The organism is Polynucleobacter sp. MG-6-Vaara-E2 (assembly GCF_018687695.1).
In the GTDB taxonomy this organism is placed as follows: domain Bacteria; phylum Pseudomonadota; class Gammaproteobacteria; order Burkholderiales; family Burkholderiaceae; genus Polynucleobacter.
The window spans coordinates 1,944,590-1,985,407 of sequence record NZ_CP061303.1 but is presented as its reverse complement, the minus strand read 5'-3'; the positions used below and the strand labels follow the sequence as shown (position 1 = coordinate 1,985,407).

The 40,818-nt window shown below is 44.8% G+C and carries 45 protein-coding genes, 1 tRNA gene and 1 pseudogene (1 of these 47 running past the window's edge); 33 read left to right on the top strand and 14 right to left on the bottom strand.

Annotation, left to right across the window (positions count from 1 at the left end; genetic code table 11):
- Positions 1–223: 223 nt before the first annotated feature.
- The 7 genes and pseudogenes from rpmH to mnmC all read left to right on the top strand — a co-directional run.
- Positions 224–358, top strand: coding sequence for a 50S ribosomal protein L34 (rpmH, locus tag ICV38_RS10265; protein ID WP_011903922.1), 135 nt, complete (start codon positions 224–226; stop codon positions 356–358).
- A gap of 8 nt (positions 359–366) precedes the next feature.
- The gene (gene rnpA / locus ICV38_RS10260; protein WP_215381566.1) at positions 367–684 is read left to right on the top strand and encodes a ribonuclease P protein component; all 318 of its coding nucleotides are present in this window, start codon (positions 367–369) and stop codon (positions 682–684) included.
- Position 685: 1 nt separating this feature from the next.
- Positions 686–919 (top strand): membrane protein insertion efficiency factor YidD, encoded by a 234-nt coding sequence (gene yidD, locus ICV38_RS10255; protein WP_215381563.1) that lies wholly within the window; start codon positions 686–688, stop codon positions 917–919.
- A 15-nt stretch (positions 920–934) separates the two neighbouring features.
- Positions 935–2,608 (top strand): membrane protein insertase YidC, encoded by a 1,674-nt coding sequence (gene yidC, locus ICV38_RS10250; RefSeq protein ID WP_215381560.1) that lies wholly within the window; start codon positions 935–937, stop codon positions 2,606–2,608.
- Positions 2,609–2,650: 42 nt separating this feature from the next.
- On the top strand, positions 2,651–4,012 hold the full coding sequence (gene mnmE / locus ICV38_RS10245) for a tRNA uridine-5-carboxymethylaminomethyl(34) synthesis GTPase MnmE (protein WP_215382891.1): 1,362 nt from the start codon (positions 2,651–2,653) through the stop codon (positions 4,010–4,012).
- A gap of 91 nt (positions 4,013–4,103) precedes the next feature.
- Positions 4,104–5,969, top strand: coding sequence for a phosphoenolpyruvate carboxykinase (GTP) (locus ICV38_RS10240; RefSeq protein WP_215381557.1), 1,866 nt, complete (start codon positions 4,104–4,106; stop codon positions 5,967–5,969).
- 45 nt (positions 5,970–6,014) lie between these two features.
- A pseudogene (gene mnmC / locus ICV38_RS10325) lies at positions 6,015–7,016 on the top strand (FAD-dependent 5-carboxymethylaminomethyl-2-thiouridine(34) oxidoreductase MnmC); the annotation flags it as partial.
- Between the two features lie 59 nt (positions 7,017–7,075).
- Here the strand turns inward: mnmC and ICV38_RS10235 are convergent.
- Both ICV38_RS10235 and dprA read right to left on the bottom strand, forming a co-directional pair.
- Positions 7,076–9,739: a DNA topoisomerase III gene (locus ICV38_RS10235; protein WP_251368155.1), complete on the bottom strand. Its 2,664-nt coding sequence runs from the start codon at positions 9,737–9,739 to the stop codon at positions 7,076–7,078.
- A gap of 196 nt (positions 9,740–9,935) precedes the next feature.
- Positions 9,936–10,592, bottom strand: coding sequence for a DNA-processing protein DprA (gene dprA / locus ICV38_RS10230; RefSeq protein ID WP_251368288.1), 657 nt, complete (start codon positions 10,590–10,592; stop codon positions 9,936–9,938).
- A gap of 109 nt (positions 10,593–10,701) precedes the next feature.
- Here dprA and def point away from each other — a divergent pair, with 109 nt between their 5' ends.
- The 10 genes from def to ICV38_RS10180 all read left to right on the top strand — a co-directional run bounded on the left by def (position 10,702) and on the right by ICV38_RS10180 (position 20,578).
- Positions 10,702–11,217, top strand: coding sequence for a peptide deformylase (gene def, locus ICV38_RS10225; RefSeq protein ID WP_215382887.1), 516 nt, complete (start codon positions 10,702–10,704; stop codon positions 11,215–11,217).
- 8 nt (positions 11,218–11,225) lie between these two features.
- Entirely contained in the window at positions 11,226–12,224 is a 999-nt protein-coding gene (fmt, locus tag ICV38_RS10220; protein ID WP_215381550.1) for a methionyl-tRNA formyltransferase, read from the top strand.
- 37 nt (positions 12,225–12,261) lie between these two features.
- Positions 12,262–13,563, top strand: a complete 1,302-nt coding sequence (gene rsmB, locus ICV38_RS10215) for a 16S rRNA (cytosine(967)-C(5))-methyltransferase RsmB (protein WP_251368154.1) — start codon at positions 12,262–12,264, stop codon at positions 13,561–13,563.
- Positions 13,560–14,141, top strand: a complete 582-nt coding sequence (locus tag ICV38_RS10210) for a DUF4390 domain-containing protein (RefSeq protein WP_215381546.1) — start codon at positions 13,560–13,562, stop codon at positions 14,139–14,141. Before rsmB ends, ICV38_RS10210 begins: the two co-directional genes overlap by 4 nt.
- Complete coding sequence (locus ICV38_RS10205) at positions 14,138–16,450, top strand: ATP-binding protein (RefSeq protein WP_215381544.1); 2,313 nt, start codon at positions 14,138–14,140, stop codon at positions 16,448–16,450. Before ICV38_RS10210 ends, ICV38_RS10205 begins: the two co-directional genes overlap by 4 nt.
- A gap of 2 nt (positions 16,451–16,452) precedes the next feature.
- The gene (locus ICV38_RS10200; RefSeq protein WP_215381542.1) at positions 16,453–17,133 is read left to right on the top strand and encodes a response regulator; all 681 of its coding nucleotides are present in this window, start codon (positions 16,453–16,455) and stop codon (positions 17,131–17,133) included.
- A gap of 96 nt (positions 17,134–17,229) precedes the next feature.
- Entirely contained in the window at positions 17,230–19,434 is a 2,205-nt protein-coding gene (locus tag ICV38_RS10195; protein ID WP_215381530.1) for an OsmC domain/YcaO domain-containing protein, read from the top strand.
- Positions 19,435–19,491: 57 nt separating this feature from the next.
- Positions 19,492–19,567 (top strand) — tRNA-Phe (locus tag ICV38_RS10190).
- A gap of 74 nt (positions 19,568–19,641) precedes the next feature.
- A complete protein-coding gene (locus tag ICV38_RS10185; RefSeq protein WP_215381527.1) occupies positions 19,642–20,007 on the top strand; it encodes a hypothetical protein in 366 nt (121 codons plus the stop codon).
- 61 nt (positions 20,008–20,068) lie between these two features.
- Entirely contained in the window at positions 20,069–20,578 is a 510-nt protein-coding gene (locus tag ICV38_RS10180; protein WP_215381524.1) for a hypothetical protein, read from the top strand.
- Positions 20,579–20,644: 66 nt separating this feature from the next.
- On the opposite strand, the gene ICV38_RS10175 is transcribed toward ICV38_RS10180, so the two are convergent.
- Complete coding sequence (locus ICV38_RS10175) at positions 20,645–21,034, bottom strand: hypothetical protein (protein WP_215381521.1); 390 nt, start codon at positions 21,032–21,034, stop codon at positions 20,645–20,647.
- Positions 21,035–21,372: 338 nt separating this feature from the next.
- Here ICV38_RS10175 and ICV38_RS10170 point away from each other — a divergent pair, with 338 nt between their 5' ends.
- From ICV38_RS10170 to ICV38_RS10135, 8 genes are all read left to right on the top strand, one after another.
- Entirely contained in the window at positions 21,373–21,720 is a 348-nt protein-coding gene (locus ICV38_RS10170) for a hypothetical protein (RefSeq protein ID WP_215381518.1), read from the top strand.
- 121 nt (positions 21,721–21,841) lie between these two features.
- The gene (locus tag ICV38_RS10165; protein ID WP_215381515.1) at positions 21,842–22,525 is read left to right on the top strand and encodes a DUF2461 domain-containing protein; all 684 of its coding nucleotides are present in this window, start codon (positions 21,842–21,844) and stop codon (positions 22,523–22,525) included.
- 28 nt (positions 22,526–22,553) lie between these two features.
- The gene (locus ICV38_RS10160; protein ID WP_215381501.1) at positions 22,554–22,952 is read left to right on the top strand and encodes an MAPEG family protein; all 399 of its coding nucleotides are present in this window, start codon (positions 22,554–22,556) and stop codon (positions 22,950–22,952) included.
- 15 nt (positions 22,953–22,967) lie between these two features.
- Positions 22,968–23,357, top strand: a complete 390-nt coding sequence (locus ICV38_RS10155) for a tautomerase family protein (protein WP_215381499.1) — start codon at positions 22,968–22,970, stop codon at positions 23,355–23,357.
- Between the two features lie 110 nt (positions 23,358–23,467).
- Positions 23,468–24,424, top strand: coding sequence for a sodium-dependent bicarbonate transport family permease (locus tag ICV38_RS10150; protein WP_215381497.1), 957 nt, complete (start codon positions 23,468–23,470; stop codon positions 24,422–24,424).
- 38 nt (positions 24,425–24,462) lie between these two features.
- The gene (locus ICV38_RS10145; RefSeq protein WP_215381494.1) at positions 24,463–24,675 is read left to right on the top strand and encodes a hypothetical protein; all 213 of its coding nucleotides are present in this window, start codon (positions 24,463–24,465) and stop codon (positions 24,673–24,675) included.
- 180 nt (positions 24,676–24,855) lie between these two features.
- Positions 24,856–25,539: a haloacid dehalogenase type II gene (locus ICV38_RS10140; protein WP_215381491.1), complete on the top strand. Its 684-nt coding sequence runs from the start codon at positions 24,856–24,858 to the stop codon at positions 25,537–25,539.
- Positions 25,540–25,571: 32 nt separating this feature from the next.
- Positions 25,572–26,363, top strand: a complete 792-nt coding sequence (locus ICV38_RS10135) for a substrate-binding domain-containing protein (protein ID WP_371819256.1) — start codon at positions 25,572–25,574, stop codon at positions 26,361–26,363.
- A 79-nt stretch (positions 26,364–26,442) separates the two neighbouring features.
- On the opposite strand, the gene ICV38_RS10130 is transcribed toward ICV38_RS10135, so the two are convergent.
- The 4 genes from ICV38_RS10130 to ICV38_RS10115 are packed head-to-tail and all read right to left on the bottom strand — an operon-like array spanning position 26,443 to position 28,748.
- Positions 26,443–27,213 (bottom strand): MipA/OmpV family protein, encoded by a 771-nt coding sequence (locus ICV38_RS10130; RefSeq protein ID WP_215381466.1) that lies wholly within the window; start codon positions 27,211–27,213, stop codon positions 26,443–26,445.
- 44 nt (positions 27,214–27,257) lie between these two features.
- Positions 27,258–27,902, bottom strand: a complete 645-nt coding sequence (locus ICV38_RS10125; RefSeq protein WP_215381463.1) for a histidine phosphatase family protein — start codon at positions 27,900–27,902, stop codon at positions 27,258–27,260.
- A 4-nt stretch (positions 27,903–27,906) separates the two neighbouring features.
- A complete protein-coding gene (locus ICV38_RS10120) occupies positions 27,907–28,305 on the bottom strand; it encodes a GNAT family N-acetyltransferase (RefSeq protein ID WP_215381460.1) in 399 nt (132 codons plus the stop codon).
- Positions 28,302–28,748: an MOSC domain-containing protein gene (locus ICV38_RS10115; RefSeq protein ID WP_215381447.1), complete on the bottom strand. Its 447-nt coding sequence runs from the start codon at positions 28,746–28,748 to the stop codon at positions 28,302–28,304. Before ICV38_RS10115 ends, ICV38_RS10120 begins: the two co-directional genes overlap by 4 nt.
- Positions 28,749–28,878: 130 nt before the next feature.
- Here ICV38_RS10115 and ICV38_RS10110 point away from each other — a divergent pair, with 130 nt between their 5' ends.
- The 3 genes from ICV38_RS10110 (at position 28,879) to ICV38_RS10100 (ending at position 30,573) form a co-directional block, all read left to right on the top strand.
- Positions 28,879–29,751, top strand: coding sequence for a DMT family transporter (locus ICV38_RS10110; RefSeq protein WP_215381444.1), 873 nt, complete (start codon positions 28,879–28,881; stop codon positions 29,749–29,751).
- 355 nt (positions 29,752–30,106) lie between these two features.
- Positions 30,107–30,340 carry a DUF2798 domain-containing protein gene (locus tag ICV38_RS10105; RefSeq protein ID WP_215381441.1) on the top strand — a complete coding sequence of 78 codons (234 nt, stop codon included), beginning with the start codon at positions 30,107–30,109 and terminating at the stop codon, positions 30,338–30,340.
- Entirely contained in the window at positions 30,337–30,573 is a 237-nt protein-coding gene (locus ICV38_RS10100; RefSeq protein WP_215381439.1) for a hypothetical protein, read from the top strand. The genes ICV38_RS10105 and ICV38_RS10100 overlap by 4 nt, the downstream gene beginning before the upstream one ends.
- Positions 30,574–30,583: 10 nt before the next feature.
- Here ICV38_RS10100 and ICV38_RS10095 read toward each other — a convergent pair whose 3' ends face one another.
- Together ICV38_RS10095 and ICV38_RS10090 are read right to left on the bottom strand one after the other, a co-directional pair.
- The gene (locus tag ICV38_RS10095) at positions 30,584–32,212 is read right to left on the bottom strand and encodes a peptide chain release factor 3 (RefSeq protein ID WP_215382885.1); all 1,629 of its coding nucleotides are present in this window, start codon (positions 32,210–32,212) and stop codon (positions 30,584–30,586) included.
- 56 nt (positions 32,213–32,268) lie between these two features.
- Positions 32,269–33,006: a pseudouridine synthase gene (locus tag ICV38_RS10090; protein ID WP_215382883.1), complete on the bottom strand. Its 738-nt coding sequence runs from the start codon at positions 33,004–33,006 to the stop codon at positions 32,269–32,271.
- 100 nt (positions 33,007–33,106) lie between these two features.
- On the opposite strand from ICV38_RS10090, the gene ICV38_RS10085 reads away from it, so the two are divergent.
- Positions 33,107–34,435 carry a dicarboxylate/amino acid:cation symporter gene (locus ICV38_RS10085; protein WP_215381436.1) on the top strand — a complete coding sequence of 443 codons (1,329 nt, stop codon included), beginning with the start codon at positions 33,107–33,109 and terminating at the stop codon, positions 34,433–34,435.
- Positions 34,435–35,079, top strand: a complete 645-nt coding sequence (locus ICV38_RS10080) for a carboxymuconolactone decarboxylase family protein (protein WP_251368152.1) — start codon at positions 34,435–34,437, stop codon at positions 35,077–35,079. The genes ICV38_RS10085 and ICV38_RS10080 overlap by 1 nt, the downstream gene beginning before the upstream one ends.
- Positions 35,080–35,082: 3 nt before the next feature.
- Here the strand turns inward: ICV38_RS10080 and ICV38_RS10075 are convergent, their stop codons facing one another.
- The 4 genes from ICV38_RS10075 to can are packed head-to-tail and all read right to left on the bottom strand — an operon-like array spanning position 35,083 to position 38,855.
- Positions 35,083–36,501, bottom strand: a complete 1,419-nt coding sequence (locus ICV38_RS10075; protein ID WP_215381433.1) for a serine/threonine-protein kinase — start codon at positions 36,499–36,501, stop codon at positions 35,083–35,085.
- A 3-nt stretch (positions 36,502–36,504) separates the two neighbouring features.
- Positions 36,505–37,257 (bottom strand): metallophosphoesterase, encoded by a 753-nt coding sequence (locus tag ICV38_RS10070; RefSeq protein ID WP_215381416.1) that lies wholly within the window; start codon positions 37,255–37,257, stop codon positions 36,505–36,507.
- Positions 37,258–37,282: 25 nt separating this feature from the next.
- Positions 37,283–38,182 carry a lipid A biosynthesis acyltransferase gene (locus tag ICV38_RS10065; protein WP_215381413.1) on the bottom strand — a complete coding sequence of 300 codons (900 nt, stop codon included), beginning with the start codon at positions 38,180–38,182 and terminating at the stop codon, positions 37,283–37,285.
- Positions 38,183–38,189: 7 nt separating this feature from the next.
- Entirely contained in the window at positions 38,190–38,855 is a 666-nt protein-coding gene (gene can / locus ICV38_RS10060) for a carbonate dehydratase (protein WP_215381411.1), read from the bottom strand.
- A gap of 22 nt (positions 38,856–38,877) precedes the next feature.
- On the opposite strand from can, the gene ICV38_RS10055 reads away from it, so the two are divergent.
- Complete coding sequence (locus tag ICV38_RS10055) at positions 38,878–39,174, top strand: DUF167 domain-containing protein (protein WP_215381408.1); 297 nt, start codon at positions 38,878–38,880, stop codon at positions 39,172–39,174.
- A 12-nt stretch (positions 39,175–39,186) separates the two neighbouring features.
- Here ICV38_RS10055 and ICV38_RS10050 read toward each other — a convergent pair whose 3' ends face one another.
- A complete protein-coding gene (locus tag ICV38_RS10050; protein WP_215381396.1) occupies positions 39,187–40,089 on the bottom strand; it encodes an aspartyl/asparaginyl beta-hydroxylase domain-containing protein in 903 nt (300 codons plus the stop codon).
- Positions 40,090–40,240: 151 nt separating this feature from the next.
- Between ICV38_RS10050 and ICV38_RS10045 the strand changes: the two genes are divergently transcribed.
- Entirely contained in the window at positions 40,241–40,606 is a 366-nt protein-coding gene (locus tag ICV38_RS10045; protein WP_215381393.1) for a hypothetical protein, read from the top strand.
- Positions 40,607–40,718: 112 nt separating this feature from the next.
- A protein-coding gene (locus ICV38_RS10040) for an HU family DNA-binding protein (RefSeq protein ID WP_087908896.1) crosses the window boundary here: on the top strand, positions 40,719–40,818 show its start. 185 nt of this gene lie beyond the right edge of the window; the window shows 100 of its 285 coding nt (coding positions 1–100); the start codon lies at positions 40,719–40,721; its stop codon lies beyond the right edge, outside the window.

Sequence of the window (40,818 nt, the reverse complement as noted above, 5' to 3'; positions counted from 1 at the left end):
ATTTTTGGAGGATCCATTGTAGCCACCTGACAAAGTTATCCACAAGGTAAAAAATCATGGAAAAGCTGTGGATAACTTGTGAATAAGAACAAAAAACTCATTTTAATTAAGGTGTTAATAAAAAAAGACCAAAAATTAATGAAAAACACCTACATATTTAGTCAGATAGATTGACCTTTTGCTTCGCAACAAGGAAAATATTCGGTTTCCTCGGGGATTTATCATGAAAAGAACATATCAACCATCAGTAACACGCCGTAAACGCACCCACGGTTTTCGTATCCGTATGAAAACAAAAAGTGGACGCGCAGTTTTAAATGCTCGTCGCGCAAAAGGTCGCAAGCGTTTGGCCGTTTAATCTAGCCATTGAATAGCGCAAGGATTTCTGAATTACTTAAAACGCGCCCCAAAACAAACGTGTCTTGGGGTTTGTATTCTGTTGTCGCTCCAAAAGGTGTAAAGCCTGACCTAGGTATTGCGGTGGCTAAAAAATTGGTCAAACGCGCGGTTGATCGGAATCGCCTTAAGCGAATGATTCGTGAATTGGTTTGGACCGCACAAGCAGGATCACTCAATAACGACGTTGTTATCAAACTGAAAAAGCCAATTGGTCGCCAAACTCGGGGTAGGCTCAGAAAAAAAGAGAAAGACCTCCTTCGCTCCCAAGTAACGGAGCTCATTTAAGGTGCAAGTTTTAAACAAGGTGGCAGTGAAGTTGGTGAGGTCATACCAACTAGTCTTGAGCCCTTATGTTGGAATGCACTGTAAGTACATTCCTAGCTGCTCGCAATATGCCTGTGATTGCTTTAATCATTATGGATTTCTCAAGAGTCTTGGCTTAACGGTGTGGCGCATTTTGCGTTGCAACCCTTGGTCACACGGCGGTTATGATCCTGCGGTAAAACAAACATCTCATTAATTTAAGTGAATGAAAATGGACTTTAAAAAAACGATTCTTTGGGCTGTGTTTTCACTATCAGGTCTCATGCTGTACAACAATTGGCAGGTGCACGAGGGCAAACCATCTATGTTTGGTGGCGCTCCAGTGGTTACGCCAGCTACTTCAGATAAGACGGCCACCGGAGCCAGGGTAGATGTGCCAACACAAATTACTGGTGTTGCTACAGGCACCACAACACCAACCACAAATATCGGCTCCATCGAGAGCGCAGAAAAGTTTGTATTACAAAACGATGTGCTCGTTTTAGAAATTAGCTCTAACGGGGCTAACGTTATTGATGCAAAACTCCTAAAAGCGCTAACAGCAGAACAAAAACCGGTTGAGCTTTTCCAACACACCCCAGCACACAAATATTTTGCAAGATCCGGCCTAATCACACTAAACAACAGTGATTTGCCTAACCATACGAGCATTTTTAAGTTAGTTCAGTCTGGTAAAGATGGGTCTGGTAGACCATTCATAGTTCTTGCAAGTGAGCGCAGCGGCGTGAGGTTAGAAAAAACATTCATTCTGAACCCCGGTAGCTATGTGGTTGAGGTTGGTCATCGCGTTACACAAAGCACTACAAATACGAATCCGATTGTGCTTTATACCGAGATCGTTCGTGATGGTATGCAAGAGCAAAAAATTGGGCCCTTCGGCGGCGCCTTTTCTGCTAGCACCTTTACTGGCCCAGCTGCATACACAGATAAAGAAAAATTCAATAAGCTGGAATTCACGGCGATTGATAAAAACAAAATTACTATTCCAACCCAAGTGGCTGCTGGCGAACCAGCATGGATTGCAATGGTTCAGCATTACTTTGCAAGCGCTTGGATTCCTGGCGATAAATTTGCGCGCGACATTTACGCAGGAAGAATTGATAACGGCTTGTATCGAATCGGTATGCAAATCCCATTGGGCGTGGTTGCCCCAGGTTCCGTTGTGGTTGAAAAGGCGAGACTTTTCGTTGGACCACAAGAAGAAAAGGTTTTAGAAACCATTGCTCCAGGCTTTGAGCTTTTAAAAGACTATGGCTACCTAACGATCATTGCCAAACCAATTTTTTGGTTGCTAGAAAAGATTCATGGCTATGTTGGGAATTGGGGTTGGTCCATTATTTTGCTAACCATTTTGATCAAACTGGTCTTCTTCCCTTTGTCCGCCGCTAGCTATAAATCAATGGCGCGCATGAAAGAAGTGCAGCCCCGTTTAATGGTCATGAAAGAACAATTTAAAGGCGACCCACAAAAACTCAATCAAGCAATGATGGAGATGTATCGTAAAGAAAAGATCAATCCACTAGGAGGATGCTTGCCGGTTGTGATTCAGATCCCGGTGTTTATTTCTTTATATTGGGTTCTGCTGTCTTCGGTTGAAATGCGTGGTGCACCATGGGTTTTGTGGATCCATGATTTGTCAGTGCCCGACCCTTATTACATTTTGCCCGTAATTATGGCGGTTTCAATGTTTGTGCAAACCAAGTTGAATCCGACGCCACCCGACCCAATTCAGGCAAAAGTAATGATGTATATGCCAATTGTGTTTTCAGTCATGTTCTTTTTCTTCCCCGCCGGTTTAGTGTTGTATTGGGTGGTAAACAACTTGTTGTCTATTGCACAACAGTGGCAGATCAATAAAATTTTTGGCAAGAAGGCTGCCAAATAAGAGCTTGTATTAATAAGCTTTAATGGAAATCACACAGCAATGATGACTCGCAAGTTACCCATCATTGCTGTGGCAACCGCCCCAGGCAGGGCTGGTGTTGGCGTAGTTCGCATTAGCGGACAAAATTTAAACCCCATTATTAAAGCCCTTTTTCAAAGGGACCTTGTTCCGCGTCAAGCCACCCTATTGAGTTTGCGTGATGTGGGTGGACAACTAATTGATCAATTGGTCGCAATCTCATTTGTTGCCCCGGCCTCTTTTACTGGCGAAGATGTTTTAGAGTTGCAGTGTCATGGCGGCCCTCATTTGCTTGAGTTGGTCATGAGGCGATGTCTAGAGTTGGGGAAAGAAGATGGCTTGGTCATTGCCGAGCCTGGCGAATTTACCTTACGAGCCTATCTCAATAACAAAGTGGACTTAGCGCAGGCCGAAGCAATTGCAGACTTAATAGATGCACAAAGCGAGGCGGCGGTTCGTGGGGCTGCAAGATCACTACAGGGCGCTTTCTCAGACGACATTAATGACCTTGTTGAAGAAATTACTCAACTCAGAATTTTGGTTGAATCCACTTTAGATTTTCCTGAAGAAGAAATTGAGTTTTTAGAAAATGCTCAAGCACGTGAGCGACTTTTAGCAGTAAAGGCAAAGCTTCAGGCTCTGCGTGACGGCGCCAAGCAGGGCAAAATTTTGCGCGATGGAATACACCTAGTTTTGGCTGGTGCACCCAATGTTGGTAAAAGCTCTCTGTTAAACAGATTGGCTGGCGAAGAAGTGGCCATTGTTACCCCGATAGCAGGCACCACTCGTGATCGAGTACAGGAAAGCATTCAAATTGAAGGCGTCCCAATGCACATCATTGATACGGCTGGTCTTAGGGATACCTCTGATGAAGTAGAGGTCAAGGGGATTGAGCGAACCTGGGAGGCTATTCGCTTAGCTGATTTGGTTGTTTTCTTAACTGCGCCCAATGCCGATAAAGAGTCTGATGAGTTAAGGGGGCAGATTTTGGAGGCCATACCTCCAAAGTGCCCCTTTTTAGAGCTAGTTAATAAAGCCGATTTATTCGACAAAGAGTTTGTTGCCAATAAGCCCGACTCACTGCTGATTTCGGCCAAAACGGGGCAGGGAATAGAGGCGCTTAAACAGAAAATTCTTGAAACAGTCGGCTGGAATGGCCCCCAAGAGGGCGCTATTGTGGCCCGTAGGCGCCACTTAGATTGCCTAGAGAGAGCAGCAGAGCATATTGAAAGATCGGAACAGTTCGCAGCAAATGGCAACAATTCACTTGAATTATTCGCAGAAGAGCTATTTTTAGCACAAAATCACCTTGGTCAAATCACTGGCAGGCTCATCCCGGACGATCTTTTGGGCAAGATTTTTAGCCAGTTTTGCATAGGCAAATAAGGGGGCTTTCCCGGCACCAGGTCAATACGCCAAATATGACCAAAATGTTAAAATCATTGGATTAAAAAATTCAATTTTCATAGGGAAACATATGACTTCAACTGCTAGCGGCCAGATCAATGTAAATGCGCCAGCTTATGTAAAAAACAAGCGTTTGATTGAGTGGGTTGCAGAAGTTGCCACCCTCACCAAGCCAGATGCCATTCGTTGGTGCGATGGATCTCAAGCCGAGTACGACGAACTTTGCGAGCTGCTTGTAAGCGCAGGCGTTTTCAAGCGCCTTAACCCGGCAAAACGCAAAAACTCATTCTTGGCGCTTTCTGATCCAGAGGATGTGGCCCGTGTTGAAGACCGTACATTTATTTGCTCAGCCAAAAAAGAAGATGCCGGCCCAACCAATAACTGGGTTGAGCCAAGCGAAATGCGTGCAACTTTAAATCCGCTGTTTGATGGATGCATGCGCGGCAGAACAATGTATGTGGTGCCATTCTCAATGGGCCCGATCGGCTCACCTATTGCACACATTGGCGTGGAGCTATCTGATAGCCCTTATGTTGCTATCAATATGCGCCTAATGACCCGCATGGGTAAGGCAGTAATTGATCAGCTTGGCGCTGAGGGCGAATTTGTTCCTTGTATTCACACTGTTGGCAAGCCATTGGCTGCTGGTGAAAAAGACGTTGCATGGCCAAACAATAAAACCAAGTACATCGTGCATTACCCAGAGACACGCGAGATTTGGTCTTTTGGCTCTGGTTATGGCGGCAATGCATTGCTAGGTAAAAAATGCTTTGCTTTGCGTATTGCATCGAATATGGGTCGCGATCAAGGTTGGCTGGCAGAGCATATGTTGATCCTTGGCGTGACATCTCCAGAAGGCAAGAAATATCACATTGCTGCAGCATTCCCATCCGCATGCGGCAAAACCAATTTTTCTATGATGATTCCACCAAAAGGTTTCGAGGGCTGGAAAGTCACAACAATCGGCGATGACATTGCATGGATCAAGCCACGCAAAGATCCTGTTACCGGCAAGACTCGTTTGTTTGCGATCAACCCAGAATCTGGTTACTTCGGCGTGGCCCCAGGCACAAACCGTCAAACCAATCAAAACTGTATTGACTCACTAAATCAAGATGTCATCTTTACAAACGTTGGCTTAACCGATGACGGTGATGTTTGGTGGGAAGGTTTGACTGAAACCCCGCCAGCACATTTGATCGACTGGCAAGGTAAAGATTGGACTCCGGCAGATGGTGCCGCAGGTCGCAAGGCTGCTCATCCAAACTCACGCTTCACGGTTGCTGCAACCAACAACCCAGCGGTTGATCCTAAGTGGGATGATCCAGAGGGTGTTCCAATTGACGCGTTCTTGTTTGGTGGCCGCCGCTCGAACACTGTTCCATTGGTTAGCGAAGCACGTGATTGGGTAGAGGGCGTTTACATGGCCGCTACTTTGGGCTCTGAAACTACCGCGGCAATTACCGGTCAAATCGGCGTGGTGCGTCGTGATCCGTTTGCAATGATTGCGTTTGCTGGTTACAACATGAGCGATTACTTCCAGCACTGGCTCAACATTGGCAAGAAGCTCGAAGCTGAGGGCGCTGTATTGCCAAAGATTTATTGTGTGAACTGGTTCCGCAAAGATGAGAATGGCAAGTTTGTATGGCCTGGTTTTGGCGAAAACATGCGCGTTCTTTCTTGGATCTTGGATCGCGCTGAAGGCAAGGCAAGCGGAAAAGAAACTCCGTTTGGTATTTGCCCAGAGCACACCGATATGCATTGGGGTGGTTTGGACTATTCCGCTGAGAAGTTTGCTAAGGCAATTCATGTTGCCGTTGATGACTGGAAAAACGAGTTGAAATTGCACACTGAATTGTTTGAGCACTTAGGCGAGCGTTTGCCGAAAGAGTTGAAAGAGACTCGTACCAAGATTGAGCAGCGCTTAAACGCTTAAGCTAAAAGCCGTTAGCAGTATTCAACGCTTTAACCAGATTAATTAATGACTAAACCCCAACACCATGACATCGTGGTGATTGGGGCAGGCATTTGTGGCGCAACCATTGCCAATGAGCTGCTTGAACGCGGCAAATCCGTCTGCGTTATTGATGCAGCAAGTTCACCAGCTAGCGCTTGTTCAAGTCATGCATATGCTATTGCGCATCCGCATATTGGCAAAGGTTCTCCACGTTTATTGCGCCTTACTCGCTTAGCATTTCTATTGGCCGAAGCCAGGTGGAGTAAGGCTTGGCAAGCGCATGGTATTTTTCAGCCCACTAAAAAAGATCGCGAATTTAATCGAGCAGAAGTTTCTGCACATCTGCGCGCCCTTGATTTAACGGAAGATATTGCGCTGCCGCTCGATGCCATTGAAGCTGAAAAAATCTGTGGCATTCAACAAAGCGGTGTATGGATTTCTCGAGGCGCTTGTTTAAATTTGTCAGAAGCAAGCAAGCAATTGCTCAAAGAGCATGAGCGTCTGACGTGTATTTGGAATACACGAGTTGCTAGGCTTGAAGAGCTGAATGGGGTTTGGTGTTTGTTTGATCAGCAGGCTCGGGCATTTGTTACTGCCAAGAAAGTAGTCATTGCTGCCGCAATGGATAGCAAGCTCTTAATCAACAGCATTGGAGTGCATTTGCCATTAAAGCCAGTACGCGGGCAGTTGAGTATTTTTTCTATCAAGCCTGGTGATGTCTGGATTGAAAAATTACCTAAGGTCGGTATTTCGGGTGATGGCTATTGTTTGCCAGCGGAGCAGCTTGAGGACGGAAGTTTTCGGTGGATTGTGGGCTCTACTTTTGATGAGGGTGAGGATGATTTGTCCCCGAGACTTGCTAGTGATGACTTTAATCGTGAGCAAGCTAAAAACTTGGTGCACTACCCAAGCGGTGATGTAAATAGTCTCATCAAAAGCGGAGAGTTTATTGGCGTACGCTGTGTTGCTGGCGACCGTCTTCCTATTATTGGCGCGTTGACTCAGCACCCAGGGATTTTCTTGGCTACCGCCTTAGGATCAAGGGGAATATTGTGGTCGGCTCTAGCAGCCAAGCTCATTACAGCTCAACTGCTAGAGGATGATTTTGCTTTGCTTGCGCGCTTGGGTTTTGCAACAGACTTGGTTGCGGCACTTGCGCCAGCACGCTTTTTAGCAGGCGCCTTAGCTGCGCCGGGCGCTTTAGCTTCAAATTCAAAACCAATTTTTCCATCAGCGCCCAGAGCCAGGTAGGCCTTAAAGCCACGCCCAGTGCGGTTTGATTTGAAGTTGCTCATGAGGTCGGTTTTACCCTCTTTTAACAACTTCTGAATTTGCTCGCTTGAAACTTCTTGTTGTAAAACGACCTTACCAGTTTTGAAGTCACACGATTTACTTGGACCAGTATTGTTTTCGCATACATAGCGCATGCCATCTTCGTAAACAGCACCAGAGCATTTTGGACAAACACCAAGAGCTTGACGACCCGTGAAATCAACCGCTTCAGTTTCATCATCTTGAGTGTTACCAAAATCAAACTCCAACTTGAAGCCTGCATTTGGATAGTCTTTGTCGTCTTCTGGAATTTCAGATAGCTTGATGATCGCTGCAAATGGGCGACCCATTTTGCTGCGGAATCCTTGCAGAGGCCCAATTGTTTTTTCGCGCAACAGTTCTTCTACTTCGGGATATTCAAAAGCGCGACCACCCGGCGTTTTGCTGATCGTAAAACCACATTTTTCACATGCAAAACGACGATAGTTTTCTTTTACAGGGCCCTTACAGTGCGGGCACGGCGTGGTCATCGTGGCATAGTCACCTGGGATGGTATCGCTGTCATATTCTTTGGCGCGTTTCACAATACGCTGCGTCATTTGAGCAATTTCTTGCATGAAGGTATCGCGATTCATCTTGCCTTGCTCAATGAGCGATAACTTGTTTTCCCAGCTACCAGTTAAGTCGGGGCGCGTTAATTCTTCAACATCTAGGCCGCGCAATAAAGTCATTAATTGGAATGCTTTTGCGGTTGGAATCAGTTCACGTGCTTCACGCACAATATATTTTTCAGCCAATAAGCCTTCTATGATGGCTGCTCGGGTTGCTGGTGTTCCAAGCCCCTTCTCCGCCATCGCCTCACGCATTTCGTCGTCGTCAACCCATTTACCAGCGCTCTCCATGGCAGAGAGCAAGGTTGCTTCTGTGTAGCGTGCAGGTGGTTTGGTTTTAAGTGGAACAGCAACAACTGACTCTGTTTGAACGGTTTCACCTTCTTGCACTGGTACTAATTCATCATCAGCTTGATTGGATTTGCCGTATACGGTTAGCCAGCCGGGGTTTACAAGAACACGGCCTTCAGTTTTGAAGTGATGACCGGAGGCTTCGGTAATGCGTGTGGTGACCCGGAATTCGGCTGCGGGATAAAAAACCGCCAAAAAGCGACGCACAACGAGGTCATATAACTTTGCCTCTGGCTCACTCAAAGTCTTAGGCGTTTCTAAGGTTGGAATAATCGCAAAGTGGTCTGAAATCTTAGAGTTATCGAAAATGCGTTTATTTGGTTTAATCCAACCATAACCTGCTTTTGCTTTCGGATCCTTTGGGTCGCCTTGCAAAATTTGCTTTGCAAACGGACGATATTCCTGCGAGTGCTCTGCAAGATTCTCCATCGTCTGTTTAACGGTATCTAAATAATCTTCAGGTAATGCTTTTGCATCTGTACGAGGATATGTCAATACTTTATGGCGCTCGTAAAGTGCTTGCGCAAGCCCCAAAGTATTCTTTGCAGAAAAGCCAAAGCGTGCATTTGCTTCACGCTGCAAGCTAGTCAAATCAAAAAGTTGTGGAGCAAGTTGAGTGGCTGGTTTTGCTTCCTCACTAACGGTTGCCTTTTTTCCGCGACAGGCCGCAACAATGCTTTGTGCCGCAGCCTCACTCCAGAGACGATTTTCACGAGCATCTGGCTCGGTAACATCCTTCTTAAATTTCGGCTCAAACCAACGCCCCTCATACACTCCAGCAGCAGCGATAAATTCTGCCTTTACTTCCCAGTAGTCTTTTGAAACAAATTTACGGATAAGCTCTTCACGTTCAACAACAATCGAGAGAGTTGGCGTTTGAACGCGCCCCACGGTTGTTAAAAAGAAGCCGCCACTCTTGCTGTTAAATGCTGTCATGGCGCGCGTGCCATTAATGCCCACTAGCCAATCGGCTTCGGAACGACAACGAGCAGCATCTGCGAGAGGTTGCATTTCATCATCGGTTCGTAGGCTTGCAAAACCATCGCGAATGGCGGCAGGCGTCATTGATTGCAACCAAAGTCGTTTAACGGTTTGTGAAGCTTTGGCGTGTTGTGCAATCAACCTGAAAATAAGCTCGCCCTCACGTCCCGCGTCACACGCATTAATGAGAGATGTCACGTCTTTGCGCTTAATGAGTTTTTGGAGCACCTTTAGGCGGGACTCTGTTTTTGCAATTGGACGTAAATCAAAATAAGGTGGAACAACCGGCAGGTTTGCAAACGACCATTTGCCGCGTTTAACGTCATATTCCTCTGGGGCGGCTATTTCTAATAAATGACCTACCGCCGAGGAAACTAAGAAGTCATCGCTTTCAAAGTAGTCCTCATATTTGGTAAACCCGCCCAAGGCTTTTGCTATGTCATTTGCTACCGATGGTTTTTCGGCAATGATCAACGCCTTTGGGTGATCCACGGAGGAGGTCTTGGAGCTGCTTTTGGTAGATGCTTTAGCCACGCGTTTGCCTAAAATTTGAGCCTGAATGAATGTTTTTAATAGCGAAAATGGATGGTCAATTTAAACCAAATCGAAGCTTGATCTATTACAACCCCCTTTTTTATTATTAACCGATAAATCCTGAAAAGTCCAAAAAAGCCCCCTTTAGGGTATTTCAGGACCAACATTTAAGGTCGTTAAACACCCAAAACCCCCCTTAAAACCAATTTAAATGGTGTTTTTGGTGAAAAGTGAGCTCTTCCAGAACGTCTTTTGGGCTTCGGGTTAATTTGGCACCCTGCTGGATGAGTTCGTTGCAACCAGTAAAAAGCGGGTCATTAATGGGGCCAGGTAGTGCAAAAACCTCTCTGCCAAGCTCGGCTGCTAAGCGAGCGGTGATTAGTGACCCCGACTTTTCGGCTGCCTCTATGACTAAAACCCCTAGCGCTAGGGCTGCAATGAGGCGGTTGCGCCGCGGAAAATGAAATGCCTTTGGGCCTGTTCCGGGCGCAAACTCCGATACCAGAAGCCCATGATTGCTGATGGCATGGGCTAGCGCCAGATGCTCTTTGGGATAAGTGATATCTAGCCCGGTTCCGCAGACAGCTAGCGTCTTTGATCCGATGCCAAGGCTAGCGCGGTGTGCCGCCCCATCAATGCCCTTTGCCAGCCCAGATATCACTGTGGCGCCCGCCTTAGAAAGCGATTGAGCAAAGTAATGAGAATGGGTGAGACCTTGAGCGCTAGATTTGCGTGAGCCCACGATTGCAACCATTGGCTCTTTTAGAAGCGTTATATCCCCATTTATATATAGGCAGGCTGGAGGGTCATAAAGATCATTAAGTCGTTCGGGATAGTTGCTGTCCCCTCGCATAATTTTATGGATGAAGTTTGGTTTGGAGTTCATGGGCATCAAGCATTTTGAAGCGCAGGGAATTGTCAACAATCGGGACAGATGGATTGCTCTGTTGGATAATTCCTACATGGCTATATTGACGGTTCTTTGTTACCCCGATCCACGTCTCCACAAAATTGCAAAACCTGTGGAGCAGGTAGATGCGCGTATAAAAAAAATTGTGGCTGATATGGCCGACACAATGTATGACGCACCAGGAGTTGGTCTGGCCGCAACACAGGTGGACATTCATGAGCGCATAGTCGTGATTGATGTTTCTGATGAGCAAAACGAGTTGAGAGTCTTTATTAATCCTGAAATTACTTGGGCAAGCTCAGAGAAAAAATCTTGGCGCGAAGGCTGTCTTTCTGTGCCTGAGTTTTATGATGAGGTTGAGCGACCCGCACAAATAAAAGTGAAGGCTTTAGACCTTGAAGGTAAGACTTTTGAAATCGAGGCTGATGGATTGTTGGCTGTGTGCTTGCAGCATGAGCTCGATCATTTGCAAGGAAAAGTATTTGTTGAATATCTTTCCTTGCTAAAGCGCAATCGCATCTCACAGAAACTGAAAAAACGCGCCAAAGAATTAGAAGGTCAGCGCTAAGCGACCTCATGAAAATTGTCTTTGCCGGTACCCCTGAGTTTGCAGCGCAGGCAATGCGAGCCATTCACGATGCTGGTCATGAAATTGTTATGGCACTTACTCAGCCAGATCGCCGTGCGGGCAGGGGCATGCACCTACAAGCTAGCCCGGTTAAAGAGTTTGCTTTGGAAAAAGGTATTCCGGTATTGCAGCCAGAGACGCTAAAACGTAACAGCGTTGATCCACAGAAAAAGATACAAGCACAAGAGGCATACGATCGACTGGCTCAAACAGATTTTGATGCCATGGTAGTGGTTGCTTATGGATTGATATTGCCGCAAGAAATTTTAGATATCGCCGAGCGCCCAGGAAGGCATGGCAGCTTTAATATTCACGCCTCACTCTTGCCTCGTTGGAGAGGGGCTGCACCGATTCAGCGCGCTATAGAATCTGGTGATCAGAAAACAGGCGTGTGCATTATGCAAATGGATTCAGGCCTTGATACTGGCGACACAGTTTTGGTAGAAGAGCTTCAGATTGCTGCTGCTGAAACCAGCGCAAGCTTACATGACAGATTAGCCGAGTTGGGTGCGAAGTTAATCGTAAATGTACTCACTGAACTAGGTGGCGGCAAAAAGTTGATTCGCACTCCACAATCAAATGTGGGAGTTTGCTATGCAGAGAAAATTCTAAAAGTTGAGGCGGAGATTGATTGGAGTCAAGACGCTACTCAAATTGATGCTCAGATTAGAGCATTCAACCCCTTTCCTGGTGCCACATCTAGCTTGAGCGGCATGGCCGTAAAGCTTTGGAATTCACGTGCTGTTAAAGATGTCTCTGGCAGATCGGCGGAGCCAGGCAAGGTACTTGGGTTTAGCGAGCACGGCGTTTATATTCAATGTGGTTCTGGCGTAGTTGAGGTGCTCGAGATGCAAAAGCCCGGAGGCAAAAGAATGAATGCAAAAACCTGTTTGCAAACATTTGATGTCGATGAACAATTATTCTGTTTTCAGAAAAAGGCAGAGTGATTTTGACTTTGAGTAAAGCCCCTTGCTAGAGCAAAAAATGTCTCACAGTCTTCCGCTCTCAGAGGCAATCACTATTGCCGCACAAGCGATAACCGAGGTCATGAGTGGTAGATCCCTGACTGAGGTTTTGGATCAGCTAGATGCACATGAACGACCAATTGTGCAAAGCTTGAGTTTTGATGCCTTGCGTAAATGGGTTCGGTCTCATGAGTTGATAAAACAATTCGTTCCTAAAACTCCACCACCAGAAGTTGATCATTTATTGACTGTTGCTATTGCATTATTTATGCGCGATGGCTCTGATGGCAAAGGCTATGCAACTCACACCATCGTTGATCAGGCTGTTAGGGCGTGCTCAGAGTACGACAAGACAATGTATGCAAAGGGCTTAGTAAATGCGGTTCTGCGTAAAGTAAGTCTGGTTTTGCAACCCCCTGAGGGGCAACCGCACTATCCACCAGACCCAATTCCCATGTACGTTCCCGCATGGTGGCGCGCAAATCTGAAGCGTCATTATTCAAAGGTTTGGCAATCGATCTTATTTGCCCAAGCAAAGCGAGCACCACTAATATTGCGCGTCAATCAAAAGCAACATTCGCGCGAGCAGTACCAATCCCTATTGCATGAAGTTGGTATTGCCTCCTCACCAATTGAATCTGTCGCCGGAATCTCATTATCAAGCGCACTACTGATTTCTAATCCCGTCCCGGTGTCCGAGTTGCCGGGTTTTTATAGTGGCGCGGCTTCTGTTCAGGACGCTGGCGCTCAAATTGCTGCAACACTTTTAAATCCGCAACCGAATGATTTGATATTAGATGCCTGTGCAGCGCCAGGCGGCAAGACTGCCCATCTATTGGAGTTGGCAGATTGTCGAATGGTTGCGCTTGAGCTAGACGGTGATCGCCTTGGAAAAATCGGCGGTAACTTAGACCGCTTGCGCTTACATTCAGAAAAAGTAAAGGTGCTTTGTGGCGACGCCTCGAAAGGCGTATGGTGGGATGGCGTACCTTTTGACAAAATTTTGTTAGATGCCCCTTGCTCTGCTTCTGGCATTGTTTCAAGGCATCCAGATATTCCATTTTTGAGACGCGAGGCAGATATTCCGTCTTTGCAGTACAAGCAGCGGGAGATATTAACCCAAGCATGGAAGATGCTAAAGCCGGAGGGTTTGCTTCTATACGTTACTTGCTCGGTGTTTCCAGAGGAGGGCGAAGATCAGGCGGCATGGTTTGCGCAGCAGCATAGCAATGCGGTACGATTAGGCGCTCCAGGACAGCTTTTGCCTACAGAAGCCAATGATGGTTTTTACTACGCTTTGTTTAAGAAAAATGGGCCATGAGCCAAAGAATTAAGCAATTCATCCTTTTGTGTTTGATGGCGTTGAGTGTTTTTTCAACGACCGCTCATGCTGAGGGAATCAAAATCAAGTCCTTTGAGTTGGAAAGGGTTGATAGCGACTGGCTCTTAAATGCTAGCTTTCAGATTGAGTTATCGCCTGGTTTAGAAAATGCGGTACAAAAAGGCGTCGTTTTATATTTTCAGACAGATTTTGAATTGACGCGAGCACGCTGGTATTGGTTTGATGAAAAGCCTGTTGTTGCCCAAAGACAAACTCGCTTGTCTTATCAACCCCTAACTCAGCAATACCGCATTGCTTCTGACGGGTTTACCTTTTCTGCAAAAACGATCTCAGAGGCATTGCAAGCTGTGGGCAGTATTGGTGGCTGGCGTGTGATTGATAACGAGCAGCTCGACCCCAATAAAGCCTATACAGCCAGTCTACATATGGCTTTAGACCTTAGTAAATTACCAAAACCTTTTCAAGTAAACGCACTCAACAATCGGGATTGGAATATTTCTAGCGATTGGTTGCGCATCCCCTTTTCTCCCAATGGGGCAACTCTGGTTAAACGATGAGAGAAGCCAATGCATCGTTTAAGACCAGCTTTTTTGAATCAAAAGCTTGGCGCAAAAAAATACTCCCAGCCTTTGTTGGTCTAATAGGCGCGTTTGCTTTATTGCTGCTGATTATGTTGTCGGTCGCCTCCTCTAATACAGATTTTTTTGACCGTTACTTTATTTGGCTTTATGCAGCAAACGTGGTTATTGGAGTTTGCTTAACCCTAGTTATTTTGACTTTAGTAATTGTTATTGCCGTACGTTGGCATCGAGGCCACTTTGGTACGCGTTTAATAGCAAAGCTCGCAATGATTTTTGCTCTGGTAGGGGTTGTACCGGGCTTGATTTTGTATGGCGTCTCTCTTCAATTCGTTTCCAAAAGTATCGAGACTTGGTTTGATGTTCAAGTCGAGTCAGCCTTAAATTCGGGTCTTGAGTTAGGTCGCGTAACCTTACGCGTTGCTCAAGAGGAAATTTTGGCAGAAGGAAATTATGTTGCTGAGCAAGTGGTAGCCGCTCCTCCTGGTTCAAGCACTGAACAGGTTGCGACAGCGGTGATGAAGATACGCAATCAGTTTGGGATTCAAGAGCTCACTTTGTTTAGTATTCAACGCAATTTGATCTTTACTAGCGAAGTAAAGCCTAAGAAGTATCTTCCCCCGCCTAGTGCAGACGTTATTGCAGAAGCATTTAAAAAGAAGGGCGTTACCTCTATAGATCAGGTCGAGTTGGATGGGGGGCAAAAGACTTATCGAGTGAGGGCGATTGTCCCTGTTGTACGCAAGAAGTCCATTCAAAGTAAGGCGGACACCAGCAAGGATTTGGACGATAGATATTTTTTGCAGTTGGTTCGTTACATCCCAATCCCGCTAGCTAAAAACATTCAGGCGGTTGAGTCTGCCTATAGCGATTATCAAGAGAAGTCACTGGGGCGTAGTGGTCTTCGCAAAATGTTTGTGGGCACATTAACGCTGACCCTTTTCTTCGCATTATTTGTGGCGGTGATATTAGCTCTATTGTTAGGTCGTCAATTGGCCAGGCCATTACTAATGTTGCTCAAAGGTACCCAGGCTGTGGCTAAGGGAGACTTATCTCCCAAGCCAGAATTAGATACTGGGGATGAGCTTGGCATGCTTACACGACAATTTAATGTGATGACAAGGCAGCTAGCCGATACCCGCACTTCTCTACAAGAATCCAAGGCCTTCTTAGAAAAAGTGCTTGGAAGCTTAACTGCTGGCGTTTGTATCTTTGATAAACACTACAACGTAGTTTCTAGTAACGCTGGCGCAGACCGCATTTTTGCTCAAGATTTAACCTTGTTAGACGGCAAGCCATTGAGCGAGAATCCAGCTCTTGCAGAGTTTGAGGAGGCTATCAAGGAAGGCTTTGCAACGATGAAGTTGACTGTTGCAGACAATGGGCTTGGCTCTGCCAATTCAGGCGCACAGAAGTCCGCGCCTATATGGCATAAACAAATACAGCTACATACCACCAGTGACTACGAAAACGAATTGGGCGTAACTTTATTCGTGCGTGGCACACAATTAACCGAAGATTTGCGCATGGTGGTATTTGACGACATTACCGATGTCGTTAGTGCCCAAAGATCGATTGCTTGGAGTGAAGTGGCAAGGCGCTTAGCCCATGAAATTAAAAATCCGCTTACTCCTATTCAGCTGTCTGCAGAGCGTTTGCAGCACAAGCTTGCCGGTAAGCTCAGTCCCGAACAAGAGGAAATGATTAATCGGAGTACGGAGACCATCATTGGCCAAGTGCAGGCAATGAAAGAAATGGTTAATGACTTCAGAGACTTTGCCAAAACCCCAACGCCGCAATTAAAGCCAGTTTCAATTAATACGCTGACATCTGAGATATTGGGTCTATATGAGGGTAGCCCTTTAGAAACCAGATTAGATCCAAGTTGCCCCAACATCATGGGCGACTCTACTCAGCTCAGACAGGTGATTCATAACCTGCTCCAAAATGCACAAGATTCAACGCTTGAAGGCAATCATCGGGCTGAGCCAGTTGAAGTGAAAACGGAGCTGGTGTCATATGGTGAGCAAAATGGCATGACACAAAAAGCGGTACGCTTAACAATAAGTGATCATGGGGTTGGATTTCCAGCTAAGATATTGGCAAGAGCATTTGAGCCTTATGTAACCACAAAGAGTAAAGGTACCGGATTGGGTCTAGCGGTTGTCAAAAAAATTATTGATGATCATGGCGCCAAAATAGAAATACGTAACCGTATGCAGGGAGAAGAAGTGATCGGCGCACAAATATCAATTTTGTTTATGAACTTAGCAAATGAGGCAGCCTAAGCATGGCTAGTATTTTGGTCGTTGATGATGAGATGGGAATTCGTGAGCTTCTCAATGAGATTCTGACGGATGAGGGTCATACCGTATATGCAGCCGAGAGTGCTGTTCAGGCTCGTACCATTCGCGAACAAATGCGCCCAGACTTAGTGTTACTTGATATCTGGATGCCTGATACCGATGGCATTACTTTATTAAAAGAGTGGTCAAAGACTGGCCAGCTAACAATGCCCGTGGTGATGATGTCTGGTCACGCTACTATTGACACGGCAGTTGAGGCTACCCGCATTGGCGCCCTCAACTTTTTAGAAAAGCCTATTGCCTTACAGAAGCTGCTAAAGACGGTGAGCAAAGCATTAGAAAGTTCGCCAAAATATATAGAGCCTCAAGAAGATAAGGCTATACAGTCAGGGGTGACTGCGCCAACCCCAAAATCTATAAGCACTGAGCTGGCCCTCACAGCACCGGAGGGTCAATACATCAGCGGGATTGCAAAAACCTATTTTGATTTGCCGCTAAGAGAGGCAAGAGATCTTTTTGAGAAGGCTTATTTTGAGCACCAGATGCAAATTATGGGTGGGAGCATGACCAAGATCTCAGAGTACACGGGTCTTGAGAGAACGCACTTGTATCGCAAGCTTAAAGCTTTAGGAATTGATACCTCTCGCAACAAAGGCGAGCAATAATTTTTCGCACAAGTGTTTTCATTGCGTTGCAAGTATCGTGCAATGCAGTCAATAGATATCTCGCATTAGAGATTCATCTTCTTTGGAAAAGTTCCCATGGAAATTAAAGTTAACTTTCTTGACAAGTTACGTCTTGAGGCCAAGTTTGATGACTTCACGGTAATCGCCGACCAGCCTATTCGATATAAGGGTGATGGATCTGCTCCAGGTCCGTTTGATTACTTCTTGGCTTCTTCGGCTTTATGCGCCGCTTATTTTGTGAAGCTCTACTGTGATACTCGTAATATCTCCACTGAAAATATTCGCCTTTCACAGAATAATATCGTTGACCCAGAAAATCGGTATCAACAGATATTTAAGATTCAAGTTGAATTGCCAGAGGATATCTCGGCCACAGATCGCCAAGGCATCCTGCGCTCGATTGAGCGCTGCACAGTCAAAAAAGTAGTGCAAGCTGGACCAGAATTTGTCATTGAAGAGGTGAAGAGTCTGGACGCCGACGCACAGTCTTTATTGACCATTAAGCCAGCCTCTGACGCCAGTACTTTTATTTTGGGCAAAGATCTGCCGCTCGAGCAAACAATTGCCAATATGACAAGCGTGTTAGCTAATCTGGGCATCAAGATTGAAATTGCTTCTTGGCGCAACATCATTCCAAATGTTTGGTCTCTGCACATTCGCGATGCAAACTCTCCAATGTGTTTTACCAATGGCAAAGGCTCAACCAAAGAGAGTGCGCTGGCATCAGCCCTTGGCGAATATATTGAGCGACTGAGTAATAACCATTTTTACGCTGGCGCATTCTGGGGTGAAGATATTGCTCATCAAGCTTTCGTTCATTACCCCAGTGAACGTTGGTTTATGCCAGGCCCAAATGACGCTTTACCAGCAGAAATCTTGGATGAATATTGCCTAAAGATTTTTAATCCCGATGGCGAGTTGTATGCCTCTCATTTAATCGACACTAATTCTGGAAATGCTGAGCGTGGTATTTGCTCGCTCCCTTATGTGAGGCAGTCAGACGGCAAGACGGTTTATTTTCCGTCTAACCTTATTGAAAATTTATTTGTGAGCAATGGTATGAGTGCAGGTAATACGCTTGCAGAAGCTCAAGTGCAATGTCTCTCAGAAATTTTTGAGCGTGCAGTAAAGCGTGAAATTCTAGAAGGTGAGATTGCTTTGCCCGATGTGCCGCAAGAAGTGCTTGAGAAATACCCAAGTATTTTGGCGGGCATTCGTGGTTTGGAAGAGCAGGGCTTTCCAGTCTTGGTAAAGGATGCATCGCTCGGCGGTATTTACCCCGTGATGTGTGTCACCCTCATGAATCCGAGAACGGGCGGGGTATTTGCATCATTTGGTGCCCATCCAAGTCTGGAGGTTGCTCTAGAGCGCAGCCTAACGGAATTGCTGCAGGGTCGAAGTTTAGAGGGCTTGAACGACCTACCCCCGCCGACATTTGCAAGTGAAGCGGTGACAGAGCCAAACAATTTTGTTGAGCACTTCATTGATTCGAGCGGCATAGTGTCGTGGCGTTTTTTCAGCACTAAATCCAATTACAAATTTGTTGAGTGGGATTTTTCCAGTCATGGCGAAAATCCCAATGAGGTTGAGGCTGCAACTTTATTTGGCATTCTCAAAAATATGGGCAAAGAGGCATATCTTGCTGTGTATGACGAGCTGGGAGCAACTGCCTGTCGAATTTTGGTGCCAGGCTATTCTGAAATTTATCCGATAGAGGATTTGATTTGGGATAACACAAATAAGGCGCTTTTATTCCGCGAAGATATTTTAAATTTACATACCTTAAGTGATGACAGTTTGGGCGCGCTACTAGAGCGCCTCGAAAATAATGAGCTCGATGAGTACGGTGATATTGCTACATTAATTGGTATCGAGTTTGATGAAAATACAACCTGGGGCCAGCTTACGGTTTTGGAGTTGAAGTTATTGATTCATCTTGCCCTGAAGCAATTTGATGAGGCATATGAGCTGGTCGGTGCCTTTCTTCAATATAACGACAACACGGTTGAGCGCAAATTGTTTTACCAGGCGTTGTCGGCAGTTCTAGAAATTACGCTTGAAGAAGATTTGAAGCTTGAGGACTATGTTGATAATTTCCGAAAAATGTTTGGCAACGAAAGAATGGACGCCGTAATCCGATCGGTGCATGGCAGCCTGCGCTTTTATGGTTTGACCCCAACCAGCATTAAGCTTGAGGGCCTTGATAGGCACCAACGCTTAATAGATAGCTATCGAAAATTGCATAAGGCACGGGCAAAGGCTGTAACTAAGGCTGATTAATGCTGTTCAACCCATTTTTAAGACAAAAACAGAGTTTCATTTATAATTCCCAGTCTTGGCCTGGTAGCTCAGTCGGTAGAGCAGAGGATTGAAAATCCTTGTGTCGGTGGTTCGATTCCGCCCCGGGCCACCAAGAAACACCAAAACCACCTTCGGGTGGTTTTTTAATTTGCGATACAACCGATGGAATTCACTTAGAATCAGACAATGCGCTTGATGTCTATTGCCACCCTCATTTTCATATTCAATACAGCTTTCATGCCTGTATTAGGGGCGGCTCATGAGCAATCACATCAGACTCAGGAAGGCGTAGCCCAAATTACTTGGAATGATGATCAATCTAGTAATGGCTTATTTCAAATAGTTCACGATGATCATCATGATCAAGTAAGCTCCAGCAATCTAGACCGTCATGATGGCGATCACCAGTGTCATCACATTTCAGTAATTGGTATGGTGGGATCCGGCAATACTTCAGTGGCTCGAGACCTCAAAAGCTATAACGCTATTGAGCCACTTTTAACCCTGGAATTTTTCCCAACCAGAATCGAGTATCCGCCCAGAAACGCTTAAACAAATAGCTCTGAACTCAATCTTTTGCGATTGAGCATTCCACATTTGTTTAGGGTTTTATATGAAAGCGATAAGAGTTGCTTTGTTTGCTTTAGCTTTTGCTTCAAGCATTCATAGCTCAGCAGTAGGTGCCGAAGAGTCTATTGATGACCATACACTGATTTTGTTGGTAGGTCCCGCAATGGAGAAAAATACAGTAGACGGTTCAAAAGCCTATGGCACTTCATTGGCTGTTGAATTTACGGCGATTGAACATCAATTAGACATTGAGGTGGGAACGCAGTATCTGAGTACACCCAATCCAAAAGAGCTCGGAGCCCAAATCATCTTTAAAAAACCATTTGAGTTGGCATCCGATATTGAGCTTGGTGTAGGCTTAGGGCCTGCTATCTGGAGGAAGACAAGCTCCCCCAATAATAGCCTTCAATCAGGCATAGTCTTTGTCGCCGATTTTATGCTTTGGACAACAAAGAAAGTTGGATGGTATCTCAGTCCTAGTTATACCTATGGCACAAGTAGTGGTGCCGAAAGGGTAATCGGGCTTTCAGTAGGATTGTTGTTCTCAATGTAGGTATCGGATGAGACATCCTCGGCCCTGGTTGATTTGGCCCTAAGCACCAAAACTATAATGGCTTAATTATTTTATGATGGGCTTTTCGCATCTACCAATAAACTCATTTCTAGCTATAGTGCGTTCATTAACATTTATATGTTCACCAACGGCCCAAATGGCATCAATTTCTGCAAATGATAGTGTGCTGGTGTCGTAAATAATGCGCTTGCGCTCTCTAGTGCCGTTTTCTTCTTTAATGAAATTACAGCTGATAATGTTAGATCGTTTAGCGCAATCATAATCATCAATTTTGTTATTTTGGATCTTATAGGTTCGCGTAACCTGAGATGTAACAATCTCTTCTTTTGCTTTTGTGTTAACGACCGCTCCGTAACAACTTAATGTTAAGTTGTCAGGATTTTGAGTACAACCAACCAGCCCACTAAAAAGTATTAGCCCAAATAGTCTTTTCATAGAAGTCCCATTAGTTATGATAACCATAACTGATATTTTCGCCACCCACTTTGTGATTGGTCGCCTAGGGAAAATCTAGAATCTGCCATCTTAGACTTTTGTTAGATTCCGCTCTGGGCCACCAAGAAATAGCAAAACTACCTGCGGGCGCCCTTTTTTGTCTAAATTTATTTTTAGTGCGCTCAATTCCAACTGCTTTCTCTGGCCTCTTTACCGAAAGCAAACACTAACATGACATAAAAGTGCCATCAGATCGTCATTATTGGCTCTTAAAGTTGAGCTTGTGTCGTCCAGCAGACAAGGCGATTTCAAACTCATTTAGCCAAAAGGAGGCCAGCATGCCCGTTAAAAGATTTATTAAAACCAGACCCCGTGTTAGCTTTTCAATTCTCGCTACGGTATGTATGGGGGCAAGCTTAGCAGTAATACAAGTGCAGGCAAACATTCACAGTCAAACAGAAATTACCCAAATAAACCCACATCAAATTCCTGCCGACTTAAATCCTAAGTCGAGTTTTATGGAGAGCATTCTTGACCCCATTCGATTAGAGGCAAAGGACTTATTGGAGGAGGCCAAAGAAGAGACATTGATAAAAGAGGGCGAAATCATTCACGAAGTTGCTTTTAAAGATAATCTTGCGCATTCCAAGCCTATTTACGACTACACGACTGGTACTTCAAATTGAGATAATAGGCTCCGGCACCAAAGTTACTAAGAAACACCAAAACCACCTTCGGGTGGTTTTTTCATTTATCGGTATGATGGTTTTGTTGCTTGTAACCGATTGAGACGAGATCCTAAGATCAATGGCTGACTTTCCTGGTTTTAGCCCCAAAGCCTTCAAATTTCTTGAAGAGCTTACGAATAATCAAAATAGAGTTTGGTTTGCTGAGCATCGCTCAGAGTATGAAGAGTTTGTGCGAGAACCTATGAAGCATTTTACTGAGGCTCTATCTGAGAATTTTGCCAAGAGAGATATTCCAGTATGGGGCGATCCTAAAAGATCTCTTTTTAGAATTAATCGGGATGGACGTTTTTCAAAAGCAAAACACCCCTACAACATGCATGCTAGTGGCCTATTTACTAGAACTGGTGACAAACACTCACCTGGTGTTTTGTATTTCCGCTTAGACCCTTTAGGAAGCCGGTGTGCTGCAGGTTATTTACAACCCGAGACCCACATTCTGAAAAAACTCAGACAGGGAATATTAGATAACCCTAAGGCCTGGTTATTAATAGAAAAATCCCTGAAAAGAAAAGGCTATGAGCTTGATTATTCACATACATTAGCTCGCATACCCAGAGGCTTTGAAGATGTGCCTCCAGAGGTCGAGCGGGCTATCAAGTTAAAAGGGTGGATCATCAGAAAGCAGTTGCCTCGATCAACTATCTGCTCTAAAAATGCCATTAACGAAGTGACAGATTTTGCTAAAGATATGCTGCCACTGTTAAGTTTTGGCTGGCATGCGCTGGAAAAGTTTACCGATTAAATAACTTTGTTTTTATTTGGAGATTTAAATGCTATTAGTTACTTCAATCATCGCTTCTCTATTGACTATCATTTTTATCAAGCTCTCGTTTGCCGTAATAGGGCTTAGAAGAAAGAACAAGGTTGGGCTTGGAAGTGATGGTCATGAGGATTTGGAGAGAGCCATTCGCGCACAGGGTAACTTTGCTGAATATGTTCCTTTCGGAATCATTCTGATTGCTTGTCTAGAGCTAAATGGGGCGCCTTGGTGGCTGGTTGCTCTTGCTGGAATTGCTTTGATTATTGGGCGCTTATTCCATGCCAAAGGAATCAATACACCCCCACCTGATTTTAGTAATCGTATTTTAGGAATGAAGCTTACCTTTAACACACTCATTGCCTTGATTGCATTAAATTTGGGCTGGTGCGTCTATAGGCTGGTTGTTTAAAAACAAGGGATTCTTATGCCATTAGTCAGAATTGATTTAAGTAAAAAATACTCTGAAAGTTTTGCACAGCAGGTCGGAGATATCATTTATCAGATAATGCGGGAGCAAATCAATGTCCCAGATGATGACAAGTTTCAGATCATTGCGAGGCATGACCTAGCGGAGTTCAATATACCCAAAAGCTATTTGGGGATTGAATATTCCGAGGGGATCATTTTTATTCAAGCGACCATCAGCTTTGGAAGATCTACAGAACTCAAAAAAGGGCTCTACAAAGCCATTTGTGAAACCCTAGTGCAAAAACTTAAAGTCAGGCCTCAAGATATCTTTATCAATTTAATCGAAGTGAATAAAGAAAATTGGTCATTTGGAAATGGTGAAATGCAATACGCTGACAAGGATTAAGCACTCTACGCCCAACCCATTTAAATCAACCGTCTTCGGGCTGTTGTTGTTTGGACCTTAGGCCATATGGGGTCAATACAAGAATCTCCAAAATTGCCTAATATATGGGTATGAGTAATTTCTTAGATCCAGCAATTCTCTTTTTTGTTTTTGGCGCTTTTGCTGGCGCCGTTAAGTCCAATTTAGAAATTCCTCAGCCAATAGCCAGATTTTTATCTTTATATCTATTGATGGCTTTGGGTTTAAAGGGCGGCTTTGCCCTTCATAAATCAGGGTTTACTGTCGAGATTGGTTTGGCGCTAGGGTTGGCTGTATTTCTTGCCATCATTATTCCGCTGCTGGGTTATCTAGTCTTAAGAACCAAGCTTAACAATTACGATGCAGCTGCTATTGCTGCTACCTATGGCTCAGTAAGTGCCGTGACTTTTATTACCGCAACACAAGCGCTTGATCAATACGGTATTGCGTTTGGTGGTCATATGGCAGCTGCAATGGCTTTGATGGAATCGCCCGCAATTATCCTCGCAATTTTATTGGCGAATAAAGCTAGGGCAAGCACGACAAATTCAAAACAATCTGTAGGTATGTCAAAGATTTTGCACGAATCATTTACTGATGGCGCACAACTTCTTTTACTCGGATCAATGGTGGTTGGATTGGTGAGCGGTGATGGTGGGCAAAAAATCATGGCACCCTTTTCTATTGATCTCTTTAAGGGGATGCTTGCATTCTTCCTGCTAGATATGGGATTGATGGCGGCTAAGAACTTCGAGGGATTGAAAGGTAAGCCACCGATCACTTTGTTTTATGCCATAGGTGCGCCATTGGTTCATGCTTCGATTGCATTGGGCTTGTGTAAATTGCTTGGCTTACCACTAGGCGACACCGTTCTTTTAATGGTTCTCGCTGCCAGCGCCTCTTATATTGCCGTACCAGCCGTATTGAGGCATGCTCTTCCAGAAGTCAATCCGGCCTTATATATGGGAATGTCGCTGGGGATCACTTTCCCTTTTAATATCATTTTTGGAATCCCGCTCTACGCCTTTATTGCAGGGCTTACTTATTAAAAACTCGCCTACGTTTTGTAGATGCTTAGAATGTGGATATGCCTAATAAGTCCTCACTAGAGTCTGAAAAGGAATTAAAGCCAATAGAGCCAAGCTCCCAGAGGGAGTCTGCAAATCCTGAGCAGGAAGATACTTTTGGGGTAGTTTCTAATATTCCTAAGACTGCTAGTAGCGAGAAACGCAAGAAGGCTCTAAGCAAGCGCGAAATGATGGAAGAGTTAAGCAAGCAACGATTTCCTTGGGATGAATAAAACATGAAACGATTTCTCTGTATTTGCGTGGCTGTATTTTCACTATGTACTTTAGCTGGCTGCTTGGCAAGTAGTACTTCACCAGACGGCGTTAACTGTAATTTCAGTCAAGAAAAGCCTTTATGGGAAATGCCCGTTGCTTGTCAAGGGCGATAAATAAAGTAGTCATTTGGAGACAGCATGTATAAGTTGATCGCATTTGATGCGTATGGAACCTTGTTTGATGTCTACTCCATGGGTGAGTTAGCAGAAAAATTATTTCCTGGTCATGGCCAAGCGCTATCTTTAATGTGGCGAGACCGACAAATTGAATATACCCGCCTTGTCACAATGAGTGATCCAAATCCAGAAGGTAGCAAGTACTACCTACCATTTTGGGAACTCACTATTCGTTCATTACGTTATGTTTGCAAGCGCATGGGCTTGAATCTCTCTGGCGAAAATGAAAAGCAATTGATGGATCAATACGCAAAGCTCTCAAGCTTTGAAGACAGCTTAAATGTTCTGCGTGAAATTAAAAACCGTGGAATCTCGACTGCAATTTTGTCAAACGGCAGTCGAGAAATGTTGGCTACAGTTGTAGAAAGCAATGGTCTTAAGTCTTATCTAGATCAAGTGGTCACCATCGAAGATGTACGTTTATTTAAGACCGCCCCCCAAGCCTATGAGCTTTTGCTTAAAGCATTTCCTGTTAAAAAGGATGAGGTGTTATTTGTATCCAGCAACGCTTGGGATGCATTGGCGGCTAAGTGGTATGGATATGATGTCTTTTGGGTAAACCGCTTAGGTCATCCGTTTGAGGAAATCGGCGAACAACCAAATTATGAAGGCAACTCATTAAGCAAAGTATTGGATGTTATTTAATTATTTTTAATACAGATACCTTAAATATGAAAATGATTTCTTCTATTAGAAGCACAGCTCTATTATTTGTTACCGCTCTCTTTTTCGCGGGCTCAACATTTGCCGCAGAGATTCAGGTAATTACTTCAGGTGCTTTTGCTGAGGCCCTTAAGGCTTTAGCGCCCGAGTATGAAAAACAATCTCCCAATAAAGTCCTGATTTCTTATGGATCTTCCATGGGCGGAGCGCCTGACTCGATTCCTTCTAGGCTGGCCAGGGATGAAAAGTTTGATGTCTTGATACTAGCGGGGCCAGCATTAGAGGGGTTTATCAAGAGCGGGGCAGTACAGCCCGGGAGCAGAGTGGATTTAGTTGCCTCTGTCATTGGCGTGGCAGTAAAGGCCGGTGCACCTAAGCCCGATATCAGTACTGTACCTGCGCTTAAGGAGACCCTATTAAATGCAAAGTCTGTTGCCTATTCAGCCAGTGCCAGCGGAACATATCTATCAACAGAGTTGTTTCCAAAATTAGGCATTGCTGAGCAGATGAGTAAGACTGCTAAAAAAATCTATAGTGAGCGCGTTGGGACCGTTGTTGCCAGAGGGGATGCGGAGCTTGGCTTTCAGCAGGTAAGCGAATTAATCCCAATCCCTGGAATTGACTTTGTTGGTGAAATTCCTGTAGAGGTGCAGCAGACCGTTTTGTTTTCAGCGGGCGTTACCAGTAACGTAAATAGTCTTGAGGCCTCAAGAGATCTGATTGCTTTCTTGGCTTCGTCCAAAGCAGCCCCAACCATTCAGAAAGCTGGTCTTAAACCACTTCTTCCCGCATTGCCATGGAAATAAAAACACTCTAGACGCAATCGATTGCACCCTGCAAATAAGTGGCTGCTTTGTAAGCCATCTTCAGGCAGCTTTTGTTTGCTTACTTAAAACGATAAGCTAAGGCGGCAAAAATATTGTCTTGGAAAGAACGGTTCATCACAGGGCTGTTATTAATTCCGTTGCCAAGCCATTTGCGACGCCCATACAGATTGACATACCAATTATCAACAACTGGGATTTCAACCATAAAGCCCGCAATTAAATTGCTGGTTGCTGGGGCGGTATAAGCGCTATAGCCAGTTTGATTCGATTCACCAGGGCTAATGCCGTAATAGTAATTGGCATATTGGCTAGACTGTCTCTCAATACCAACCTCAGGATAAACAACAACATTTTTGTAGGTTTCTAATTCGGCGAAATATAAGAATTCATAGAGCGCACCTTTTGACTTTCCAAAGTCGTGATACGCGTTAGCAAAAAATCCACCAATAGGCGTTTCTTGATAGGTGCCGAACCCTAATGGAATGGGATCGCTGCGATTCAGAGATGATCCATTAATCGGAGACTTCACTTTATAGGTATTGAGATCTATTTTGCCAATCACTTCAAAATAGCCATAACCCATTTTGAATGTTTTGATACCCACTTCATCGATACGAGCAAAAAAACGTTTGTAGTCAAAAAAAGCATAAGGCAACACGAGTGATTGTGTTCCTTCGGTTCCAATATGCATATTTGATGAGTAAACGGCAGCGCCAATGTCACCAACAATATGATCTGGTAATCCGTCTGGTATATCTACTGGCTCAAGATTGAGGGCATATAGCGGCATGGAAAGCATCGCTAAAAATAGATACAGCGGTAATTTCATGAATAGCTTCATGTCGTAATAATAGGTTATTTGGTTGGGGTAGGCTATAGATCTAAGTTATCTAGCGCCAAGCCTTCGAGATGACTGGTATCTGCCCAGCAGTCGACTTTCCATGAGGAGCCATCATGACTAATCCAGTTCAAAGAAGCATTGGGGACATTAACAGCCTTGTCGGCCTCCAATGCTTGATTGCTGGCTAGCCGATACATCATATCGAGCGCTCCACCATGGCTTACTAGCAAGATGGTTTTACCGGAATGCTTAAGTCGAATTTTTTCAAGCGCCCCATGAATGCGCGCGGCAAATTGCTTGATACTTTCTCCGCCTCTAAGCTCATGATCAAGGTCTCTGCTTAAATGAATTTCCCAGAGCTCAGGCTCAAGCTTTGGCGCATCACTTGTCGTAATTCCTTGCAGAGCTCCCAGATGGCGTTCTCTGAGCGATTCATCAGATATCGCGCTTACTCCAAAAGCGGTTTCAATGGCCTTGGCAGTTTTTGCGGCACGCAAAAGATCGCTCGTGTAAAGCACATCAAACTTCAAATCAATGGCTTGAAGAGCCTTAGCCATTTGTATGGCTTGTTTTTCTCCATGAGAATTGAGATCAATATCAGTATGACCCTGAAGGCGGCGCTCAACATTCCAGTTGGTTTCACCATGGCGTATTAAGCAAAAGTGTGTTGTTGTCATGCAGTTATGATTTCTTAAGCGTCCAGGCACGAGGATTATGCTCAAAGCCAATATGTTCATAGTACTCATTCGCTTTGGGTGCCGCCAAAAGCACAATCATGCATTCTGGTCCCAAATGAGATTGGGTAAGTGCAATGAGTTGCTTGCCAATGCCCGCACGTTGATAGTCTTGATCAACAGCTAAATCTGCCAGATAAGCTACATAAGAAAAATCCGTTAGTGTTCGAGAAATCCCTACAAGCTTTTCACCATCCCATGCCGTGATAGTGAGATCAGCATTCTTAAGCATTGCCTCAAAGGTTTGTTTGTTGTGAATGGGGCGTCGCTCCCCGAGGGTAGAACGAATATAAAGATCAATCGCCTGATCGGCGGTAATGGTGGTATCTGCGCTATAGCGAATCATGCGGCTTCCTGATGAACATGCAATAGATCTCCAACTGAGATGCTGCCGATTTCTAATATCTCAGCGCGCAGACCTCCGCGATGATCAAAGGCATCTAAAAAGTCAAATTGATTGAGAAGTTGGGCAGGTCTTTGACAGGGAGTGCAAAGTTCCACCCCCTTCAACAGAAGCCTCCCCAGATGAAATGTTTGACCTGCCAGACGATTGAGATCATCTGCACTCATATTGGCAATCACAATATTTCTGCGCGTTTGGGCGCTATTGAAAGTAGCTTCACCACTAGCGATGAGCCATTCATTCGCCGTGGCTATGCCAGCCTCAGTGATTAGAGTAATGTGGCGGACTTTATTTGGAAGCGTTTGCGAATAAGCCCCCACACCACTTGCATAACGATCACCTTTAATGCCTGTTGATAGCAGCTCTGCTTGATGTATTGACTCCATAGGGGCCCCGGCTACGGGAGCAATATAGATGGCTTGGATATGAGGCATTTTTATCATCAGAGTTTATATATTACAGCCCACTAAGCCGGTTTATTAATACAATGCATTGAATAATCTCTAAAGGGTGACAGTGAACAAAGAAAGCAAGGGAATGCTGATCGGATTTGTCGGCATTCTGATTTTTAGCCTCACCCTGCCGGTGAGTAAGATTGCTGTCCTGAGCTTTGATCCTTACTTTATTGCGTTTGGTAGAGCATGCTTAGCCGGCTTAGTTGCACTGGCTTACCTTGCTTATACAAAAGCACTCCTACCTCGCAAAACAGATGTCCTGAAATTTATTGTGATTGCATTAGGCGTTGTATTTGGCTTTCCAATCTTTACTACTGTGGCCATGAAGGAAGGGTCTTCTTCACATGGCGCTGTGATTTTGGGGATGATGCCATTGGCCACCACAGTCATTGGTGTATTACGCTTTAAAGAGCGCCCTTCCATCGGTTTTTGGCTGGTGTCCTTATTAGGCGCTGGCCTCGTAGTTGTTTATGCACTCTTAAAAAGTGATGGCAGCTTTACTTATATTGATGGGCTCTTAGTCTTGGGCGGTATATGTGCTTGTATTGGGTATGTTGAGGGAGGAGAGTTGTCTCGTAAGATGAATCCTCGCGCAGTCATTTCTTGGGCCCTAGTGATTTCATTGCCGATCAATATCGTGATGGCCTATTTCACCTTTCATGCAGAGTATTGGAGCGCAGATCTAGTTGCGTGGACCAGCTTCGTTTATCTCAGCTTGTTTCCCATGTTCTTGGGATTTTTCTTTTGGTACGAAGGTCTCGCAATTGGCGGTATTGCTCGGGTGAGTCAAGTGCAACTGATTCAGCCATTCTGCACTTTACTGGCTGCAAGTATTTTCTTGGGAGATCACCTTACTATCATGAATATGGTGTTTGCATTCTTAGTAGTGTCGACGGTTATCTTGAGTAAAAAAATGTTAGTCAAACGAAATTAAGTTTCGAATGACAATAAAAAAGCCCCGTTTATCGGGGCTTGTTATTTATGCTGCAACAACTTGGATCTTATTGAGTGCTCGCAAAATTTTGCTTTTCTCTTTTGGCTTGGTGCTCGCTTCCATTAGTTTAGTAAGCTGAGCTGGGTTAAGAGGCCCCAGGCGTGTTTTGCCTGTTTTGGTGAGCATGGGGTCGTTTTTTCTGTTTTTCTGGTTTTGGCCTACAGCCATTCTGATTCCTTAATTGGAAAGGTGATGAATCTGAGGGCATTACTCAAAAGATTCCCCTGTATAGGGCGCGAGATAGTGATCACGATTCAGAATAACAGTTAAAAAGATCAGGCGCTATGATTGTGGGATGATTAATCTTAATAGTATTATTTTTTCTTTGGTAATGGGCTTTTTGATGTCGGCAAGCATTACGCTTGCAACGACTTTTATTCGCATTGGTCCTGTAGAGAATTTTTTCTGGATCTGGCTAGAGGTCTGGTCAGTTGCTTACCCTGTAGCCATCATTTGTATTTTGATTTACAGACCCTTCGCCACTAAAGTGACGGCAGTCATTCTTGAAAAATTAAGAGGGGCAAAATGAAGAGCTATTTGTTACTGGTAATTGCCAGCTTTATCCTAATGAGTTGCGCAGCAGTTTACACAGACGCCTCTGATGCAAATCATATCACTTTCTTAAATAGCAGTGACGAGTCAATTGAGCAGCTTACTCAAAAAGCCAATGCTTACTGTGCCCAGTATGGAAAAACAGCTTCTTTTAAAAAGGATGATTCGTCTTTGCTTGCGGTATTTAACTGCAATGCTGTACGTCAATAAATAATCTAATTTATCCAGCTAGTTCAGATTGATAGATGAGGCCTGCGTGCTCTCTAAGAGCGTGGAACTGAATGGATTCCCAGCGCTGTTGAGCAACATCTAGCTCGGATTTGTGTGAAGCCAAAAATACAGAGGCCCCAACAACGTCTTCAGCCATGCGATGAATATTTTCCTGGGTAAACTTTTTAAGGGCAATGGGATCTTCTGAGCTAACCCAGCGGGCTAGGCTGTAGCGAGCAGGAAGCAGGCGGACTTCAGCGCCATATTCAGTCTGGAGACGATGACTAACAACTTCAAATTGCAATTGGCCAAAAGCACCTAACAACATTGTTCCGCCTGCCATTGGACGAAACACCTGAATAGCGCCTTCTTCGCCAAGCTGCATTAAGCCGGTCCGCAATTGCTTGGAGCGCAGTGGATCTGCAGACTCAACCATGCGGAAGATTTCAGGGGCAAAAAACGGCAACCCTGTAAATTGTAATTGTTCACCTTCGGTTAGTGTGTCACCTAAGCGAAGCAGGCCATGGTTTGGAAGTCCGATGATGTCACCCGGAAAGGCTTCATCAAGAATATCGCGTCGCTGCGATAAAAATGAGAGCGCATTATTAGTCCGCACTTCCTTACCATTGCGGCAAATCTTGAGCTTCATGCCGCGTTGGAAGTGACCGGAGCAAATGCGTAAAAATGCGACGCGGTCACGATGCGCTGGATCCATATTGGCTTGAATTTTGAACACGACGGCGGAAAATTTATTTTCTGCGGGGCTTACTTCACGTTGCAGCGCTTTGCGTGATCCGGGCGATGGGGCCAATTCAACTAAGGTGTTGAGAATTTCACGAACACCAAAGTTATTAATTGCAGAGCCAAAGAATACGGGTGATTGGCGGCCAGCTAAAAATGCCTCGCGATCAAAGGCGGGCATCGCTTCTTTGATGAGTTCAACTTCCGCCAAGGCGTTTTCCAGGTCGGACCCAAGGCGCTCTTTAAGAGCGGGATCATTCACGTCAACTACTGCATGGGAATCTTCGGTTACGCGATCTTCACCAGCTTTAAACATGCGCATGCGCATATTAGCAATATCAATGACGCCGGCAAAAGATTTGCCCATGCCCACCGGCCAGGTAAATGGAACAACTTCAATACCGAGCGCAGATTCAATTTCATCCATCAACTCCATGGGCGGTTTTACTTCGCGATCCATCTTATTAATGAAGGTAACAATCGGTGTGTTGCGGGCGCGACAAACTTCTAAGAGCCTCAAAGTTTGGGACTCTACGCCGTTTGCAGCATCAATCACCATTAATGCAGAATCTACTGCGGTCAAGACGCGATAAGTATCTTCCGAGAAATCTTGGTGTCCTGGTGTATCGAGAAGATTAATAATGCAGTCACGATATTCCATCTGCATTACAGAGCTTGCAACAGAAATTCCGCGTTGCTTTTCTATTTCCATCCAGTCAGAAGTAGCGTGTCTGCTGGCCTTGCGCGCTTTGACGCTTCCCGCAATCTGAATCGCACCTGCATATAGCAATAGTTTTTCAGTCAGCGTTGTTTTGCCTGCATCTGGGTGAGAGATAATGGCAAAGCTGCGACGTCTAAGTACTTCTGCGGCTGGGGTGCTGGAGGTAGAGGTATCGATGGTAATTCTGCGCTGGTTAATCTGGTTTCGGTCGAAATTATAAGCGGGTGAGCTCTTTAGAATTGCTCTTCCGGCCTGAGAAATCGCCAATGACCGGGCGGTAGAGGGCCTAATGAAATGCGACCCATCCTGACACGTTTTAATCCGAGCACTTTTAATCCGACCATCTCACACATACGACGAATTTGGCGTTTACGACCCTCGCGTAAAACAAATCGCAGTTGATCTTCATTCTGCCAGCTCACTTGTGCTGGTTTGAGTGCAACCCCATCTAACGAAAGACCATGTTTGAGACGGTCTAAATCTTCGAAAGAGAGCACACCTTCAACGCGGACTAAATATTCTTTTTCAATGGGACTGTTCTCGCCAATTAAGAGCTTTGCAATTCGTCCATCTTGAGTCAAAACAAGTAGGCCAGTAGAGTCAATATCGAGGCGACCTGCAGGTGCGAGACCTTTGGTATTAAAGCGCGGGTTTCTACCTTTATCGAGTGGGCTGCCAAAGTAATTGTCAGGTGTAATGAGTGATGCAGCTGGTTGATATTCTTGCTCATCATCGTAATGAGATATGTAGCCAACCGGCTTATTCAAAATAACAGTAATACGCGATGCTTGTTGTGCTTTAGCGCCAGATTGCAATTCAATCTTTTGATGTCGATAGGCGCGCACACCTAGCTCATTTACGACTTCACCATCTACAGTGACAAGTCCCTGTTCAATATAAGAATCAGCTTCGCGTCTAGAGCATAGGCCGAGCTCAGATAGTAATTTAGAGACGCGAACTTTTTCTTCCATGCCTGCATTATCCGTTAAAGCCCGACAAGATATGGTGCGAGGCAACATTTCAATTTGACTACACTACTGGTTTAGAGATTACTTAATAAAGGAAGTCGCCATGACAGTTGCTTTAAAAAAACCGCCGATCTATAAAATCCTTTATTTTCAAGTACTTGTAGCTGTCGTAATTGGCGTTTTATTGGGCCATTTCTACCCAAGCCTTGGCACAGATATGAAGCCCTTCGGCGATGCTTTCATCAAAGGCATCAAGATGTTAATTGCTCCTATTATTTTCTGTACGGTGGTGTTGGGGATCGCTGGCATGGAAGACATGAAGAAGGTTGGCAAAACGGGCGGTCTTGCGCTTCTCTACTTTGAAATTGTGAGCACAATTGCATTAATCGTTGGGCTTATTGTGGTGAATCTATTGCAGCCAGGCGCCGGAATGAATATTGATCCAGCGAGCTTAGACACCAAAGGTATTGCTGCTTATACCGGCCCAGGAAAAATGGGCACGACCACAGATTTCCTGATGAACATTATTCCTAGCAGTGCAGTAGATGCATTTGCCAAAGGCGAGATTTTGCAGGTGCTCTTTATTGCGATTTTGTTTGGATTCGCGCTTCATAAATTTGGCGGGCGTGGAACAATGGTGTTCGACTTGATCGAAAAAACATCACATGTTTTGTTTGACATGATTGGTGTGATCATGAAATTTGCACCAATTGGTGCATTCGGTGCAATGTCGTTCACGATTGGCAAATACGGCATCAGCTCTCTATTCTCTTTAGGCAAGTTGATGGGTTCGTTCTATTTAACTTGCCTGCTCTTTGTATTCATTGTGCTTGGGATTATTGCGCGCCTGAATGGTTTCAGTATTTTCAAATTTGTGCGTTACATAAAAGAGGAGCTGTTAATTGTTCTAGGAACTTCTTCGTCGGAATCTGTTCTGCCACGTATGATGGAAAAGATGGAGTTATTGGGCGCTAAGAAAACTTGTGTTGGTTTGGTGATCCCAACGGGTTATTCATTTAATTTAGATGGCACATCGATTTACTTGACCATGGCTGCAGTATTTATTGCACAGGCAACCAATACCCCGATGACGCTCATGCAGGAAGTGACTTTATTGTTAGTCTTGCTGCTTACTTCAAAGGGTGCTGCAGGCGTAACGGGTAGCGGGTTTATTGTTTTGGCCGCAACACTTTCTGCGGTCGGGGACGTTCCTGTTGCTGGCTTGGCAATTATTCTTGGTATCGACCGTTTCATGTCTGAGGCGCGCGCGTTAACTAACTTGGTTGGTAATGGCGTGGCCACAATTGTTGTTGCAAAGTGGACTGGTGAGCTTGATCAAAAGCAACTGACTAGCGTCCTCAATCGCGATAATTGGATTGAAGCGCAAGATCCAGAGGTAATTTTGGATCAGCGACAAGAGAAGATGAAGTAATGATCAAGTCTGGAGGCGCTGTGAAAATAAGACAAATAGGTTTGTCGCTTATAACGGCGCTAGCACTTCATGAAGTGGCAATTGCACAAACGCGCCTTCCAGAAATTTCCGTAGATCAATACACAGTAGAGCAGCAAAAAGCTGCGCAAGAATTTGAAGTTGCGCGCAAAAAGACTCCTTGGGGGCCATTTGCAATGTTGATGTATAGCCCGCAACTCATGAATAATGCTCGCGCTATGGGTGACTACCTGCGCTATAACTCTGCGTTCGATAGCGCGCTTAGTGAATTTGCAATTTTGATCACTGCGCGTGAGTGGAGTCAGGATTATGAGTGGTCTGTGCACTACCCAATTGCAATCAAGGCAGGACTGAAGCCAGAAATTGCACAGTCATTGAAAGAGGGGCGCAGGCCTGAAGGCATGAGCCAGGATCAGTCGATTGTGTATGACTTTACGATTGAGTTACAAAGAAATAAACAGGTTTCTGACGCAACTTTTGCTAAAACTGAACAGCGTTTTGGGAAAAAAGGCGCGGTTGATTTAGCAGGAATTGCTGGCTATTACACTTTCTTGGCCATGGAAATGAATATGGCTAAGGGCCCTGCGCCAATTGGAAATGAGCGCTTGCCCCGTTTCCCCGAGTAACAGCTAAGTTCGAACGATATGAACGCTACAGGGAGCCTCTTCGACAATCTTTGTCATTGAGGTTCTCCAAGGTGTAACTTTATTGGGGAGCTTATGAGAGGCTCCAATCAAAATAAGTGACGCATCATTGTCTTTTGCAAATTCGACAATACGTGTGGCAGGATCCATGGCCTCGAGTACATGATAAGAAATGCGCTCAGGTGGCAGCTTAAGCGGTTTAGCCCATTCCATGAGTTGCACTAAGTGCCCGCGCACAATACCGCTCGCAGTTTCGCTTTCATGCTTGCCTTCATAGGTTGGCGTGCTTGCAATAGTGCTGATGCAAACGAGGCGACTTTCGGGATACGCTTGTAATAAATTTTTCGCCGTTCTTTGCATACGTTCGCGAAGATCTTCATCTGATTGCCTAGTATCAATGGCGGCAATCATCAGTGGCGCATCATAGTTACCCATGCTCGGTCTTGGGCTTGGTGAAGGCTCATAGCCCACTGATTTAAATAAGCCTTTGAGGTTTTCCCAAAAGCTTGGGGGCTCTATGCGATCAGCGCGTTCAGTGAGTGTGACGCCCTCAGGATCACGTAAAACTTGACGTAAACGCGTGGCACTTTGGTAGCGATCAGCGGCTCTAGGCTCTAAGCATCTAAGTACGACTTCTTGTAGCCAGCGAGGAATTTCTCGTCGAATAGCGCGCGGTGGAAATGGTTCGGCCCACATACGTCTTCTTAGGCCGGTCATTGTTTGAGGATTACCAAAGGGCAATTCACCCGTTAGTAATTCATACATGATGACGCCGATCGAATAAATATCACTGCGAGAATCAGAGCGAATGCCAGCAACTTGTTCGGGCGAAATATAAGGGGCAGAGCCGACGCCTTTGCGCATTTCTTCGGCCAGTAAATCTGGATATCGAGCATGATGCGATAAACCGAAGTCGATTAACGTTAATTTGCCTTTTTCATCGATCAAAATATTTTCTGGTTTGATATCGAGATGAATGGCATCTTGTGCGTGCAGTGATTGCACAGCTTGGGCAAGATCTGCACCAATGCGGACAACTTCATCGATCGTAAATACTTTGCCTTCTTTGATGAGATCTTCCAGTGGCCTCCCCTCAACCCTCTCCATGGCGATATAGGGGCGTGTTGCCATATTGCCAGCGCCTAAAAATTTGGGGACATAGGGGCTTTTGAGGGCGCGCAAAATGGTGAGTTCAGTTTCAAAACCAATCAGGCTTTCAACTGGCTGATCTCTTCCGACGCGAGGAATCTTGAGCAGAATAGGGACATCAACCCCCTCTTTGGTTGCCGAGAAAAGACTCGCCATGCCCCCACGATGCACTTCTTTGCCGATGACAAAACCATCAACCACTTTTCCTTCTTGGAATATGTCGTCTACAGCTTGAATATCGGAGTTAATAGGCATTAATTATTTGCCAGTAATTAGGCGATTTGCTAAATCTTCCGGCAGGCCTGCACGACGAACTTTATCGGCAGCTGCAAAGTGATCGTAGGGGGCACGGTGAAAAGTCAATGCTTCAGCCGCCGGCTCAAATACCGCAAAACATGCCTCTGGATTGCCATCTCGTGGTTGCCCAAGGGAGCCCACCACTCCAACCCATTGGCGATGTGGTAACACCGGAATTTCATCTCCGGGATGTGGCGCAAAGCGAATGAGTTTGCCCACAGCACTTTGATAAAACAGTGCCTGCTCATGCGCATGTCCAACAAAGGTATAACTTTTTCCCGAGTGCTGCGCACAACGCCATGCGCTCATACTGTCGGTGACGTAATTCCAGTCACTTGGATTGTGGGCAGAAGCATGCACGAAGCACATATTTTCTTCTTGAACAATCAGGGGCAGATTTTTTAGAAACTGTACATGGCTATCGCTCAGTTGCGTTTTTGTCCACTCAATTGCAGTATTCGCACTCGCATTCATTTGATTGCGACAGTCTTTAAAGACGGCCTCATCATGATTGCCCAAAATAGCAATAGCCTTTTTTGAATGGACTAGATCAGCAATGCGCTCAATGAGGGCTGCGGGATCGGCGTTATACCCAACGAGGTCACCCAAAAAGACCATGCGTGTTACACCAAGCTCTTCTGCTCTGCTAATGCAAGCCTCGAAGGCTTCTAAATTGCTGTGGAGATCGGCAAATAGCCCAATACGCTCTGACATCTTCTAATGATAGGACAAAAGTCCTTTACTTAGAAGGGTTGTAGGGATTTGTTTCGTGGTTAGGACGGTTTTTGAAGCGTTTATGTACCCAATAATATTCTGCAGGCCGAAGTCGAATTTCCTTTTCAAAATATTCGTTCAGACGAGCAGTATCAGTTTTCACATCAGCGCTCGGAAAATTTTCTAAAGGCTTGCTGATCTCACAGAGGTATCCGGACTCATCCTCTTTAAGAGTGGTAACCATCAGACATACATCTGCATCCGTAATGGTAGCCAGACGAGAGATCGTTGTGATGGTGTTGGTTTCAATTCCAAAGAAGGGCACAAATTCAGAGTCTTTGACACCCAAATCAATATCAGGCGCAATGATGATGAAGTCTCCATTGCGAATCTCGCGAATAATCGCTTTTGCGTTCCCTTGACGATCAATCGAATTGCCTCCGAAACGGTTGCGCCATTCAATAATCTTTCGATTAAAAAAAGGATTTTTCATTCGCTGAAAAAATCCTGAGGTGCGGGGCCAGTCCATTCTTTTTGCCAGGGCGCTCAGAATAATGCTGCCTTCAATTCCGGTGAAATGCATATTGACCAATATGCGAGGCTTTCTGCTCGTTAGATCAACCGCTGATTTCACTTCAATCATTCGGCTTAATTGTTTTTCGCTGCCTAGCCAAATAATACTTTTCTCTACCAGACTTCGGCCAAGTAGGCGCCAATGTTTTTTGCTGAGACTATGAATTTCATCTTCACTTAAATCGGGAAAACATAAATGAAGATTAGTTTTGACAACATGATTTCTGTCGCTAGGTAATCTAGCGGCGATATAGCCTAAGCCATAACCAATAGATACCAGAAGTCGATAGGGCAGTAGAGATAGGAGCTTAAGAAACACTACTCCTACATAATTAACGATAGATTTAAACAAGCGAAAGCTACTCTATTTCGTATCGATTGATCGATTTAGCGTAACGTTCGAGCATTTCTTCTGTAGAGCTACTAGACATTCCTAGATCATTCACTAGGCCGGTTTCAAGGCGGTAAGCCCAACCATGAACGGTGAGCTCTTGTCCGCGAGCCCACGCATCTTGAACAATGGTCGTTTCACAAACATTTACCACTTGCTCAATGACATTGAGCTCACATAGTCGATCTTGACGTTTTGGGGTTGGAATCATATCGCCTAGATAACGCTCATGTTTTTGATGTACATCCTTCACGTGACGCAACCAGTTATCGGCTAGACCGACTCGCTTGTCTGCTAGCGCTGCATGTACGCCAGAACAGCCATAGTGACCAACCACCAATATGTGTTTTACTTTCAGAAGATCAATTGCAAACTGAATCACGGATAAGCAATTCAGGTCAGTATGAACGACAACGTTGGCGACATTGCGATGAACAAATAATTCGCCTGGAAGTAAATTCACAATATCATTCGCTGGAACGCGGCTATCAGAGCAACCTATCCAGAGATATTCGGGCGCCTGCTGGGAGACCAGCCGTCTAAAGAAGTCAGCATCTTTTGCCATCATGCTGTCAGCCCAGGCGCGGTTATTCTCAAATAACTGTTCTAGGGCTTGGGAATTTTTATATGACATGCTTTAAGTTTAAAGTACTTTAATGACACCTATTTGGTTAAAACAAACCCCCACTGGAATTGTCCTTAATCTCCATTGTCAGCCCGGCGCTAAACAGACGAAAGTGGTGGGACTGCATGACGATTGCTTAAAAATTTCCTTGCAAGCTCCAGCGATAGAAAATAAAGCTAATGAATTTTTGTTGGGCTGGCTATCTAAACAGTTAAAAATCCCACAAAAGCAAATTCAATTTATTTCAGGACAAAACAGCCGAAAAAAACGACTTGAAATCTGGGGATCAATTAGTCCAGAGCAAATTATTCAGACTCTCAATCCGTAAAACAGTAATTGCTTACCAAAAGATTGCCCACAAAATTCCCAAAATAAGTACCCACTTGCCAATGTAATATACGGAGCGATGTTTAGCCTTGAGCTTCTTAGCTTGAGCGCGCAAGTGATAAAAGTAGGTAAATAAGACGTTTACAAAACCTACTTTTTCCCCAACAACATTTTGAGAGGCGGCGGCGCTCATCACATAGCGTCCAAACCAGCGATTAAGTAGTTGCACTACTTTGGTATGAACTGGCCGCTCAACATCGCAAAATAAGACGATCCGTTGATGATCAGTTTCGTTAGCGGCAAAATGGATATAGGTTTCATCAAACATGACCGCTTCGCCATCCTTCCAGAAATAGCGCTCACCATCTACTTCAATAAAGCATTTTGGGTCGTTTGGGGTGACTAGGCCAATGTGATAACGCAACGAGCCAGCATAAGGGTCACGGTGTCGCACAAGCGTTGCTCCAGGGGGCAGAGATGCGAACATAGCCGCTTTTACCGATGGAATGGATTTGAGTATGGCAACGGTTTTTGGGCAGCTTGCTTGGGCCGAGGCTAGATCTTTGCCATACCAATAGAGATGAAAACGCTTCCAACCTGTTCGAAAGAAAGAGTTAAAGCCGATATCGTTATAGCCAGTTGCCGCTGCAATTGCGCCATCTGCATTCAAAGAAAGCGCTTCTTGACGAATTACTTCCCAGTTGTCTTTTAGGGGCTGCATTTCAGGAAACTGGCTTACTGGGATAAACGCGCTCGCTTTTACCTTTGAAAATAAATAGAGCAATGCATTAATTGGCGCTAACAAGACTTGATAGTCAGTTAGGGATCTCACCACCCCAAAGCGTACTCTGCCTCTGAAATAGACGTAAATTGCCGATATTACAAATATAAAAAAGATGATGTGACGAGCTTGCATTCAATTTGCCGATTTAAAGTGGTCAATAGATTTTAATTTGGAAGTGAGCACTCTTTCGACTATTTCTTCTCTTTATATGCTCATATACTTGACGTAAATCAAGATAATTTCCCGCTTAGGGTTAATGTGGATATAGATTGGAGAGAAACGTATGAAGAGATTTATAAAATGGCTCTTAAGCCTTGTTTTAATTGGCTTAGTGGGTATCTCAGTTTACACATGGTTCATGCTGACTTGGAGTTATGGCAGTGGAGAACGAGCTGGATACGTGCAGAAATTCTCTAAACGTGGCTATATTTGCAAAACCTGGGAAGGTGAGTTGGCTATGGTTTCAATGCCTGGAACGTTGTCAGAGAAATTCCTCTTTACAGTGCGCGATGATGCTGTGGCGCAAAAAATAAATGCTAATCTAGGAAAAAAAGTTGCCCTAAAATATGATCAACATATTGGATTGCCAACAACCTGTTTTGGGGATACTGAGTATTTCGTTTCTGGCATAGAAGTGCTGGATGAATGATTTGTAGTGGTTTTAAAAATTGTTGTGCCTAAGCTTTATTTTTGTAATTTTTTGTGGTTAAAATCATGTAAGCGCAATGTGCGCCGACATCAATATCATTAAGGAGCTTCACTTGAACAAAGCCGAACTAATCGCAGCGATTGCTGACGACGCGGAGATTTCTAAAGCCAAAGCTGAATTCGCATTGAATTCTGCAATTGAGAACATTATCA

Bases quoted from the DNA above. Each gene is read 5' to 3' on its own strand.
- rpmH (WP_011903922.1), top strand. From the start codon at position 224: ATGAAAAGAACATATCAACCATCAGTAACACGCCGTAAACGCACCCAC.
- yidC (WP_215381560.1), top strand. From the start codon at position 935: ATGGACTTTAAAAAAACGATTCTTTGGGCTGTGTTTTCACTATCAGGT.
- mnmE (WP_215382891.1), top strand. From the start codon at position 2,651: ATGACTCGCAAGTTACCCATCATTGCTGTGGCAACCGCCCCAGGCAGG.
- ICV38_RS10240 (WP_215381557.1), top strand. From the start codon at position 4,104: ATGACTTCAACTGCTAGCGGCCAGATCAATGTAAATGCGCCAGCTTAT.
- dprA (WP_251368288.1), bottom strand. From the start codon at position 10,592: ATGCGAGGGGACAGCAACTATCCCGAACGACTTAATGATCTTTATGAC.
- def (WP_215382887.1), top strand. From the start codon at position 10,702: ATGGCTATATTGACGGTTCTTTGTTACCCCGATCCACGTCTCCACAAA.
- fmt (WP_215381550.1), top strand. From the start codon at position 11,226: ATGAAAATTGTCTTTGCCGGTACCCCTGAGTTTGCAGCGCAGGCAATG.
- rsmB (WP_251368154.1), top strand. From the start codon at position 12,262: ATGTCTCACAGTCTTCCGCTCTCAGAGGCAATCACTATTGCCGCACAA.
- ICV38_RS10210 (WP_215381546.1), top strand. From the start codon at position 13,560: ATGAGCCAAAGAATTAAGCAATTCATCCTTTTGTGTTTGATGGCGTTG.
- ICV38_RS10205 (WP_215381544.1), top strand. From the start codon at position 14,138: ATGAGAGAAGCCAATGCATCGTTTAAGACCAGCTTTTTTGAATCAAAA.
- ICV38_RS10200 (WP_215381542.1), top strand. From the start codon at position 16,453: ATGGCTAGTATTTTGGTCGTTGATGATGAGATGGGAATTCGTGAGCTT.
- ICV38_RS10195 (WP_215381530.1), top strand. From the start codon at position 17,230: ATGGAAATTAAAGTTAACTTTCTTGACAAGTTACGTCTTGAGGCCAAG.
- ICV38_RS10185 (WP_215381527.1), top strand. From the start codon at position 19,642: ATGCGCTTGATGTCTATTGCCACCCTCATTTTCATATTCAATACAGCT.
- ICV38_RS10180 (WP_215381524.1), top strand. From the start codon at position 20,069: ATGAAAGCGATAAGAGTTGCTTTGTTTGCTTTAGCTTTTGCTTCAAGC.
- ICV38_RS10175 (WP_215381521.1), bottom strand. From the start codon at position 21,034: ATGAAAAGACTATTTGGGCTAATACTTTTTAGTGGGCTGGTTGGTTGT.
- ICV38_RS10170 (WP_215381518.1), top strand. From the start codon at position 21,373: ATGCCCGTTAAAAGATTTATTAAAACCAGACCCCGTGTTAGCTTTTCA.
- ICV38_RS10165 (WP_215381515.1), top strand. From the start codon at position 21,842: ATGGCTGACTTTCCTGGTTTTAGCCCCAAAGCCTTCAAATTTCTTGAA.
- ICV38_RS10160 (WP_215381501.1), top strand. From the start codon at position 22,554: ATGCTATTAGTTACTTCAATCATCGCTTCTCTATTGACTATCATTTTT.
- ICV38_RS10155 (WP_215381499.1), top strand. From the start codon at position 22,968: ATGCCATTAGTCAGAATTGATTTAAGTAAAAAATACTCTGAAAGTTTT.
- ICV38_RS10150 (WP_215381497.1), top strand. From the start codon at position 23,468: ATGAGTAATTTCTTAGATCCAGCAATTCTCTTTTTTGTTTTTGGCGCT.
- ICV38_RS10145 (WP_215381494.1), top strand. From the start codon at position 24,463: ATGCCTAATAAGTCCTCACTAGAGTCTGAAAAGGAATTAAAGCCAATA.
- ICV38_RS10140 (WP_215381491.1), top strand. From the start codon at position 24,856: ATGTATAAGTTGATCGCATTTGATGCGTATGGAACCTTGTTTGATGTC.
- ICV38_RS10135 (WP_371819256.1), top strand. From the start codon at position 25,572: ATGATTTCTTCTATTAGAAGCACAGCTCTATTATTTGTTACCGCTCTC.
- ICV38_RS10130 (WP_215381466.1), bottom strand. From the start codon at position 27,213: ATGAAATTACCGCTGTATCTATTTTTAGCGATGCTTTCCATGCCGCTA.
- ICV38_RS10125 (WP_215381463.1), bottom strand. From the start codon at position 27,902: ATGACAACAACACACTTTTGCTTAATACGCCATGGTGAAACCAACTGG.
- ICV38_RS10120 (WP_215381460.1), bottom strand. From the start codon at position 28,305: ATGATTCGCTATAGCGCAGATACCACCATTACCGCCGATCAGGCGATT.
- ICV38_RS10115 (WP_215381447.1), bottom strand. From the start codon at position 28,748: ATGGAGTCAATACATCAAGCAGAGCTGCTATCAACAGGCATTAAAGGT.
- ICV38_RS10105 (WP_215381441.1), top strand. From the start codon at position 30,107: ATGATTAATCTTAATAGTATTATTTTTTCTTTGGTAATGGGCTTTTTG.
- ICV38_RS10100 (WP_215381439.1), top strand. From the start codon at position 30,337: ATGAAGAGCTATTTGTTACTGGTAATTGCCAGCTTTATCCTAATGAGT.
- ICV38_RS10090 (WP_215382883.1), bottom strand. From the start codon at position 33,006: ATGGAAGAAAAAGTTCGCGTCTCTAAATTACTATCTGAGCTCGGCCTA.
- ICV38_RS10085 (WP_215381436.1), top strand. From the start codon at position 33,107: ATGACAGTTGCTTTAAAAAAACCGCCGATCTATAAAATCCTTTATTTT.
- ICV38_RS10080 (WP_251368152.1), top strand. From the start codon at position 34,435: ATGATCAAGTCTGGAGGCGCTGTGAAAATAAGACAAATAGGTTTGTCG.
- ICV38_RS10075 (WP_215381433.1), bottom strand. From the start codon at position 36,501: ATGCCTATTAACTCCGATATTCAAGCTGTAGACGACATATTCCAAGAA.
- ICV38_RS10070 (WP_215381416.1), bottom strand. From the start codon at position 37,257: ATGTCAGAGCGTATTGGGCTATTTGCCGATCTCCACAGCAATTTAGAA.
- can (WP_215381411.1), bottom strand. From the start codon at position 38,855: ATGTCATATAAAAATTCCCAAGCCCTAGAACAGTTATTTGAGAATAAC.
- ICV38_RS10055 (WP_215381408.1), top strand. From the start codon at position 38,878: ATGACACCTATTTGGTTAAAACAAACCCCCACTGGAATTGTCCTTAAT.
- ICV38_RS10050 (WP_215381396.1), bottom strand. From the start codon at position 40,089: ATGCAAGCTCGTCACATCATCTTTTTTATATTTGTAATATCGGCAATT.
- ICV38_RS10045 (WP_215381393.1), top strand. From the start codon at position 40,241: ATGAAGAGATTTATAAAATGGCTCTTAAGCCTTGTTTTAATTGGCTTA.